This is a genomic window from Herbiconiux dendrobii, from assembly GCF_052048175.1.
In the GTDB taxonomy this organism is placed as follows: Bacteria; Actinomycetota; Actinomycetes; order Actinomycetales; family Microbacteriaceae; genus Herbiconiux.
On sequence record NZ_JBLZQV010000003.1, the window covers coordinates 55,587 to 112,405 of the forward strand.

50 protein-coding genes and 2 tRNA genes (2 of these 52 cut by a window edge) are annotated in these 56,819 nt (G+C 70.3%); 22 read left to right on the forward strand and 30 right to left on the reverse strand.

The genetic code is table 11. The features are described from left to right. The 4 genes from holA to leuS form a co-directional block, all read right to left on the reverse strand. Positions 1-515: the beginning of a DNA polymerase III subunit delta gene (holA, locus tag ACN4JJ_RS09220; RefSeq protein ID WP_440709619.1), read on the reverse strand. It extends 526 nt beyond the left edge of the window; the window shows 515 of its 1,041 coding nt (coding positions 1-515); it begins with the start codon at positions 513-515; its stop codon lies beyond the left edge, outside the window. A 161-nt stretch (positions 516-676) separates the two neighbouring features. Further along, the gene (locus ACN4JJ_RS09225; RefSeq protein WP_440709620.1) at positions 677-2,914 is read right to left on the reverse strand and encodes a ComEC/Rec2 family competence protein; all 2,238 of its coding nucleotides are present in this window, start codon (positions 2,912-2,914) and stop codon (positions 677-679) included. Positions 2,915-3,468: 554 nt separating this feature from the next. After that, positions 3,469-4,290 carry a helix-hairpin-helix domain-containing protein gene (locus ACN4JJ_RS09230; RefSeq protein WP_440709621.1) on the reverse strand — a complete coding sequence of 274 codons (822 nt, stop codon included), beginning with the start codon at positions 4,288-4,290 and terminating at the stop codon, positions 3,469-3,471. A gap of 137 nt (positions 4,291-4,427) precedes the next feature. Next, the gene (gene leuS, locus ACN4JJ_RS09235) at positions 4,428-7,028 is read right to left on the reverse strand and encodes a leucine--tRNA ligase (RefSeq protein ID WP_440709622.1); all 2,601 of its coding nucleotides are present in this window, start codon (positions 7,026-7,028) and stop codon (positions 4,428-4,430) included. A 217-nt stretch (positions 7,029-7,245) separates the two neighbouring features. Here leuS and ACN4JJ_RS09240 point away from each other — a divergent pair, with 217 nt between their 5' ends. Continuing rightward, entirely contained in the window at positions 7,246-8,070 is an 825-nt protein-coding gene (locus tag ACN4JJ_RS09240) for an aminotransferase class IV (RefSeq protein WP_440709623.1), read from the forward strand. A gap of 35 nt (positions 8,071-8,105) precedes the next feature. On the opposite strand, the gene cydC is transcribed toward ACN4JJ_RS09240, so the two are convergent. The 4 genes from cydC to ACN4JJ_RS09260 are packed head-to-tail and all read right to left on the reverse strand — an operon-like array spanning position 8,106 to position 13,955. Beyond that, positions 8,106-9,758, reverse strand: coding sequence for a thiol reductant ABC exporter subunit CydC (cydC, locus tag ACN4JJ_RS09245; RefSeq protein WP_440709624.1), 1,653 nt, complete (start codon positions 9,756-9,758; stop codon positions 8,106-8,108). After that, entirely contained in the window at positions 9,755-11,506 is a 1,752-nt protein-coding gene (gene cydD / locus ACN4JJ_RS09250) for a thiol reductant ABC exporter subunit CydD (RefSeq protein ID WP_440709625.1), read from the reverse strand. Before cydD ends, cydC begins: the two co-directional genes overlap by 4 nt. Before the next feature lie 4 nt (positions 11,507-11,510). Next, a complete protein-coding gene (gene cydB / locus ACN4JJ_RS09255; protein WP_440709626.1) occupies positions 11,511-12,533 on the reverse strand; it encodes a cytochrome d ubiquinol oxidase subunit II in 1,023 nt (340 codons plus the stop codon). A gap of 9 nt (positions 12,534-12,542) precedes the next feature. Then, entirely contained in the window at positions 12,543-13,955 is a 1,413-nt protein-coding gene (locus ACN4JJ_RS09260) for a cytochrome ubiquinol oxidase subunit I (RefSeq protein WP_440709627.1), read from the reverse strand. A gap of 154 nt (positions 13,956-14,109) precedes the next feature. Here ACN4JJ_RS09260 and ACN4JJ_RS09265 point away from each other — a divergent pair, with 154 nt between their 5' ends. Then, the gene (locus tag ACN4JJ_RS09265) at positions 14,110-14,790 is read left to right on the forward strand and encodes a DedA family protein (protein WP_440709628.1); all 681 of its coding nucleotides are present in this window, start codon (positions 14,110-14,112) and stop codon (positions 14,788-14,790) included. Between the two features lie 13 nt (positions 14,791-14,803). On the opposite strand, the gene ACN4JJ_RS09270 is transcribed toward ACN4JJ_RS09265, so the two are convergent. The 5 genes from ACN4JJ_RS09270 to ACN4JJ_RS09290 all read right to left on the reverse strand — a co-directional run bounded on the left by ACN4JJ_RS09270 (position 14,804) and on the right by ACN4JJ_RS09290 (position 18,480). Beyond that, positions 14,804-15,730, reverse strand: coding sequence for an ABC transporter substrate-binding protein (locus ACN4JJ_RS09270; protein WP_440709629.1), 927 nt, complete (start codon positions 15,728-15,730; stop codon positions 14,804-14,806). Further along, entirely contained in the window at positions 15,727-16,473 is a 747-nt protein-coding gene (locus tag ACN4JJ_RS09275) for an ABC transporter permease (protein WP_440709630.1), read from the reverse strand. Before ACN4JJ_RS09275 ends, ACN4JJ_RS09270 begins: the two co-directional genes overlap by 4 nt. Beyond that, the gene (locus tag ACN4JJ_RS09280; RefSeq protein ID WP_440709631.1) at positions 16,470-17,174 is read right to left on the reverse strand and encodes an ABC transporter permease; all 705 of its coding nucleotides are present in this window, start codon (positions 17,172-17,174) and stop codon (positions 16,470-16,472) included. The genes ACN4JJ_RS09275 and ACN4JJ_RS09280 overlap by 4 nt, the downstream gene beginning before the upstream one ends. Next, positions 17,171-17,983 (reverse strand): ABC transporter ATP-binding protein, encoded by an 813-nt coding sequence (locus ACN4JJ_RS09285; RefSeq protein WP_440709632.1) that lies wholly within the window; start codon positions 17,981-17,983, stop codon positions 17,171-17,173. Before ACN4JJ_RS09285 ends, ACN4JJ_RS09280 begins: the two co-directional genes overlap by 4 nt. Positions 17,984-18,141: 158 nt before the next feature. Further along, positions 18,142-18,480 carry a carboxymuconolactone decarboxylase family protein gene (locus ACN4JJ_RS09290; RefSeq protein WP_440709633.1) on the reverse strand — a complete coding sequence of 113 codons (339 nt, stop codon included), beginning with the start codon at positions 18,478-18,480 and terminating at the stop codon, positions 18,142-18,144. Between the two features lie 248 nt (positions 18,481-18,728). Between ACN4JJ_RS09290 and ACN4JJ_RS09295 the strand changes: the two genes are divergently transcribed. From ACN4JJ_RS09295 to ACN4JJ_RS09325, 7 genes are read left to right on the forward strand one after another with little or no spacing between them, the layout of a single operon-like run. Further along, positions 18,729-19,904: an LLM class flavin-dependent oxidoreductase gene (locus tag ACN4JJ_RS09295; RefSeq protein WP_440709634.1), complete on the forward strand. Its 1,176-nt coding sequence runs from the start codon at positions 18,729-18,731 to the stop codon at positions 19,902-19,904. Further along, positions 19,901-21,151 (forward strand): amidohydrolase, encoded by a 1,251-nt coding sequence (locus tag ACN4JJ_RS09300; protein ID WP_440709635.1) that lies wholly within the window; start codon positions 19,901-19,903, stop codon positions 21,149-21,151. The genes ACN4JJ_RS09295 and ACN4JJ_RS09300 overlap by 4 nt, the downstream gene beginning before the upstream one ends. Positions 21,152-21,193: 42 nt before the next feature. Then, positions 21,194-22,762, forward strand: coding sequence for an ABC transporter substrate-binding protein (locus tag ACN4JJ_RS09305; protein WP_440709636.1), 1,569 nt, complete (start codon positions 21,194-21,196; stop codon positions 22,760-22,762). Between the two features lie 8 nt (positions 22,763-22,770). Then, positions 22,771-23,730: an ABC transporter permease gene (locus ACN4JJ_RS09310; protein ID WP_440709637.1), complete on the forward strand. Its 960-nt coding sequence runs from the start codon at positions 22,771-22,773 to the stop codon at positions 23,728-23,730. Continuing rightward, the gene (locus ACN4JJ_RS09315) at positions 23,727-24,689 is read left to right on the forward strand and encodes an ABC transporter permease (RefSeq protein ID WP_440709638.1); all 963 of its coding nucleotides are present in this window, start codon (positions 23,727-23,729) and stop codon (positions 24,687-24,689) included. Before ACN4JJ_RS09310 ends, ACN4JJ_RS09315 begins: the two co-directional genes overlap by 4 nt. Next, entirely contained in the window at positions 24,686-26,332 is a 1,647-nt protein-coding gene (locus ACN4JJ_RS09320; protein ID WP_440709639.1) for a dipeptide ABC transporter ATP-binding protein, read from the forward strand. The genes ACN4JJ_RS09315 and ACN4JJ_RS09320 overlap by 4 nt, the downstream gene beginning before the upstream one ends. A gap of 53 nt (positions 26,333-26,385) precedes the next feature. Continuing rightward, positions 26,386-27,258, forward strand: a complete 873-nt coding sequence (locus ACN4JJ_RS09325) for a LysR family transcriptional regulator (protein WP_440709640.1) — start codon at positions 26,386-26,388, stop codon at positions 27,256-27,258. A 46-nt stretch (positions 27,259-27,304) separates the two neighbouring features. Here the strand turns inward: ACN4JJ_RS09325 and ACN4JJ_RS09330 are convergent, their stop codons facing one another. Continuing rightward, the gene (locus ACN4JJ_RS09330) at positions 27,305-27,937 is read right to left on the reverse strand and encodes a TetR/AcrR family transcriptional regulator (RefSeq protein WP_440709641.1); all 633 of its coding nucleotides are present in this window, start codon (positions 27,935-27,937) and stop codon (positions 27,305-27,307) included. A 112-nt stretch (positions 27,938-28,049) separates the two neighbouring features. On the opposite strand from ACN4JJ_RS09330, the gene ACN4JJ_RS09335 reads away from it, so the two are divergent. Beyond that, complete coding sequence (locus ACN4JJ_RS09335; protein ID WP_440709642.1) at positions 28,050-29,084, forward strand: App1 family protein phosphatidate phosphatase; 1,035 nt, start codon at positions 28,050-28,052, stop codon at positions 29,082-29,084. Between the two features lie 280 nt (positions 29,085-29,364). On the opposite strand, the gene ACN4JJ_RS09340 is transcribed toward ACN4JJ_RS09335, so the two are convergent. Then, positions 29,365-30,807 carry a helix-turn-helix domain-containing protein gene (locus tag ACN4JJ_RS09340; RefSeq protein ID WP_440709643.1) on the reverse strand — a complete coding sequence of 481 codons (1,443 nt, stop codon included), beginning with the start codon at positions 30,805-30,807 and terminating at the stop codon, positions 29,365-29,367. 112 nt (positions 30,808-30,919) lie between these two features. Between ACN4JJ_RS09340 and ACN4JJ_RS09345 the strand changes: the two genes are divergently transcribed. The 4 genes from ACN4JJ_RS09345 (at position 30,920) to ACN4JJ_RS09360 (ending at position 36,241) form a co-directional block, all read left to right on the forward strand. Then, positions 30,920-32,764, forward strand: coding sequence for a phosphoenolpyruvate carboxykinase (GTP) (locus ACN4JJ_RS09345; RefSeq protein ID WP_440709644.1), 1,845 nt, complete (start codon positions 30,920-30,922; stop codon positions 32,762-32,764). Positions 32,765-32,895: 131 nt separating this feature from the next. Continuing rightward, positions 32,896-35,526 carry a valine--tRNA ligase gene (valS, locus tag ACN4JJ_RS09350; protein WP_440709645.1) on the forward strand — a complete coding sequence of 877 codons (2,631 nt, stop codon included), beginning with the start codon at positions 32,896-32,898 and terminating at the stop codon, positions 35,524-35,526. Further along, positions 35,523-35,996 carry a GNAT family N-acetyltransferase gene (locus ACN4JJ_RS09355; protein ID WP_440709646.1) on the forward strand — a complete coding sequence of 158 codons (474 nt, stop codon included), beginning with the start codon at positions 35,523-35,525 and terminating at the stop codon, positions 35,994-35,996. Before valS ends, ACN4JJ_RS09355 begins: the two co-directional genes overlap by 4 nt. Beyond that, positions 35,996-36,241 (forward strand): hypothetical protein, encoded by a 246-nt coding sequence (locus ACN4JJ_RS09360; RefSeq protein ID WP_440709647.1) that lies wholly within the window; start codon positions 35,996-35,998, stop codon positions 36,239-36,241. Before ACN4JJ_RS09355 ends, ACN4JJ_RS09360 begins: the two co-directional genes overlap by 1 nt. 19 nt (positions 36,242-36,260) lie before the next feature. Here the strand turns inward: ACN4JJ_RS09360 and ACN4JJ_RS09365 are convergent, their stop codons facing one another. From ACN4JJ_RS09365 to ACN4JJ_RS09405, 9 genes are all read right to left on the reverse strand, one after another. After that, positions 36,261-37,241: an aldo/keto reductase gene (locus tag ACN4JJ_RS09365; RefSeq protein ID WP_440709648.1), complete on the reverse strand. Its 981-nt coding sequence runs from the start codon at positions 37,239-37,241 to the stop codon at positions 36,261-36,263. Beyond that, positions 37,238-38,443: a benzoate/H(+) symporter BenE family transporter gene (locus tag ACN4JJ_RS09370; RefSeq protein WP_440709649.1), complete on the reverse strand. Its 1,206-nt coding sequence runs from the start codon at positions 38,441-38,443 to the stop codon at positions 37,238-37,240. Before ACN4JJ_RS09370 ends, ACN4JJ_RS09365 begins: the two co-directional genes overlap by 4 nt. 84 nt (positions 38,444-38,527) lie before the next feature. Beyond that, entirely contained in the window at positions 38,528-39,805 is a 1,278-nt protein-coding gene (gene clpX, locus ACN4JJ_RS09375) for an ATP-dependent Clp protease ATP-binding subunit ClpX (RefSeq protein ID WP_291049190.1), read from the reverse strand. 83 nt (positions 39,806-39,888) lie between these two features. After that, on the reverse strand, positions 39,889-40,710 hold the full coding sequence (locus ACN4JJ_RS09380) for a sulfite exporter TauE/SafE family protein (protein ID WP_440709650.1): 822 nt from the start codon (positions 40,708-40,710) through the stop codon (positions 39,889-39,891). Further along, complete coding sequence (locus ACN4JJ_RS09385) at positions 40,707-41,450, reverse strand: AAA family ATPase (protein WP_440709651.1); 744 nt, start codon at positions 41,448-41,450, stop codon at positions 40,707-40,709. The genes ACN4JJ_RS09380 and ACN4JJ_RS09385 overlap by 4 nt, the downstream gene beginning before the upstream one ends. A gap of 43 nt (positions 41,451-41,493) precedes the next feature. Further along, positions 41,494-42,159: an ATP-dependent Clp protease proteolytic subunit gene (locus ACN4JJ_RS09390; RefSeq protein ID WP_291049183.1), complete on the reverse strand. Its 666-nt coding sequence runs from the start codon at positions 42,157-42,159 to the stop codon at positions 41,494-41,496. A 33-nt stretch (positions 42,160-42,192) separates the two neighbouring features. Then, complete coding sequence (locus tag ACN4JJ_RS09395; RefSeq protein ID WP_291049181.1) at positions 42,193-42,786, reverse strand: ATP-dependent Clp protease proteolytic subunit; 594 nt, start codon at positions 42,784-42,786, stop codon at positions 42,193-42,195. Positions 42,787-42,956: 170 nt separating this feature from the next. Continuing rightward, positions 42,957-44,318 (reverse strand): trigger factor, encoded by a 1,362-nt coding sequence (gene tig / locus ACN4JJ_RS09400; RefSeq protein ID WP_440709652.1) that lies wholly within the window; start codon positions 44,316-44,318, stop codon positions 42,957-42,959. Positions 44,319-44,359: 41 nt separating this feature from the next. Next, positions 44,360-44,434, reverse strand: a tRNA-Pro gene (locus ACN4JJ_RS09405). Positions 44,435-44,540: 106 nt separating this feature from the next. Between ACN4JJ_RS09405 and ACN4JJ_RS09410 the strand changes: the two genes are divergently transcribed. Together ACN4JJ_RS09410 and ACN4JJ_RS09415 are read left to right on the forward strand one after the other, a co-directional pair. Continuing rightward, positions 44,541-44,611, forward strand: a tRNA-Gly gene (locus ACN4JJ_RS09410). Positions 44,612-44,684: 73 nt separating this feature from the next. Then, positions 44,685-45,545: an LLM class F420-dependent oxidoreductase gene (locus ACN4JJ_RS09415; protein WP_440709653.1), complete on the forward strand. Its 861-nt coding sequence runs from the start codon at positions 44,685-44,687 to the stop codon at positions 45,543-45,545. A gap of 27 nt (positions 45,546-45,572) precedes the next feature. Here the strand turns inward: ACN4JJ_RS09415 and ACN4JJ_RS09420 are convergent, their stop codons facing one another. Beyond that, positions 45,573-46,793, reverse strand: coding sequence for a hypothetical protein (locus ACN4JJ_RS09420; RefSeq protein WP_440709654.1), 1,221 nt, complete (start codon positions 46,791-46,793; stop codon positions 45,573-45,575). A 63-nt stretch (positions 46,794-46,856) separates the two neighbouring features. Between ACN4JJ_RS09420 and ACN4JJ_RS09425 the strand changes: the two genes are divergently transcribed. The 4 genes from ACN4JJ_RS09425 to ACN4JJ_RS09440 all read left to right on the forward strand — a co-directional run bounded on the left by ACN4JJ_RS09425 (position 46,857) and on the right by ACN4JJ_RS09440 (position 49,109). After that, a complete protein-coding gene (locus tag ACN4JJ_RS09425; RefSeq protein ID WP_440709655.1) occupies positions 46,857-47,192 on the forward strand; it encodes a hypothetical protein in 336 nt (111 codons plus the stop codon). 8 nt (positions 47,193-47,200) lie between these two features. After that, positions 47,201-47,995, forward strand: a complete 795-nt coding sequence (locus tag ACN4JJ_RS09430) for a nitroreductase family protein (RefSeq protein WP_440709656.1) — start codon at positions 47,201-47,203, stop codon at positions 47,993-47,995. Positions 47,996-48,074: 79 nt separating this feature from the next. After that, positions 48,075-48,539 carry a hypothetical protein gene (locus ACN4JJ_RS09435; RefSeq protein WP_440709657.1) on the forward strand — a complete coding sequence of 155 codons (465 nt, stop codon included), beginning with the start codon at positions 48,075-48,077 and terminating at the stop codon, positions 48,537-48,539. An 84-nt stretch (positions 48,540-48,623) separates the two neighbouring features. After that, positions 48,624-49,109 (forward strand): Dps family protein, encoded by a 486-nt coding sequence (locus ACN4JJ_RS09440; protein ID WP_440709658.1) that lies wholly within the window; start codon positions 48,624-48,626, stop codon positions 49,107-49,109. Positions 49,110-49,252: 143 nt separating this feature from the next. Here the strand turns inward: ACN4JJ_RS09440 and ACN4JJ_RS09445 are convergent, their stop codons facing one another. Genes ACN4JJ_RS09445 through ACN4JJ_RS09460 form a run of 4 tightly spaced genes read right to left on the reverse strand, consistent with a single transcriptional unit; the run spans position 49,253 to position 53,139 of the window. Next, a complete protein-coding gene (locus ACN4JJ_RS09445; protein WP_440709659.1) occupies positions 49,253-50,806 on the reverse strand; it encodes an amidohydrolase in 1,554 nt (517 codons plus the stop codon). Continuing rightward, entirely contained in the window at positions 50,803-51,528 is a 726-nt protein-coding gene (locus ACN4JJ_RS09450) for an FMN-binding negative transcriptional regulator (RefSeq protein ID WP_440709660.1), read from the reverse strand. Before ACN4JJ_RS09450 ends, ACN4JJ_RS09445 begins: the two co-directional genes overlap by 4 nt. A gap of 18 nt (positions 51,529-51,546) precedes the next feature. Beyond that, positions 51,547-52,635, reverse strand: coding sequence for an Fpg/Nei family DNA glycosylase (locus ACN4JJ_RS09455; RefSeq protein ID WP_440709661.1), 1,089 nt, complete (start codon positions 52,633-52,635; stop codon positions 51,547-51,549). Between the two features lie 15 nt (positions 52,636-52,650). After that, complete coding sequence (locus ACN4JJ_RS09460) at positions 52,651-53,139, reverse strand: ribose-5-phosphate isomerase (protein ID WP_440709662.1); 489 nt, start codon at positions 53,137-53,139, stop codon at positions 52,651-52,653. Positions 53,140-53,241: 102 nt separating this feature from the next. On the opposite strand from ACN4JJ_RS09460, the gene ACN4JJ_RS09465 reads away from it, so the two are divergent. Next, positions 53,242-54,075, forward strand: a complete 834-nt coding sequence (locus tag ACN4JJ_RS09465) for a DUF4184 family protein (protein WP_440709663.1) — start codon at positions 53,242-53,244, stop codon at positions 54,073-54,075. A gap of 42 nt (positions 54,076-54,117) precedes the next feature. Here ACN4JJ_RS09465 and ACN4JJ_RS09470 read toward each other — a convergent pair whose 3' ends face one another. Beyond that, positions 54,118-54,729: a mycothiol-dependent nitroreductase Rv2466c family protein gene (locus tag ACN4JJ_RS09470; RefSeq protein ID WP_440709664.1), complete on the reverse strand. Its 612-nt coding sequence runs from the start codon at positions 54,727-54,729 to the stop codon at positions 54,118-54,120. Positions 54,730-54,801: 72 nt separating this feature from the next. Here ACN4JJ_RS09470 and pepN point away from each other — a divergent pair, with 72 nt between their 5' ends. Next, positions 54,802-56,819: the 5' portion of an aminopeptidase N gene (pepN, locus tag ACN4JJ_RS09475; RefSeq protein WP_440709665.1), read on the forward strand. 535 nt of this gene lie beyond the right edge of the window; only the first 2,018 of its 2,553 coding nucleotides appear in the window; it begins with the start codon at positions 54,802-54,804; its stop codon lies beyond the right edge, outside the window.

The window sequence follows — 56,819 nt, forward strand, 5'->3', positions numbered from 1 at the left end:
CCGGCCGCCCGGAACTCCGCCGAGGCGAAGTCGTACTTGTCGGAGTCGCGCTTGAGCTCGGTGCAGACGATCTCGATGGCCACACCGGATGCGGCGCGCACCGCCTCGAGCAGCTTCTTGCCGCGCACGCCCCCGCCGTGCCGGAGCACCACGTAGGTGTCGTCGGCCGGGTAGCCGAGATAGGCGATGGCATCCTCGATCAAGGCGTCGGTGCACTTCTCGACCGAGGCGATGCGGATGAGCCGCGGCTCGGCGAACAGCGACGGGCTGGCGATCGACAAGAGCTCGCCCGGAGCATAGGAGGCCGCGTCGATGTCGGCCACCTCGAGGCTCGGATCCTCCGTCTTCAGCAGGTCGCGCAGCTGACGGATGGCCCGCTCGGCCAGGAAGCTCTCGGTGCCCGACACCAGGATGACCGGCGAGGGCCGCACCTGGTTCCATTCCAGCTGCGGGATGGCGACCTTGGCGCTCGCCTTCGGCTTGGACGCCGTCGATCCGCCTCGTGCTGCCGCCATGGTCACCTCCCGTTTCGAGCCCGGCCATCAGCCTATCCGCAGCCGCCGACGCCGGTCGCCCGGTTCCCGGTGCCACCCGCCCCGCCCTGGCCGCCCGTCCGGCCGGCGTCAGCCGACCGGGCGCCCGGGTGCCCGGAAGCCCGGAAGCCCGGACGGGGCTCCTAGGGCGGCACCGGCCGCTCGGTCCAGACCGAGATCGCGCCCGACGTCCCCGAGATCACCGTCAACCCCTCCTGGTCGGTGCGGAAGGCGCGCGTTCCGGCGAGCGCGAGCATCGCCAGCAGCTCGTCGGTCGGGTGCCCGTACCGGTTGCCGAGCCCGACCGAGATGACGCCGACGGATGCCCGCACCGCCAGGTACAGGGCCTGGCTCTGGTCGGCCGATCCGTGGTGCGCGACCTTCACGACGTCGACGACGGGCAGGGCGTTCACGGAGCGCACCGCGTTCTGGGCCCGCTCGCCCAGGTCGCCGAGGAAGAGCATCCGGAGCGGGCCGGTGAGGCTCACGGTGACGCTGGCGTCGTTGCCGCGGAGGTCGGTGCCGCCTTCGGGCCAGACGACGTCCCAGTGGTAGTCACCGAGCTCGCCGGCGAGACCTCGCCGGGCCTGCATCACCTCGGCTCCGCCGGAGCGGAGAGCGGTGAGCAACGCGTCGTCGCTCGGGCCGTCGGCCGGCCCGACGAGAGCGCGGTCGACCCGCCCGGTGACAGCGGCGATGCCGCCGACGTGGTCGCGGTCGTAGTGGGTGAGCACCAGGAGGTCGATGCGCTGCACGTGCATCCGCTCCAGGCAGGCCGTGAGCGGCGCGGGCTCCGGCCCCACATCGACGAGCGCGATCTCGTCGCGACTGTGCACGAGCACCGCGTCGCCCTGCCCGATGTCGCAGGCGGCGAGCTGCCAGTCGCGCGGGACGGCGGCGTCGCGAGCCAGGGCCGCACCGCCGAGGCCGGCCAGCGAGATCAGCAGACCGCAGGCCGCCACTGCCCCGCACACACCCGCGACGAGCGGATGCCGTCGGGCGGCGAACAGCGCGACGAGGACGAGGACGGTCGCGAGCAGCGCCACCACGACCGCGACCGCGCTGTCGGGCAGCGCGATCGCCGCGAACGGCGCCCCGGCGAAGAACCGGGCCACCGCCCCGATCCACGCCGAGGGCAGCCACGGCAGCCAGGCGGCGAACCCGGCGAGCCCCGGCGCCGCGACGCTCAGCAGGCACAGAACCAGCCCCAGGATGCTCACGAGCGCGGCGGCGGGTTCGGCCAGCACGTTGGCCGGCAGGGTGTACGGCGTGAGCTGGGGAGCGATGGCGAAGAGCACGGGTTGGCAGGCGATCTGCGCGGCCAGCGGGACGGCCAGCGCCAACGCGAGCGACGCGGGCACGACCCGCCCGATCACCGCCGCGATGGGGCGGGTGAGCAGCAGCAGCCCGGCCGTGGCCAGCACCGAGAGGGCGAACCCGGCGCTGCGGCCGAGCCACGGGTCGAGCGTCAGCAGCACCACCACCGAGAGGCAGAGCGGCGGAACGCCCGCCGAGGGCCGGCCGATCGCGAGCGCCACCAGCACGATCACCGCCATGGCGGCCGCGCGCAGCACGCTCGGCTCGGGAGTCACCAGCACCACGAACAGCACCAGCACGAGCACCGACAGGCCGATCCTCAGTCGCCTTCCCAGCCCCACCGCGCCGCCGAGCAGCATCACCGCCGTGACGACCACCGCGCAGTTCGCGCCGGACACCGCCGTGAGGTGGGTCAGCCCGCTCACGGTCATCGCCTGCCGGAGCCCGTCGGAGACGCCCGAGTCGTCGCCGATCGCGAGCCCGGCCAGCAGTTCTGCACCGTCGCCCGGCAGCCCCGCGGTGCTCGTGCGGAACGCGTCGCGCGTGGCACTCGCCCAGCCCAGGTACCACGGCGGATCGGCGAGCACACGCGGTGCGTCGCGGGCGAAGAACAGGAACTCCCGCGAATCACCCGGCTCCAGCGCGGTCAGCGTGCCCCGCACGACGAGTGCTGAGCCGATCGGCCACGACGAGACGTCCGCATCCGCCGCCGGCACCGTGGCGAACAGCACCGTCGGCGCGCGGGCCGGCACAGTTCGGTCGCCCGCTGTGAAGGACTCCAAGGCGACCCCCAAGGAGATCCGCGTCTGCGGCGCAGGCCCTGTGGCGTCGGCGGGTGCTCCCGACGTCGCTCCCGAAGGGGTCTGCGGATATGCCGGAGGGAACCCGTCGGCACGCACCTGCGGGAGGCCGGTGACGATGAACCGCGCGGAGCCGACCCGTGGCCCGCTGTCAGCGACATCCGGATGCCGCAGGTGCCCCAGCCCGAACACCGCGGTCGCCACCAGCGCCAGCACGGCCACCCCGAGAGCCGCCGTCGGCAGCAGCCCCACCGCACGCCCCACCCTGCCCCTCACCGCCGCGGCAGCCGCACGCAGCGCCCCGTTCCCGGTGGCCGCGGCAGCCGCACCTGGCGCCGCATTCCCGGCGGCCACGGCAAGCGCACGCGGCACCCCATTCCCGGCGGCCACGGCAACCGCACGCGGCACCCCATTCCCGGCCTCCACGGCAACCGCACGTGGCGCCCCGTTCCCGGCGGCCACGGCAGCCCCACGTGGCGAGGTGGTGGCGCGTGGCGAGGTGACGGCGGGCGGTGACACCGCGGCAGGCCGCGAGGCGACGGCGGGCGGCGACGCGGTGGCAGGTGGTGAGGCGGTGGCGAGCGGTGGGACGGTGTCGGATGGCGGGGCGGTGGCGGATGGCGGGGCGGGCGGGGCCGACGAGGCTCGGCGGCGGCGTGGACGTTGCCGACGCTGTCGCAGGCACAGGAGGGCCAGCGCGGCGGCGGCCGGCCAGGCGAGCGCGGCGGTCGCCGCGGCGGCCTGCGGCCACCCCGTGAGCATCCACGCCGTGGCCCAGGCAAGCACGGCCGCGGGCGCGAGGCGCAGATCGGGGGCCATCAGACCGTCACGAGGTCGCGCAGACCCTCCAGCGTCTTCTCGCCGATTCCGGTGACCTGCAGCAGGTCGTCGACGGAGGCGAAGCGGCCGTTCTCGGTGCGCCAGCTCACGATCCGGGCCGCCATCGCGGGGCCGATCCGTGGAAGCGCGTCGAGATCGAGCTCCGTCGCCGCGTTCAGGTCGATCGGCGCACTCACCGCCGGCGCTCCTGCACCGCCCCCTCCCCCTCTGCTGCCCACTGCCGCGGCTCCCGAGCCACCCGAGCCCGCCGAGCCCGCCGAACCGGCCGGAGCCGCCTCACCGACCGCGAGCACCCGCACCTGCTCCCCGTCGGCCAGAGGCCGCGCGAGGTTCACGGAGGCCTGCTCGGCCGTCTCGGTGAAGCCGCCGGCCAGACCGACCGCATCCACCACCCGAGAGCCCTCGGCGAGCTCGTAGACGCCCGGGCGCGCCACCGCGCCGAGCAGGTGCACGAGGATGACGGCCCCGGCGGCCTCCGGGACGCCCGCGGCGGCACCGGCATCCGGAGCCGCATCCGTCGCCCCCGGCGGGGCGGACGACGGGGAGATCGAGCCGGACGGAGCCGACGAGGTGGTCGACGATGTCCTGGTTCCGGCGGCACCCCCGCCCGTCACCACGGTCGTCGCGCCCACCGGCGACAGCGCGGTGATCAGCACCGAGCACACCAGCGCCACGACGACCAGCACGATCGCGGCCCCCACGCCGATCCGCACGCGCGCCGACGGCCCGCGCGGGACCTCGGCGGGAAGGTCGGGGCTCACCCCGGGGGATGCGGAGACCGGGAGCTGCAGATCTGACATGCGGTCAGAGTAGGCAGGCGGTCTCCGCGGCCGGGCCGGCCCGAGCCGATCTGTGCAGAACCCCCGGGGTCGCGCGGGCCTGTGGAGAATCCTCGGGACGAGGCCGGCCGAGAAGCCTCAGGTCGGGAAGGAGCCGACTACGAAGCGGGCTTCGTGACGAAGTTCACCAGTCGAGGCGCGCGCGCCACCACGGTGACGATCTCGCGATCCCCGATCGACCGCACCACCGACGGCAGCGCGCGGGCCTGCGCCTCCAGCTCGGGCCCCGCGATCTTCGGCGACACCTCGAGGCGGTCGCGCACCTTCCCGTCGACCTGCACCACCGCGGTGACGGTCTCCTCGGTCAGCAGCGTGCGATCCGCTCCGCGCCATCCGTAGTTCGCGATCGACGGCTCGTAGCCGAGCCGCTCCCACATGTCTTCGGCCGTGTACGGCGCGAACAGCGACAGCCCGAGCGCCACCGTCTCGACGGCCTCGCGCACCGCGGGGTCGCCGCCGCCCGGGCCCGAGTCGATGGCCTTGCGGGTGGCGTTCACCAGATCCATCAGGCGCGCCACGACGACGTTGAACTTGAAGGCCTCGATGAGACCGGGGGCCTCGGCGAGGAAGCGGTGCGTGATGCGCCGCAGCGAACGGTCGCCGTCGCGCCAGTTGACCTCGGGCGGCGTGGTGACGTCGCCGACCAGCCGCCAGGCGCGCGCCAGGAACTTCGCCGATCCGGCGGGCGACACGTCGGCCCAGTCGATGTCGTCCTCCGGCGGGCCGGCGAACGCCATGGTCAGACGGATGGCGTCGACACCGTGCTCGTCGAGCTGGTCGGAGACGCGGACCAGGTTGCCCTTCGACTTCGACATCGCGGAGCCGTCCATCAGCACCATGCCCTGATTCAGCAGGGCGCTGAACGGCTCGGTGAAGCCGACGTACCCGAGGTCGAACAGCACCTTCGTGATGAAGCGCGCGTAGAGCAGGTGCAGGATGGCGTGCGTGACGCCGCCGACGTACTGGTCGACCGGCGCCCACTTGTCGACCTGCTTGGGGTCGAAGGCCTGCGTGCTGTCCTGAGGTGACAGGAAGCGCAGGAAGTACCACGAGCTGTCGACGAAGGTGTCCATCGTGTCGGCGTCGCGGAGCGCCGGCGAGCCGTCGACGGGGTTGGGCACGTTCACCCAGTCCGCAGCGCCACCGAGCGGCGAGGTGCCCTTGGGCGTGAGGTTCAGCCCCTCGGTCGGCGGCAGCAGCACGGGCAGCTGGTCTTCCGGCACCGGGTACTCCGTGCCATCCGCTCCGTGGATGATCGGGATCGGCGTGCCCCAGTAGCGCTGACGCGAGATCAGCCAGTCACGCAGGCGGTAGTTCTTGGCCGGACGGCCGAGACCCTGCGCCTCGAGGATCTCGATGATCTTGCGGATCGCGTTCGACTTCGACAGCCCGTCGAGCGGTCCCGAATTGATCAGGCGCCCCTCACCGGCCAGCGCGATGCCGGTGGTGCCGGGGTTCAGGTCTTCGAGCTCGGGCAGGTCGTCGGGGTCGAGCACCGGGATGACCCCGGTGACGGGCGCCAGAGTGTCGACGACCACCTTCACCGGCAGCCCGAAGGCGCGGGCGAAGTCGAGGTCGCGCTGGTCGTGCGCGGGCACGGCCATCACCGCGCCGTGGCCGTAGTCGGCCAGCACGTAGTCGGCGGCCCAGATCGGCAGGCGCTCGCCGTTCACGGGGTTGATCGCGTAGCGCTCGAGGAAGATGCCGGTCTTGGGCCGGTCGGTGGCCTGACGCTCGGTCTCCGACGACTTCTGCACGTCGGCGAGGTACTTCTTGAAACGCTCCTGCACCTCGGTCGACGGCGATCCGGCGGCCAGTTCGATCGCCAGATCGGAATCGGGCGCGACCACCATGAACGTCGCCCCGTAGAGCGTGTCGGGACGGGTCGTGAACACCGTGACGGGCTCGTCGCGCCCCTCGATGGCGAAGTCGACGTCGGCGCCGATCGAGCGGCCGATCCAGTTGCGCTGCATCGCGATGACCTTCGACGGCCAGGTGCCCTCGAGCTGCTTGAGGTCGTCCAGCAGCCGGTCGGCGTAGTCGGTGATGCGGAAGTACCACTGCGTCAGCTTCTTCTTCACCACGAGGGCGCCGGAGCGCTCGGAGGTGCCGTCGGGCAGCACCTGCTCGTTGGCGAGCACGGTCTGGTCCACCGGGTCCCAGTTCACCCAGCTGGCCTTGCGGTAGGCCAGACCCTTCTCGTACATCTTGAGGAACAGCCACTGGTTCCACTTGTAGTACTCGGGGTCGCTGGTGTGCAGCACGCGGTCCCAGTCGAACGAGCCGGCGTACTTCTTGAAGGTGGAGTGCTGCTGGTCGATGTTGTCGTAGGTCCACTTGCGGGGGTCGAGACCGCGCTTGATGGCGGCGTTCTCGGCGGGCAGGCCGAACGAGTCCCAGCCGATCGGATGCAGCACGTTGAAGCCCTGCTGGCGCCAGTAGCGGGCGATCACGTCACCCAGGGCGTACGCCTCGGCGTGCCCCATGTGAAGGTCGCCCGAGGGGTAGGGGAACATGTCGAGCACGTACTTGCGCGGGCGCTTGTCGCCCTCGGTGTCGACCTGGAAGGGCTTCAACTCCTCCCAGATGGGCTGCCACTTGTCTTGGATGGCCTGGAAGTCGTAGCGCTCGGCTTCGTCGTGGCCGGCAGCGCCGGTCGTCTCGCCCTGGGCCTCGGCGGAAGTGTTCTCGGTGACCACGTGACTCTCAATTCATTGCAGACGCAGGCGACAGGCTTTTCGGCAGAAGTGCCAGAAGGGGGGTCGCTCGGGATGGCACGCGTTGCGCACCAGGACACAACATTACTAAACCCGGCCGGGTTCGGGCCGGTCGGGCGCACGCCGCGGGTTCTGCGACGACGGAAAACGGCGTGCGGATGCCTGCACTACCGTGGAGGGACGACAAGAAGGAGACCGCGTGCCCGACGCCCCCGCCACCTTCGTCTGGACCGGCGACGGCCTGGTCGAGCGCCCGCTCGCCCCGCACTCCGCGCTGCTCGCCGCCGACTCGTGGTTCGTCTCGGCCGACGGGCGCGCGCGGGCACTCGACGCGCACCGCGAGCGCTTCCTCGACGCGGTCACGAACGCTCGGGACGCTCCGGATGCCCCGGACGCTCGCACCGCTCCGGATGCGGAGCCGTTCTGGGGTGCCGCGATCGGGCGGCTGCGGGCCTTCCGCTCGGGGCCGCTGTTCCCGCGGGTCGAACTCGCCCGGCGCGAGGACGACGGCTCGCTCGAACTGCGCCTGCGGGCCCGGGTCGCGCCGAGACTGCGCGAGTCGACCGTGCTGATGACGCACGCCGGCCCGGATCCGCGCCGCGCTCCCCGGGTGAAGGGCCCCGACCTCGAGCGGCTGCTCGAACTGCGTGCCGGAGCCCAGGAGAACGGAGCCGATGAGCTGGTGCTGCTCGACGAGGGCGCCGGAGGCGTGATCGCCGACGGCGCGAGCTCGGCCGTCCTGTGGTGGCGCGGCGAGACCCTGGTGGCGCCGGCCGGCGATCTCGCGCGGGTGGCGAGCATCACGGCGCGCAGCATCCGTCTGATCGCGACGGCGACCGGCACGCGCGTCGTGGAGGAGCGCGCGCATCCGGCCGACCTCGACGGCTGCGAGGTGTGGGTGGTGAGCGCCCTGCACGGCATCAGCGTGGTCGACGCCTGGATCGACGGACCCGCGGTGGATGCGCGCCCCTCGCGCGCCACCACCTGGCGCAAGCGCCTGAACGCCCTCAGCCGCCCCCTCTGAGACCGGGCGCTCGCACCTCCCGTACGCCCTGCCCTTCAGCGAGGGGCTGGGAGGTGCACGGTGGCGGTGACGAGGTGCTCGGGCACGGGGGTGTGCGAGATGAGGAGCACGGCGCGGTCGGCGGAGGCGGCCGCCCGCAGGAGGTCGTCGAGGAGGGCGTCGGCGCGATCGGGGTCGACGTTCGCCGTGGGCTCGTCGAGCACCAGCACGGGGAACTCGGCCAGCAGGGCTCGGGCGAGCGCGATGCGCTGGGCCTGACCGCCCGAGACCAGGGCGCCGCGCTCCCCCACCCGCGCCGTGAGGCCGCCGCGCTCCCGCAGCCAGTCGCCGAGGCCGACCCGCTCGAGCACGGCGCGCAGCTCCTCGTCGGTGGCGGTGTCGCGGGCGAAGAGCAGGTTCTGCCGGATGTCGTCGTCGAACAGGTGCGGGCCCTGTTCGCAGAGTCCCACCACCTGGCGCACCGCGTCTTGCGCGTACTCGCGCACGTCGACGCCGTCGAGCTCGTAACGACCGCCGTGCTCGAGGAAGCGCACGAGCACGTGGGCGAGCGTCGTCTTGCCCGACCCGCTCGGACCGCGCACCAGGATGCGGTCGCCCGGGCCGACCTGAAGGTTCAGCCCCCGCAGGGCGTCGGCGGGCTCGCCCGGCCAGCGGGCCGAGACGTCACGGAGGGTGAGCGAGACCGGGCCATCCGGGATCGGGCGCGTGGCACCGGCGTCCACCGGGATGCCGGCCGGGATCTCCGACGGCACCGCGGTCGCGATCCGCTCGGCGCTCGCCGCCACCTGCCGCCAGGCGCCGGCGGCCAGCGGGATCATCGCGAACACCTCGAACACGGCCAGCGGCACGAGCGCGATCAGCGCCAGCGCGGGCCCGTCGAAGCCGCCGAGCCCCAGCTGGGGCACGCCCGCGACGAGGATCAGGATGGTGGCCGCGCCCGCGAGCAGCGTGACCAGTGCCGCCGTGATCCCGGCCCCGGCCGAACGCCGCACGAGCGCGCGCGTGAGCCGCGCATCCGCGTCGGCGAGCGCCGCCCTGGCCGGCCCGTCGGCACCGTACGCGATCAACAGGTCGAGGTTCTCGAGGTAGTCGCCGAGCTCGGCCCGGTACCGGCCGCGCAGCCCCGCGAGCGCCCGTTCCGCCCGTGCCGAGACGGCCGCGTTCACCGCCGTGCCGAGCACGAAGGCCAGCAGCAGGGCGATCAGCAGCACGACTCCGGCGGCCGGCAGGATGATCCACACGGCCACCACCGCCACGACCGCCGTGAGCCCCGACACCAGCAGCGGCTGCAGCACCCGCAGCGGCAGGTTCTGCTGCTCGTCGACGTCGGAGACGAGCCGGCTGAGCAGGTCGCCGCGGCGGGCCGTCCCGAGCCCGTCGGGCGAGACCGGCACGAGCCGTTCGTACACGCCCACCCGCAGCTCGGGCATCGTGGCGAAGGCGGCGTCGTGGCTGACGAGCCGCTCGAGGTAGCGGAAGGTCGCCCGGCCGAGCGCGAAGGCGCGCACCGCCACCATCGCCGCCGAGAGGTACAGGATGGGCGGCTGCTCGGCCGCCCGGGTGATCAGCCAGGCGGCGGTGGCGAGCAGCCCCACGGCGCAGAGGGCGCTCAGGACGCCGAGCAGCACGCCGGGTGCGAAGCGGCGCAGGCGCGGCTGCGCGAGCCTGAGCACCTCGGAGCGGTTCACGAGGTCACCGCCACTCGGGCCTCGAAGCGGATGACGTCGTCGGCCGCCGCGAGCACCGCGGGCCGGTGACTCACCACGATCACCACGTGCCCCTCGTCCGCCAGGGTGCGCAGGCTCCGGATGAACTCGCCCTCCGTCTCCTCGTCCAGTGCCGAAGTGGGTTCGTCGAAGACGACCACCTCCGAGCCGAGCCGGCGGGCGCGGTACACGGCGCGGGCGGCGGCGACGCGCTGCGCCTGGCCGCCGGAAAGACCCCCGCCCCGCGGATCGACGGGCGTCTCCAGACGGATGCCGTGCCCACCCACGAGGTCGAGCGCGGCCCGGGCGGCGGCCTGAGGCGCGCCATCCCGAGCCACCGCGTGGTCGGGGACGCCCGCATCCGTCGCCGTCACCGCATCGGTCACCGCATCCGTCGCCGCATCGGTCGCCGCGTCGTCGCCCAGCATCACGTTCGAGCCGACCGTGCCGCCGAGCAGGGTCGCGCGCTGCCCCGACCAGGCCAGCCACGCGCGCGGCGCGGGCTCATCCGTCACGTCCCGCCCGTTCAGAAGCACTCGACCCTCGGCCGGCACGAACCCCAGCAGCGCCGCCACGAACGAGCTCTTGCCGCTTCCGCTCGGCCCCGCGAGCGCGGTCACGGCGCCGGCGCGTGCCACCGCATCCACCCCCTCGAACGCCACCGCCTCCCCGTACCGCACCCCCAGCCCGCGCACCTCCAGCCCCGTCGCGGGACGTGATCCGTTCTGCACCGACGGAGGCTCGCCCGGGGCGGAGGGCGCGGCGGGTGGGACGGCGGCCGCCTCGTCGAGCAGCTCGAAGACCGCGGTCGAGGCGGCGACGCCGTCGGCCGCCGCGTGGAACTGGGCGCCGACGTTGCGCAGCGGCAGGAAGGCCTCCGGGGCGAGCAGCAGCACGAACAGACCGACGCCGAGCCCCAGGCTGCCGTCGATCAGGCGCACGCCGATCGACACCGCCACCAGCGCCACCGAGAGGCTCGCCGCGAGCTCGAGCGCGAAGCCGCTGAGGAACGACACCCGCAGCACCTTCATCGTCTCGCCGCGGTACTCCTCGGTGACGGTGCGGATGCGCGCACTCTGCCGGTGCTGGCGCCCGTAGATCTTGAGGGTGGACAAGCCGCCCACCACGTCGAGGAAGGCGGTGGAGAGCCGCTGCAGCTTCTCCCACTGCCGCTGCTGCACCGTCTGGGTGGCCCAGCCGATCAGGATCATGAACACCGGGATGAGCGGCAGCGTGAGCGCGACCGTGAGCCCCGAGATCCAGTCCTGCCACCAGATGACGACCACCAGCACGGGTGTCGCGATCGCGGTCAGGATGAGCTGCGGGAGGTACTTCGCGAAATACGTGTCCAGCGCATCCAGCCCCGCGCCCGCGGTGACCGCGACCGAGGTCGAGTTACGGGTGGCGAGCCGGCCGGGACCGAGACGCGTGACGGCATCCAGAACCCGCGCGCGCAGCTCGCTCTTCACCACGGCGGATCCGCGCGCGGCGTTGATGTCGGTGGTCCAGGACACGATGAACCGCACCACCACCACCCCCGCCAGAAGCAGCAGAGGGAGGCCGAGGTCACCGAGCGGAGCGCCCGCGATCGCGCGCACGATGACCTGGGTCACCAGGAAGGAGAAGGCCACCACGGATGCGGTCTGCAGCACCGCGAGAGCGCCTCCGGCCGCGAAGAACAAGCGGGCAGCGCTCGCGTACCTCAGGAGCCTGGGATCGACGGGACGCACGTCTCTAGTGTGCCGCCTCGGGGAGCTCGGCCGCCTCGGGGATCTGGGCACGCGTCACGCGCTTGCGGAAGATCCAGTAGGTGAAGCCCTGGTACGCCAGGATCAGCGGCAGGAAGATCAGCGCCACCCAGCTCATGATCGTGAGCGTGTACGCCGAGGACGAGGCGTTCTCGATGGTCAGGCTGTTGGCCGGATCGTTCGAGGCGGGCATCACATCCGGGAAGAGTGCGAAGAACAGACTCAGCACCGCCAGGGCGATCGTGAACGCCATCAGCCCGAACGACAAGCCCTCCCGCCCGCGCAGGTTGGCCAGGAAGGAGCCGATCAGCGCCACGGCGGCACCCGCCGAGAGCAGGGCCGAGGCGAGCGTGCCGAAGGCGAGCGTCGTCCAGAGCAGGAAGGCGGCGGCCACCACGACCGTCACGATGCCGGAGCGCGTGGCCAGCCGGCGGGCGCGCAGGCGGATGTCGCCATCGGTCTTCAGCGAGACGAACAGCACGCCGTGGGTGAAGAACAGCAGCAGCGTGGTGAGCCCGCCGAGCAGCGCATACGGGTTCAGCAGCGCGAAGAAGCCGCCGATGTAGTTGTGGTCGGCGTCCAGCGGCACACCCGCCACGATGTTCGCGAACGCGACCCCCCAGAGGAAGGCGGGCACGGCCGAGCCGATCACGATCATCCGGTCAAAGCGCTTCTTCCAGACCGCCTCGGGGCGCTGGTGGCGGTACTCGAACGAGACCCCGCGCAGGATGAGCGCCAGCAGGATGAGCAGCAGCGGCAGGTAGAAACCGCTGAACAGGGTCGCGTACCACTCGGGGAACGCGGCGAACAGCGAGGCGCCGGCCACGATCACCCAGGTCTCGTTGAGATCCCAGATCGGGCCGATCGTGTTGATCAGCACGCGCCGATCCTTGTCGTCACGGCCGAGGAAGGGCAGCGACATGCCCACGCCGAAATCGAAGCCGTCGAGAACGAAGTAGCCGACGAAGAGGAAGCCGACGATGCAGAACCAGAGAATTGTGAGATCCATCATCCGCTCCTAGTAGACCGTCGCCTCGTGTTTGAGTTCCCCGGTCTCGGGATCCTCTTCGGGCGGCTCGTCGGGCCCCTTCTGGATGGCCTTCTTGATGAGCTTGAACTCCACCACGGCGAGCGTGCCGTAGATGGCCGTGAAGGCGATCAGCGAGATCAGCACGTCGAGCCCCGTGATACCCGGTGAGACGGCGTCTTCGGTCTTCAGCAGGCTGAACACGATCCAGGGCTGGCGGCCCATCTCGGTGAAGATCCAGCCGACGATCATGGCGCCGAGCGACAGCGGGAACGCCCAGATCGCCACCCGCCACATCCAGCGCCAGCGCGGCTGGCGGCCGCCGCGGGTCATCCAGAGACCCACGATCGCGACGAGCACGTGCGCCATGCCGAGGCCGATCATCCAGCGGAAGGCCCAGTAGGTGATCCAGATCGTCGGCGTGTAGTCGCCGGGGCCGTAGAGCTGCACGTACTGCGCCTGCAGGTCGTTGATGCCCTCCACGGTGCCGTCGAAGGTGTGCGTCGACAGGAACGACAGCAGATAGGGAACCCGGATGCTGAACAGCTCGCTCACGCCGTCCGGGGTTCCCAGGGTGAAGATCGAGAACGAGGCGTCGGCACCGGTCGAGGTCTTGTAGAGCGCCTCGGCGGCCGCCATCTTCATCGGCTGCGTCTCGACCATGGCCAGGCCCAGCTGGTCGCCGGAGAGCACGGTGAGCGCGCCCGCGATCACCATCATCCAGAGGCCGAACTTCAGCGCCGGGCGCATGGTCTCGAGGTGCTGGTTGCGGTAGAGGTGCCAGGCGGCGGCCGCGATGATGAGGCCGGCCGTGACCATGAAGCAGGCGAAGATCGTGTGCGGGAACGCGGCGAGTGCCACCTTGTTGGTCAGCAGCGCCCAGATGTCGGTGAGTTCGGCGCGGCCCTTGGCCTCGTTGATCTGGAAGCCGACGGGATTCTGCATGAAGGCGTTCGCGGCGATGATGAAGTAGGCCGAGAGCACGCTGCCGACGGCGGCGATCCAGATGCTGGCGAGGTGCAGCTTCTTGGGGATGCGGTTCCAGCCGAAGATCCAGAGGCCGATGAAGGTCGCCTCCAGGAAGAAGGCGAGCAGGCCCTCGAGGGCGAGCGGGGCGCCGAAGACGTCGCCGACGAAGCGCGAGTAGTCGCTCCAGTTCATGCCGAACTGGAACTCCTGCACGATGCCGGTCACCACGCCCATGGCGAAGTTGATCAGGAAGATCTTGCCGAAGAAGCGGGTGAGCTGGAGGTACTTCGCCTTGTCGGTGCGCACCCAGGCGGTCTGGAAGATCGCCACGGTGACCGCGAGACCGATCGTGAGCGGCACGAAGAGGAAGTGGTAGATCGTCGTCAGGCCGAATTGCCAGCGCGACAGGATCAGAGGATCGAGCAGTTCGTTCACGCGGAAACTCCTTTGCGTGGAAGGTGAGGCCACGCTGCCGCCGTAGGGGGGTACGACACGTCGATTCTAGCAGCTTGTATACAAGCAAACCGACCATCGGGGAATCCTCTGGTTGATTCGCTATCGTGTGGGGCATGCGATGTGGAATACAAGCATGAACGAGGCGTTGTCCTGGATCCTGGATACCGTCCAATCGGTAGATCCCCAGGTCAGGACGATATTGGCGGGCATCGCCATTCTGCTGGAGACCAGCGTGCTGATAGGGCTGATCGTTCCCGGCGACACGGTGGTGCTCGTGGCCTCGACAGGCGTCGAGGGGCCACTTGAATACACGTCGATGATCGTCGTGGTGGTGGTCGGGGCCCTCTGTGGCGAGAGCCTGGGATTCGCCATCGGGCGCTGGTTCGGCCCGAAGCTGCGCGCGTCCAAGCTGGGCGGCCGGATCGGCGAGAAGAACTGGGCGCGGGCGGAGAGGTACCTCGCGCGGCGCGGAGGCATCGCCGTCTTCCTCTCCCGCTTCATCCCCGTGCTGCACTCGCTCATCCCCCTCACGGTCGGGATGAGCCCGATGCGCTACCGCCGCTTCATGGCCTGGACGGCCCCCGCCTGCGTCATCTGGGCGGCGGCCTACGTCTCGGTGGGCACCTTCGCCGCGGGCGGCTACCGCGAGCTCTCGAAAGAACTGCACGGCGCCGGCTACTTCTTCGTAGCCGCGATCGTGGTCTTCGGCCTGCTGGTCTTCGCGGTGAAGAAGCTGATCAACCGCGCCGAGGCCCGCCACATGCACGAGACCCCGCCTCCCGCCGCCGAGGCGGAGGAAGACGGGGTCTCGTGAGAGGTTGCGCCTGCTAGAACAGCGCGACCTTCTCCAGCCAGTTCTTCGCGATCGTGTCGGCCGACTCCTGGTCGTTCACGCTCTGCGAGTTGAGGTCGACGAGGTCGGCGGCGGTGAGGGCCGCGCTGACCTTGTTGATGACCTCGGTGACCTCGGGGGTCGCCGCATCCGTGTTGATCAGGGGCACGACGTTCGAGGCCAGGAAGAGGCCGTCAGGGTCTTCGAGGGTCACCAGACCGGAGGTCTTGATGTTCGGATCGGCCGAGTAGATGTTGACCATCTGCACGGTGTCGTCCTTCAGCGCCGAGATGGTCAGCGGTCCGCCCGAGTCCTCGATCGGGGTGAAGCCCACGGTCACGCCGTAGGTCGACAGCAGGCCGTCGGGACCGTACGGGCGCGTCTGCAGCTCGGAGTTGCCGCCCAGGGTGATGGGCGTGGTGACGTTCTTGAGGTCGGCGAGGCTGGTGACCTTGTTCGCCTCCGAGAACTCCTTGGTGACGTTGTAGGAGTCCTGGTCGGTCGCGGGCGACTGGTCGAGCACCTCGAGGCCCTCGGGCAGCGCGTCCGCGAGCGCCGCGTAGACGTCGTCGCTGGTCTTCGCCGTGGTCTCGGGGTCGTAGTACTGCAGCAGGTTGCCGGAGTACTCCGGGAACAGCTGCACCTCGCCGCTCTCCAGAGCGGGCAGGTAGGCGTCGCGCTGGCCGATGTTGAACTGGCGCGTCACCGCGATGTCGTTCGCCTCGAGCGCCTGGGCGTAGATCTCGGCGATGATCTCGTTGGAGTAGTAGGCCTGCGATCCGATGACGATCGCGTCTCCACCCGAGGACGACGTGGATGCGGTGTCCAGCGGATCGCTCGACGCACACCCTGCCAGCGCGACGGCCGCGCTGACCACGACAAGCCCTGCGACGAGCCGGCCTTTCTTGATTGCTGTGATCATGTGATTGTTTTCCCTTCTTGGATGGGATTTCCCATCACCGCGCGCGGACGGGATGACCGCGTGCGGGGGTCTTTGAGTTCTTTCGCGACGACGCCGCGTGGAACCACCAACTTCTGCAGGAGGGCGAAGATTCCCTCCAGCACCAGAGCGAGCGCGGTCACCAGGATCGAGGCGCCGAGCGCGAGCGGGTAGTTCTTGGTGGCGAAGGCCTGGAAGATGAACGCGCCGAGCGCCCCGCCGGAGACGTAGGCGGCCAGCGTGGCGGTGGCCACGACCTGCAGCACGCTCGAACGGATGCCGCCGATCAGGAGCGGCAGGCCGAGCGGGATCTCGACCTTGGTGACGACCTGCCACTCGGTCATCCCCACCGCGCGGGCGGCGTCGATCGTCTTGCGGTCGATCGCCTCGAAGCCGGCGTAGGCGCCCGCGAGGATCGGCGGGATGGCGAGGATGACGAAGGTGAGCAGCGGCGCGCGGAAGCCGATCCCGAGGCCGAGCGCGAGCAGGATGATGACACCCAGGCTCGGCAGTGCGCGGAAGCTGCCGGAGAGCGCGACCGCGATGTCGCGGCCCCGGCCGGTGTGCCCCACCAGGTAGCCGAGCGGCACGGCGATGACCGCCGCGATCGCGACCGCGCCGAAGGTGTAGGCGAGCTGCTCGAGCAGGCGGGCGAGCCATCCGGTGGGCCCGCCGATGTTGGCGGGGTCGAGGATCCAGGCGAAGGCCTCGGCGACGATGTTCACCGGCCCGCCCCCGTCAGCACGGCCGTGCGCGCTCGCTCGACCTCACGGCTGCGGCTGCGCTTCACCCGGTCGGCCCGGCTCCAGGGCAGCACCAGCCGGCCGAGCAGCACGAGCACCAGGTCGAACACGATCGCGATCAGGAGCACCGCGACGATGCCCGTGACGACCTCGGCCGGGATGGTGCGCTGCAGCCCGTTGATGAAGAGGTAGCCGAGGCTCGTGACGCCGATCACCGAGCCGATGGTGGCGAGGCTCACGGTGCTCGCCGAGACGACCCGGAGGCCCGAGAGCAGCACGGGGCCGGCCAGCGGCAGCTCGACCCGCCAGAACCGCTGCCAGCCCGAGTAGCCCATGGCCGAGGCCGCCTGCAGGATGTCTTTGTCGACCGAGCCGAGGCCATCCGTCGCCGTGCGCACCATCAGGGCGACCGCGTAGATGGTGAGCGCCACGACCACGTTGACCGAGGAGAGCTGCGGGGTGCCGAGGATGAGCGGCATGAAGATGAACAGCGGCAGCGAGGGGATCGTGTAGAGCAGCCCGAGCACCACCAGGATGGTGCCGCGCGAGATGCGGTAGCGGTTCGCCACCCAGCCGATGGGGATGGAGATGAGGAAGCCGATGACGATCGGCGGGATGCACAGCGAGACGTGCGCGAGCATCAGCTCCCACACCAGGTCGAGGTTGTTGCCGACCCAGCTCACGACTGCAGGACTCCCGTCGGGGTGCCGTGCTCGTCGACCACCACGTCGCGATCGCCCACCCGCTGGATGCGCAGCATCCGCTTGCCGCGATCGGCGCCGACGAAGCTGGCCACGAAGTCGTTGACCGGGTTCGCCAGGATCTCGGCCGGCGTGCCGACCTGGGCGATGTGCCCGCCCTTCTGCAGGATGACGACCTGGTGACCGAGCAGGAACGCCTCGTCGATGTCGTGCGTGACGAAGACGACGGTCTTGCCGAGGCCCTCCTGTAACCGGATGGTCTCCTGCTGCAGCTCGGCGCGCACGATCGGGTCGACGGCGCCGAACGGTTCGTCCATCAGCAGGATGTTCGGATCGGCGGCGAGCCCGCGCGCCACGCCCACGCGCTGCTGCTGGCCACCCGAGAGCTGGCGCGGGTACTTCTCGGCCAACGAGCGGTCGAGGCCCACCGTATCGAGCAGCCCCAGGGCGTGCTCGCGGGCCTCGCGCTTGGAGACGCCGTTCAGCACCGGCACGGTGGCCACGTTGTCGATCACCTTGCGGTGCGGCAGCAGCCCGGAGTTCTGCATGACGTAGCCGATCCGCCGCCGCAGCTTCACCGGAGCGAGCGTGGAGGTGTCTTCACCGTCGATCAGGATGCTGCCCGAGGTGGGGTCGATCATCCGGTTGATCATGCGCAGCAGCGTGGTCTTGCCGCAGCCCGAGGAGCCGACGAACACCGTCGTCTTGCGCGGAGGGATCGTGAGATCGAACCCCTCGACCGCCACCGTGCCGTCGGGGAACTGCTTCGTCACCGAACGGAACTCGATCATGCGGGGCCCAATCGTCGGCGGACCACCCGGCGCGGTCCTCGGAACAACACAAACATCTAACGGGGCAAACGCAAACCCCTGGCGTCAGAGAATGTCACACTCCCACGGACCACCGACATCGCCGTGACCGCCGCTGTCGCGGCGGCCGACATCGCGGATCAGTGTTCGTGGGCGCCCGAGAGCTTGAACGCCAGCCGGCCGTGCGCGAAGCCGCCTCCGGCCCGGATGGCGGTGGCCACCCACGCGGCCTCGGCCAGCTCGCCCTCGCTCGCTCCGGCCGCAACGGCCTTCTGGCTGTGGGCGTCGATGCAGTAGACGCACTGCGTGGTGATGCTCACGGCGAGCGCGATCAGTTCGCGGAACTTCAGCGGGATCTCGCGCCCCTCGCTCTGGAACACCGCGCCGTCGAAGGCCGCGAAGGCCGCGAGGATGTCGGGCGTCTCCTTCTTGTAGACGGAGGTGTAGGCGCGGTCGGAGGGGTCGAAGTACTCGCTCATGGTGATTCCTCTCGGGGATGGACGGCGTGAGTCCTCCGGATGCTACAGGCCGCCGGCCGGGCTGTAACAGCAGGTAACGCTGGATGACGGCGAACGAGCGGCCGAGTTCTCAAAAAGCGCATTTGATCAGCACTTCCTCGCAGCCGTGATCGATCACGTGCGGTTATGGACCGACCCAATCCGGGCTTATGGGACGCCGCGGGCAGGCCCGACCTAGGATCGTCCGCACCACGATTAGGAGTCCCTCCATGCCCATCGAACTGCGCTCCCGCCTGCAGATCGCCACCCAGTCCATCGGCGACCCGGCCACTCAGATCGCCCGCCGCGCCGCGCGCAGCGGCAACTGGTCGGTGCGCCACTCCACGAACGTCGAGACCGTGCTGCAGGCGGCCCGCGAACAGGAGGAGATCGGCTACGACGGCGTGCTCGTGGCCGAGCGCAGCGGATGGCCCGACGTCTACGCGCAGTCGGCCTGGGTGCTGGCGAACACGAGCCGCCTCTCCACGGTCTCGGCGCACCGGATCGGCCGGCAGTCCCCCACCACCACTGCTCGACTGGCCCAGACCATCGACACCCTCTCGGGCGGCCGCCTGATCCACCACTTCATCACCGGCCACAACGAGCAGGACCAGCAGCGCGACGGCGACTTCCTGCCCAAGGAGGAGCGCTACGAGCGCGCGGCCGAGTTCCTCGAGGTGTACGTGCGCGAGCTCACCGCCACCGAGCCCTTCGACTTCGACGGGCACTACTACCGGGTGCGCGACGGGCTCTCCGGGGTGGGCAACACCTCGGCCCCCTACTCCGAGATCTCCTGGGCCGGATCCGCGCCCCGCGCCCTGGAGGTGGCGGCCCGCTGGGCGGACACCTTCTCGATCCCGGCCACGTCGCTGGCCGACACCAAGGAGATCACCGAGAAGGTACGCGCGCTCGCCGCCGCCGAGGGCCGCACGCTGCGCTACTGGCACAACGCCAACCACATCGTGGCGGCCACCGACGACGAAGCCCGTGGTGTGGCGGAGGGGATCGTGCGCGAGCTCGAGAGCGAGAAGGGCCTGCTGGCGCTGGACATCACGCAGCCCGAGTCGGTGAGCCGGGCCCGCATCTACGAGCAGGCGCTCGAGGGCGACTGGGTCGACGGCTCGCTGTTCCTGGGCCTCGCCCGGGTGACCGGCGTGGAGAGCGTACCCGCCTTCGTCGGCTCGCCCGAGACGGTCGCCGCCGCGATGCTGCGGCACTACGAGAACGGCGTCGAGATCTTCGGCATGGACCCCACCGCCTACACGCAGGAGGAGTTCGAGCTGAAGAAGGAGCTCCTGCGTCTGCTGCGCGAGGGTGCCGACGCGATCGACGCCCGCCGGGCCGCCGAGGCGGACGACGCCGGCGCGGTCGCGGCCTACGCCGCCGCCGCGGAGACGACCGCATGAGCGGCACGACCGGCGTGACCGGCACGACCGGCGCCCCCGGCACCTCCGCGGCCGATTCCTGGCTCGCCGCCCACACCGAGGAGCTCATCGCCTGGCGCCACCACCTGCACCGGCATCCCGAGCTCGGCCATCAGGAGACGGCCACCACGGCGTTCCTCGTCGGCGTCCTCGAGGACGCCGGGCTCGCCCCGGTGGTGCTCCCCGGCGGCACCGGCCTCACCGTGGATCTGGGAGAGGGCGAGGGCCCGCTGGTGGCCCTCCGCGCCGACCTCGACGCCCTCCCCGTGCTCGAGCAGACGGGCCTGCCCTTCGCCTCCGAGGTCGAGGGGCTGATGCACGCCTGCGGCCACGACGTGCACACCGCCACGCTGCTGGGCGCCACGCTCGCCCTGGCCGGGCTGCCCGCGCTGCCCGGGCGCATCCGGATCCTGTTCCAGCCCGCCGAAGAGGTGATGACCGGGGCGATCGCCGCGGTCGAGGCCGGCGTGATGGACGGGGTCGACGAGATCTTCATGCTGCACGTCTCGCCGCAGCTGCGCACCGGCACGATCGGCGCGGCGGTGGGCCCGGCGACGGCGTCGTCGGATGCGATCACCGTGCACCTGAGCGGCCCCGGCGGACACTCCTCCCGCCCCCAGGACACCGGCGATCTCGTCTACGCGCTCGGTCTCGTGGCCACCGGGCTCCCCGGCCTGCTCACCCGGCGGCTGGATCCGCTGGACTCCGGCGTGCTGGTGTGGGGTCAGGCCTCGGCCGGCCACGCCGCCAACGTGATCCCCACCGAGGGCCTGCTGCGCGGCACGCTCCGACTCGGCACCCGCACCGCCTGGGACGCCGCACCGGAGCTGGTCGCCGAACTGGTCGGCGCCCTGCTCGCCCCCACCCGGGTCGATCACCGGCTCGACTACTCCCGCGGCGTGCCGCCCGTGGTCAACGACGCCGGGAGCGTGGCCGTGGCCCGCCGGGTGGCCGACCGCGTGCTCGGCGAGGGCGGTTTCGTGCCGCTGGAACGCGGCGGCGCGGGAGAGGACTTCGCCTACTACCTCGACCACGCCCCCGGCGTGCTGGTCTCGCTCGGCGTCTGGGACGGCGAGGGCGAGCCCACCGGCGTGCACCGCGGCACCTTCGTCGCCGATGACGCGGCCCTGCCCGTCGGCGTGCGCGTGTACACCGAGCTCGCCCTCACGGCGCTCGCCCAGCTCACCGCCGCCGCCCCTTCCGCCGGCGATACCCCCGCCACCCCCTAGATCCCCGCACCCACACCCCTGCAACCGAGGAACCCCACCCCCATGAGAAGATCACGCACCGCGCTCGCATCCGCCGCCGCACTGGCCGCATCGGCCCTGCTGCTGGCCGGATGCTCGGCGCCCGCGGCCTCCGACGACGCCGCCACGAGCTACCAGGACACCATCCACTACCCCGTCGCCGCGAGCATCCCGACGCTCGATCCGCAGATCAGCCCCTCGGGCGTGGTCGCGAACATCGACGCCCACATCTTCGAGACGCTGGTGGCGCAGGACGAGACGCTCACCCCGCAGCCCGCCCTCGCCGAGTCGTGGACGACCAGCGAGGACGGCCGCTCGTGGACCTTCACACTGCGCCAGGGCGTGCTCTTCCACAACGGCGAAGAGCTGCACGCCGACGACGTGGCCGCCTCGCTGAACCGCTGGAAGACCGTCACGGCGCGCGCCAAGACCCTGCTCGGCGACAGCGAGTTCACCGTGGTGGACGACTACACCGTGGCGCTGCAGCTCGCCGAACCACGCGGCGACCTGCTCGCGCAGCTGTCGAACCCGCTGCAGTTCGCGGCCGTCATGCCCGCCGAGATCGCCTCGACGGCGCCGGCCGAGGGCATCTCCGAGTACATCGGCACGGGCCCGTACAAGTTCGACGCCTGGAACGCCGACCAGAACGTGCAGCTCAGCCGCTTCGACGACTACACCGGCGTCGACACCGAGCCGAGCGGATACGCCGGCCGCAAGGAGGCTCCGACCGAGAACATCTCCTTCGACTTCGTGCTCGATTCGGCCACCCGCTTCTCGTCGTTCCTGAGCGGCGAGTACGACTTCTCCGACGTCACCGTCGACAATTTGCCCCAGGTGCAGGCGCAGAACGACGTCGAGGTCAGCAAGGAGCTCTCGACCGGCTATGTGGTGGTCTTCAACATGACCAGCGCGTTCTCCGGCGACCTCGCCGCGCGCGAGGCGGTCAACGCCGCGATCGACGCCGACGACTTCATGACCGCCGTCACCTCCGATCCCGAGCTGTACCGCCTGAACCCCGGGTACGTGTACGAGGAGAACGCGAACTGGTGGACGGATGCCGGCTCCGACGGGGTCTTCAACACCCCCGACACCGACTCGGCGAAGCAGAAGCTGGCCGACGCCGGCTACGACGGCCGCGAGATCCACATCCTCACCAGTCACGACTACGGCGAGGTGTACTACAAGTCGGCGGTCATCCTGCAGAGCCAGCTCGAGGCGATCGGCGTGAACGCCGTGCTCGACATCTACGACTACGCCACGCTCATCCAGAAGCGCAACTCGCTCCAGGGCTGGGACATCTACGCCGGCGCCTTCCTGGTGCCCTCCACCCCGTCGCAGCTGCTGTACCTCACGCCGAACTACGGCGGCGCCACCGATCCGGAGCTCGCGAGCCTGGTCTCCGGCACGGCATCCGCCGTCTCCGACGCCGACCAGAAGGCGTCGAGCGAGGCCCTGGAGCAGTACCTGTGGACGAACCTGCCCACCATCAACGTGGGCGACTCCTACACCTACCGCGCCATCCGCGACTCCGTCTCGGGGTATCAGAGCCTGAACGGGGCTCCGATCCTCTGGAACACGAAGATCGCGGAGTAACCGGCCCCATGCTGCGGTACGGACTCGCGCGGCTGCTCGCGCTCGTGCAGGTGCTGGTCGTGATGTCGATCGTCATCTTCGCGCTCATCTACGCGATGCCGGGCGACCCCGCCTCGGTCATCCTGGGAGACGACGCGAGCGCCGAGCAGATCGCCGAGTTCCGTGCCCAGCTGGGCCTCGACCAACCGGTCTGGCTGCGCTATCTCGACTGGCTGTGGTCGGCGCTGCACGGCGACCTCGGCTACTCGATCTTCCTGCACGACGACGTGGCGCACATCGTGGCGGAACGTCTGGTGCCCACGGTCTCGATCGCGCTGCTGGCGACCGTGGTGAGCGTGCTGGTGGCCATCCCGCTTGCCCTCGCCGCGGCCCGGCGGCGCGGTGGCGTGGCGGATGTCTCGCTCTCGGCCGTGGCGATGCTCGGGCTCGCCGTTCCGGGCTTCCTGCTGAGCCTGTTCCTGGTGCAGCTGTTCGCCGTGCAGCTCGGCTGGCTGCCGGTGGCGGGCTACGCCGACCCCTCGGAGGGCATCGGCGAGTTCCTGCGCTACCTCGTGCTCCCCGCCGTCGCCCTCGGCGTCGTGCAGGTCTCCGTGCTCGGGCGCGTCACCCGGGTGTCGGTGGTGGATGCGCTGGCCGGGTCGTTCATCGCGGTCGCCGAGGCCAAGGGCGTCTCGCCCGGCGGCGTGCTCTACCGGCACGCCCTGCGCAACGCTCTGGTGCCGATCGTGACAGTGCTGGCCGGCTCCTTCGGCACCCTGCTGGCCGGCGCCGCCGTGGTGGAGACCATCTTCAACATCCCGGGCATCGGCCAGCTGGTGGTCACCGCCATCTCCCGGCGCGACTACCCGGTCATCCAGGGGACCGTGCTCGTGATCGCCGTCATCTACGTGCTGCTGAACTTCGTGGTCGACCTGCTCTACCCGCTGCTGGACCCGCGCATCCGCCTCACCGCGGGAGCGAAGCGATGACCGCCGCACCGGGCGCCGGGCCACGCACCGCACTGCGCCGGCTGGGGGCCGCGCTCGCCGCCCGCCCCGCCGTGCTGGTGGGCATCGTGCTGCTGGTCGTCTGCGCCCTGATCGCGCTGCTGGTGCCCCTGTTCTCGCCCTACGACCCCAACGCCGCCGTGGTCGCCGACCGGATGCAGCCGCCCTCGGCCGCGCATCCGCTCGGCACCGACGACTTCGGCCGCGACCTGCTGGCGCGCCTGGCCGTGGGCATCGGGATGTCGATGCAGGTGAGCATCGCCGTCTCGGTGGTGGCGCTGCTGCTCGGCCTCTTCCTCGGGCTCGTCGCCGTGTTCGTGCGGCCGCTGGACCAGGTGATCATGCGCATCTGCGACGGGTTGCTCGCCATCCCCGGCGTGCTGCTGGCACTGGCCGTGGTGGCGGCCACCGGCGCCTCCGTCGGCAGCCTCATCGCGTGTCTGATCGTGGTGGAGACCCCGGGCCTCGTGCGTCTGGTGCGCTCGGCCGCGCTCTCCGCCCGCGAGCGCCGGTACGTCGAGGCGGCGGAGGCGGCGGGCGTGCGGCGCCCCGCCGTGATCGTGCGGCACGTGCTGCCCGCCGTGCTGGTGCCGGTGGCCGTGCAGACCTCGGCGGTGTTCGGCTCCGCCATCATCATCGAGGCCGCCCTGAGCTTCCTCGGTGCCGGCATCCCCGCCCCCACGGCGAGCCTCGGCAACCTGCTGAGCGAGTCGAAGGCCTTCCTCTACACGGCGTGGTGGCTCACCGTGTTCCCCGGGCTGGCGCTCGCCGCGCTCGTGCTCGGCGCCAACCTCATCGGCGACGGCATCGGCGGCCGCGGTGTTCTGCGGTTGCGCTCACGCCGCGCCCGTGCTCGTGCCCGCTCGCGTGGCCTGGATCCCGACGCACCGGATGTGCCGGGCATGAGCGAGCTCGATCGCGAGAGGATGATCCGGCCGTGACGCAACCCACGCTGCGAGTCTCCGGGCTCACCGTCTCCTTCGGCGCCACCCCCGTGGTGGCCGACCTGGATCTCACCCTCGCGCCGGGCGAGGTGGTGGCGCTGGTCGGCGAGTCCGGCTCCGGCAAGTCCACCACGGCCCGTGCCATCCTGGGCCTGCTGCCGCCGGAGGCCGAGGTGCGCCGCGGCGAGGTCGCCCTCGACGGCATCGCCCTGCTCGGCCTCTCGCCGCGGCAGCTGCGCCCCCTGCGCGGCCGCCGGATCGGGTACGTGCCGCAGGATCCGGCGAGCTCGCTCGACCCGGTGCAGCGGATCGGCCGTCAGGTCGCCGAGGTGTTCCGGGTGCACGGCATCGGCTCTCGCGCCGACCGGCGGGGGCGGGTGGTCGAGGCGCTGCGGACGGCCGGCATCGACGAACCCGAACGGCGGATGCGCCAGTTCCCGCACGAGCTCTCCGGCGGGCTGCAGCAGCGGGCCCTCATAGCGATCGCGCTCGCCGCCTCTCCGCAGCTGCTCGTGGCCGACGAGCCCACCAGCGCGCTGGACGTGACGGTGCAGAAGGAGATCCTCGACAACCTGGCGCAGAGCACGGCCTCCCGCGGCACCTCGGTGCTGCTGATCACGCACGACCTCGGCGTGGCGGCGGAACGCGCCGACCGGATCGTGGTGCTGAACGCGGGCCGGATCGTCGAGCAGGGCCCGGCCCGTACCGTGCTCACCGCGCCGCAGCACGAGTACACCCGCCGGCTGGTGGCGGCCACGCCCTCGATGGGTGCGGCCTCCCTCACCGTCGTCGATCGGCAGCCGCACACCCGGGAGGCCGGACCGTTTGCCCAGGCGCGCGACGCATCCGCTCCCCCGCTGCTCACGGTGACCGATCTGGTGAAGGATTTCGGATCGGCCGCACGCCGTCGCCGCGCCGGTCGCGACCAGGCGCCGCCCGCCGTGGACGGCGTCGGTTTCGAGCTCGCGCGCGGCACCACGTTCGCCCTGGTCGGCGAATCCGGCTCGGGCAAGACCACGACCGCCCGGATCATCGCCCGTCTGGAGACCGCGACGAGCGGATCCGTGGTCTTCGACGGGGCCGACATCACCACGGCGGCCGGCGAGCGGCTGCGTCTGCTGCGCCGCCGGATCCAGTTCGTGCACCAGAACCCGCACGCGGCGCTGGACCCGCGCTTCACCGTCGCGGAGGCGATCGGCGAGCCGTTGCGCGCCTTCGGCCTCGGCGACCCCGGCGAGCGCCGACGGCGGGCCGGCGAACTGCTCGATCGCGTCGCCCTCCCCACCGCCCTGCTGGACCGCGGCACCGCCCGGCTCTCCGGCGGCCAGGCGCAGCGCGTCGCCATCGCCCGAGCGCTCGCCCCCGAACCCGAGTTCGTGGTGCTGGACGAGGCGGTCTCGGCGCTGGACGTGTCGGTGCAGGCGCAGATCCTCGAGCTGCTGGCCGGGCTGAAGGCGGATCTCGGCCTCAGCTACCTGTTCATCTCGCACGATCTCGCGGTGGTCGCCGAGATCGCCGACGAGGTGGCCGTGATGCGGGGCGGACGCCTGATCGAACGCGGCTCACCTCGCCAGGTGTTCGCCGCGCCGGCCGACCCCTACACGCAACGGCTGGTCGCCGCGGTGCCGGGCACCGCCTGACGCATCACGTCACGAAGCGACACACCCCGCCGGCGGTGTCGTAGCGTGAGAGCATGCCCGATCTGCTCGATCTCGTCGCCCTGCGCAGTGTCGTGGAGATCGCCGAGGCCGGTTCGTTCACCGCGGCCGCGCGATCGCTCGGCATCAGCCAGCCCGCCATCAGCCAGCACGTGCGAGGGCTCGAACAGCGCTTCGGCACCGCCCTCGTCGGCCGGGCCGGCCGCCTCACGCGCTTCACCCCCGAGGGCGAGCGCGTGCTCGCCGAGGCGCGCCGCCTGCTCGCCGCGCACGACGAGGCCCTGCGCTCGCTCGAGCACATCGAGGCGCCGCCGATCGTGATCGGGTCCACCGGGCACTCCGTCTCCGGCATCCTGGGCCCCCTGCTGGAGCAGCTGCGGTCGACGCTGCCCGAACGGCGCACCCTTGTGCGCATCGAGCCGCCCGAATCGCTCACCACGCTGCTCGACGAGGGCTCGATCGACGCCGGACTGATGATCGGCTACGACTGGAACGCCCCGGGCGACGAAGTGGGCCGGATGCCGCTGCGCTGGTTCAGCGCGCGACCGGTGTCCTCCGCCGCGCCGTCCGCGGGCCTGCCGCTCGTGGTCAGCCGCCCGCCCTGCCGGATCCGCCACCTCGCCCTGACCCACCTGGCCCGGGCCGGCCGGCGCACGAACATCGTCGCGGAGTGCTCCGACCTCGGCGGGGTGCTCGACGCCGCCCGAGCCGGCCTCGGCGTCGCGCTGCTCCCCGCCATGCCCGGCCAGGCGATCGACGGCCTCTACGAGCGCCACGACCTGCCCTCGGTCGGGCCGGTCAGCGTGCGGCTGGTCGCCCGCCGGGGCCTGGACGACACCGTGCACTCGGCCGTCTGGAACGCGGCCCTCGCCTCGATCGCCGGGCGCGCCAAGGCGATCTCCGCCTGAGGCCGCGAACGGCGGGACGGAGCCGGCCCGGTGACGGGCCGGGCGATCAGGCCAGGTAGCCGCTCACGACCGCGCGGCAGGCGGCGATCGCCGCGGCGTCGCCCTTGGGGTCGGCGATGAAGGCGCGCACGAGCAGCGCATCGGCCACGGTGAGCGCGATGTCGAGCCGCTCGGCCAGCGTGCCGTCGTCGGTGATTCCGAGCTCGTCCACCAGCGCCGCGGCCAGCGGGCCGGAGACCCGGGCGGCCGCAGCCGTGCCGCCGTCGACCTCGGGCAGCGCGATCTGGTCGCTCAGCCGGATCGACGTGAAGCCGGGCTCGGTACGGTGCAGCTCGACGGTGGCGTCGATCAGGCAGCCGAAAGCGGCGTCGAGGGTGGTGGGCTTGGCGCTCTCGAGCTTCTCGACGCTCGCGCGCAGGAAACGCTCGAAGCTGCGCAGGCTCATGGCGCCGAGCACGGCGATGCGGTCGGGGAAGTAGCGGTAGACGGTGCCGATGGAGGCACCGGCGCGCTCGGCCACCATGGCGGTGGTCAGACGCTCGATGCCGACTTCGGCCACCACCGCCGACGCGGCATCCAGCAGCGCGCCGATGCGTTCGCTGCTGCGAGCCTGTACCGGCTCGTTGCGGACGTTCCCCGTAGTCGTGAGCGCACCGCTCACCAGGTCGTTGAATGACAAATTCCGCCCGTTCCTTCCCGTTTCCCGCTGCAAGTCTAGTTGCGCCAAGGTGAGAAAGTGTCGCAAGGGCGCGCCCGATCCTCGAAACGGCGAGGCGTGACAGACTGGAAGCGTGTCTTATGACCCCGCCGCGGCACCACGGCTGCACCGTGCCGCACGAATCGACGACGCGCTCCACGATTTCCGCGAGGCGTGGGCGAGGCGTCGAGGGCACCAGCCGACCGTCATCCCGTACGCCGGATACGGGTCGACCTCGCGCATCCGGGTGCTCGGCCGTGTGCTGCTCACCAAGGAGCCGAAGGCCGGATCGCGCGGCGCCCGCAAGCAGCAGCGCCGCGAGGAGCGGGTTCGCGGCTGGCGCAGCTTCACGAGCGTGCCGGTGGGCGACGTGGAGGTCACCATCGAGGTCGAGGGCATCGTGCGCACCGTCTTCGCCGATCGCGGCGGTGTAGTCGACACCGACGTCGACGTGGAGCTCGAGCCCGGCTGGCACACCATCACCATGCGCACGCTGGATTCGGATGCGGTCGAGGCGCCGGTCTACATCGTCGCGCCCGAGACCTCGTTCGGCGTGGTCTGCGACATCGACGACACCGTCATGGTGACGGCGCTCCCCCGGCCGTTCCTGGCGTTCTGGAACACCTTCGTGCTCGACGTGCACGCGCGCACCCCCACGCCCGGGATGGCGGTGTTCCTCGAACGGCTGATGGAGGAGCATCCGGGCGCCCCGTTCATCTACCTCTCCACCGGGGCATGGAACGTCGCCCCCACCCTCACCCGGTTCCTCGGCCGCAACCTCTACCCGCGCGGTCCGCTGCTGCTCACCGACTGGGGGCCCACGCACGACCGGTTCTTCCGCAACGGGCGCGAGCACAAGGAGAAGAACCTGCGCCGCCTGGCCGCGGAGTTCCCCGGCATCCGCTGGGTGCTGATCGGCGACGACGGCCAGCACGACGAGGAGATCTACAGCGAGTTCGCCGCCGAGAACCCCGACAACGTGCGCGCCATCGCCATCCGTCAGCTCTCCCCCAGCGAGGCGGTCCTGGCCGGCGGCCGCGCCAAGAGCGAGGGAACCCCCACGGAGGTCCCCCGTGTCTACTCCCCCGACGGCGCGGGCCTGGCGCAGCAGCTGGGTGCGCTGGGCTGACTGCGGCGGCGATGGTGCGCCGCGATGGTGCGTCGGCGGTTTCACGGGTGTGTCTGTCGGGCTGTGCTAGTTGCGGTGGCGCCGGGCTTCGCTCGGCGTCACCGGGCTTCGCTCGGCGTCACCGGGCTGCGCCGGTCCCTGCCCGGCGCAGCGCGACATGTGAGCGCGCGGTCGACGGGCGCGGGCTTCGCTCGCACCCGTCGGCCACACGCTCACCTTGGGTCGGCGGGTACGGCCTGAGACTTTGCGTCCTCGACTTCCGTTGCTGCCTGGAGCTCTCTTACACCCCTTCGGCGTGGGACTCCAGGAACTGGTAGACCTCGTTCTCGTCGACTCCGGGGAACTTGCCCGAGGGGAGGGGCGAGAGGATGTGGGCGTGCAGCTTGGCGGAGGGCCAGGCGGCGTCCGACCAGCGGTCGGCGAGCGCGGAGTCGGGGCGGCGGCAACAGCTCTCGTCGGGGCAGGTGGACTGCACCCGGCCCTGCGTGTCGCGGCCGCGGAACCACTTCGCCTCGGAGAACGGCACGCCGAACGTGATCGAGAACTCGCCGGCATCCGTCTTCCCCGTCTGGGTGGCGCACCAGTAGGTGCCCGCGGGCGTGTCGGTGTACTGGTAGAACTCCGTGGTGCGGTTGGTGCGGCCGAGCGCCCCGCGCGCCGCCCACTTGCGGCACACCAGCTGCCCCTCCACCGCACCCGTCACGTCGACCGGCAGCGGCAGCTCGTCGTTCTCGTAGGCCTTGTAGATGGCCCCGTCCTTCCCCACGCGGAGGAAGTGCACGGGCATGTCCAGGTGCGCGGTGCCGAGGTTGGTCATCCGCAGCGCCGCCGCTTCGTGGGTGACGCCGAACGCGTCCCGGAAGTCTTCGACCGAGAGGTCTTTGCGCTGCTTCGCGGCCCGAAGGAAGGCGACGGATGCCGTCTGCGGCATGAGACACGCAGCCGCGAAGTAGTTGATCTCGAGCCGCTGCTGCAGGAACTCGGCGTAGCTCTGCGGCGGCTGGTGACCGAGCAGCCGGTGCGCCATCGCCTGCAGCGCCATCGACCGCAGACCGTGCCCGCCCGGGATGGAGGCCGGCGGCAGGTAGATGCGCCCGTTCTCCAGGTCGGTGACGGATCGCGCCGAGTGCGGCAGGTTGTCGACGTAGATCAGCGTGAAGCCCAGGTTCTCGGCCAGCAGCGAGACGCTGCGGTGCGTCAGTGCGCCCGAGGTGTGTCCCACCGTCGCCAATGTCTCCTCGGCGAGCTTTTCCAGATCGGGCAGGTAGTTGTTCTTCGCCCGCATCGCCATCCGGTTCTCGGTGTTCGCCCGCCGCGCCTCCTCGGGCGTCGCGATCGACTCCGTGGCCCGGCGGCGCAGCTCCCGGTGCAGCCCCACGAGCGACTCGAGGGTCTCCAGCGGCAGGTTGCGCGAGGCGGGCACGAGCGGCAGGCCCAGCGATCCGTAGAGCGGGCTGCTCTGCGCCTTCGAGAGCTCGATCTCCAGCGCCGTGCGCGCATCCGGAGCCTCGTCGCTCAGCAGCTGGGTCACCGGCACGTCGAGCGCGCCGGACAGCGACTGCAGCAGCGAGAGCTTCGGCTCGCGCCGCCCGTTCTCGATCAGCGAGAGCTGCGAGCCCACGACCCCCACCCGCGCCCCGAGCTGGTCGAGCGTGTAGCCCTTCTCTTTCCGGTGGTGCCGGATGCGTCGCCCCAGCGTGATCAGGTCACTGCCCTCGGCCAATTTTGTCTCCTGTAAAGATCGGCGAATCTTTCCACGCAATTATGCCGAATCGCGCCCTCGCACTCTACATAGTGGAAGAACCGCCACACAATTGACAGAAAAGGTCTGCGCGATGAGCATCCTCGAAACCAGCAGCATGGTCGGAGTCGACGGCCCGAGCAAGAACCACGACGTGAACGAGTGGGTGCGCGACGTCGCGCTGCTCACCAAGCCCGACTCGATCGTCTGGTGCGACGGCTCCACCCGCGAGTGGGACGAGCTCACCAAGATGATGGTCGAGCAGGGCACGCTCATCCGCCTCAACCCGGAGTGGCGCCCCAACAGCTTCCTGGCCCGCAGCGACCCGGCCGACGTGGCGCGCGTCGAGGACCGCACCTTCATCTGCTCCGAGAACGAGGCCGATGCCGGCCCCACCAACAACTGGCGCAACCCCTTCGCCATGCGCGAGGAGCTCACCAAGCTGTTCGCCGGCAGCATGCGCGGCCGCACCATGTACGTGGTGCCGTTCTCGATGGGCCCGCTGGGTGGCCCGATCTCCCAGCTCGGCGTGCAGGTCACCGACTCGCCCTACGTGGTCGTCAGCATGCAGCTGATGACCCGGATGGGCGAGGCGGCGCTGAACCTGATCGAGCCCGAGACCGCCTGGGTGCCCGCGCTGCACTCGGTCGGCGCCCCGCTGATCGCCGAAGACGGCACCCGCAAGGCCGACGTGGCCTGGCCGCACAACCCCGAGAAGTACATCAGCCACTTCCCCGAGACCCGCGAGATCTGGTCGTTCGGCTCGGGCTACGGCGGAAACGCCCTGCTCGGCAAGAAGTGCTTCGCGCTGCGCATCGCGAGCGTGATGGCCCGCGACGAGGGCTGGCTCGCCGAGCACATGCTGATCATCAAGATCACGAGCCCGGAGGGCAAGGTCTACCACGTGGCCGCCGCCTTCCCGAGCGCCTGCGGCAAGACCAACCTCGCGATGCTGAACCCGAGCGTGCCCGGCTGGAAGGTCGAGACCATCGGCGACGACATCGCCTGGATGCGCCCCGGCCCCGACGGCAAGCTGCGCGCCATCAATCCCGAGCGCGGTTTCTTCGGCGTGGCTCCCGGCACCGGCATCACCACCAACCCCACCGCGGTCGACACCGTCTGGGGCAACTCGATCTTCACCAACGTCGCCCTGCGCGACGACGGAGACGTGTGGTGGGAGGGTCTCACCCCCAAGGCTCCGGCGCACCTGATCGACTGGCAGGGCAACGACTGGACGCCCGGTTCCGCCACCCCGGCCGCGCACCCCAACTCGCGCTTCACGGTGACCGCCGACCAGTGCCCCTCGATCGCCGAGGACTGGGACTCGCCCGAGGGTGTGGTGATCGACGCCATCCTGTTCGGCGGCCGCCGCCCCTCGACCGTTCCGCTGGTGTCGCAGGCCCGCGACTGGAACCACGGCGTGTTCATGGGTGCCACGATGGCCTCGGAGACCACCGCGGCCGCCGAGGGCGCCGTGGGGCGCCTGCGCCACGACCCCTTCGCCATGCTGCCGTTCTGCGGCTACAACATCACCGACTACTTCGCCCACTGGCTGGAGATCGGCGAGCAGCTGGGAACGGATGCTCCTCCCGTGTTCTCGGTGAACTGGTTCCGCAAAGACGAGGACGGGAAATTCATCTGGCCCGGCTTCAGCGAGAACTCCCGTGTGATCGAGTGGATCGTGCGCCGCCTGGAGGGTTCCGTCGACGTGGTCGACGCCCCGATCGGCAAGCTGCCGAAGGTGCGCGACTTCAACGTCGACGGACTCGACCTCAGCTACGAGCAGCTGCAGGGCATCCTCTCGGTCGACCGCGCCGCCTGGAAGCGTGAGGTCGACGAGGTCGAGCGCTACTTCGACGAGCTCTCCAGCGAAGAGGGTCACGCCGTGCCCACCGAACTCCGCCGCCAGCTCGCCTCCCTGAAGGCCAACATCCGCTGACCTTCTCTCGCAGAACTACCGCCGAATGGCCGCTGCCCCCGGGACAGCGGCCATTCGGTATTCTTGAGAGAACCACAGTGAGGCACCTCTCCATCTGACACGGTGCCGTCTATATCGCCAGGAGGTCCACCATGCCCGCACACGTGCCCGACAAACCCGCTCTCGAGGGGCTCGAGAGCAAGTGGGACGCCGAGTGGACCACCCGCGGCACCTACCTCTTCGACCGCGCCGGCGCCGTCGACGGCGGGCGCGACTGCGTCTACTCGATCGACACCCCGCCGCCCACCGCGTCCGGCTCGCTGCACATCGGCCACGTGTTCTCCTACACGCACACGGATGTCGTGGCCCGCTTCCAGCGGATGGCCGGCAAGCAGGTGTTCTACCCGATCGGCTGGGACGACAACGGCCTGCCGACCGAACGCCGGGTGCAGAACTACTACGGTGTGCGCTGCGACCCCACGCTCCCCTACGACCCCGACTTCACGCCGCCGTTCGAGGGCGGCGACAACAAGTCGTCGAAGGCCGCCGACCAGATCCCCATCTCGCGCCGCAACTTCATCGAGCTCTGCGAGGTGCTCACCGTCGAAGACGAGAAGCAGTTCGAGTCGCTCTGGCGCGACCTCGGCCTCTCCGTCGACTGGACCCAGACCTACCGCACCATCTCGCGCGAGGCGCAGGCCGCCTCGCAGCTCGCCTTCGTGCGCAACGTCGAGCGCGGCGAGGCCTACCAGGCCATGGCGCCCACCCTCTGGGACGTCACCTTCCGCACCGCCGTGGCCCAGGCCGAGCTCGAAGACAAGGAGCAGCCGGGCGCGTACCACCGCATCGCCTTCACCAAGGCCGACGGCGAGCCCGTGTTCATCGAGACGACCCGCCCCGAGCTGCTGCCGGCCTGTGTGGCCCTGGTCGCGCATCCGGATGACGAGCGCTACAAGCCGCTCTTCGGCACCACCGTCACCACCCCCGTGTTCGGCGTGGAGGTGCCCGTCGTGGCGCACCACCTGGCTCAGGCCGACAAGGGCTCGGGCATCGCCATGATCTGCACCTTCGGTGACCTCACCGACGTGATCTGGTGGCGCGACCTCGACCTGCCCAACCGCGCGATCATCGGCTTCGACGGCCGCATCATCAGCGAGGCTCCGGATGCGATCGCCTCCGAGGAGGGCCGGGCCGCGTACGCGCAGCTCGCCGGCAAGACCGTGTTCTCGGCCAAGCAGGCCGTGGTCGAGCTGCTGCGCGAATCCGGCGCCCTGATCGGCGACCCCAAGCCCATCACGCACCCCGTGAAGTTCTTCGAGAAGGGCGACCGCCCGCTCGAGATCGTCTCCACCCGCCAGTGGTACATCACCAACGGCGCGCGCGACGAAGAGCTGCGGGCGCGCCTGATCGAGCTCGGCGGGGAGCTGGAGTGGCATCCGGAGTTCATGAAGGTGCGCTACGAGAACTGGGTCGGCGGCCTCACCGGCGACTGGCTGATCTCGCGCCAGCGCTTCTTCGGCGTGCCGCTGCCGGTCTGGTACCCGCTCGACGGCGACGGCAACCCGGTGTTCGACGAGCCGATCGTGGCGACGCCCGACATCCTGCCGGTCGACCCGTCGTCGGATGCGGCGCCCGGCTACTCCGACGACCAGCGCGGCGTGCCCGGCGGCTTCCAGGGCGAGGTCGACGTGATGGACACCTGGGCCACCTCCTCGCTCACCCCGCAGCTGGCCGGCGGCTGGCAGCGCGACGAGGAGCTGTGGAGCACGGTGTTCCCGTTCGACCTGCGCCCCCAGGGGCAGGACATCATCCGCACCTGGCTGTTCAGCACCATGCTGCGCTCGACGCTGGAGACGAACGAGAAGCCGTGGAAGCACGCGGCGCTCTCGGGCTTCATCGTCGACCCCGACCGCAAGAAGATGTCGAAGTCGAAGGGCAACGTGGTGACGCCGGCCGACATCCTGGCCGCGCACGGCTCGGATGCGGTGCGGTACTGGGCGGCGTCGTCCCGGCTCGGCACCGACGCGGCCTTCGACGAGAAGAACCCGACGCAGATCAAGATCGGCCGTCGCCTCGCGATCAAGATCCTGAACGCGGCGAAGTTCGTCTACGGCTTCGAGCTGCCCGAGGGGCACTCCTCGATCACCGAGCCGCTGGATCTCAGCATGCTCACCGAGCTCGACGAGGTCATCCGCACCGCCACCAAAGCCCTGCAGAACTACGACCACGCCCGCGCGCTGGAGACCACGGAGACCTTCTTCTGGACCTTCTGCGACGACTACCTCGAGCTGGTGAAGGAGCGCGCCTACCGCGACTCCTCGGATGCCGCCGGCAAGGCCTCGGCCGTGCTCGCGCTGCAGACCGCCATCGACGTGCTGCTGCGGCTGTTCGCGCCGTTCCTGCCGTTCGCCACCGAAGAGGTGTGGTCGTGGAGCCACGACGAGTCGGTGCACACGGCAGCGTGGCCCGCCTCGGTGGCCGCGGCGCTGCCGTCGGGCGTCACCGCGGAGCTGCCCGCCCACGCCGGCCTGCTGCCGCTGGCCTCGCGGGCCCTGGTGAGCATCCGTCGCGCCAAGACCGACGCGAAGGCCTCGCAGAAGACCCCGGTGGCATCCGCCACCATCACCGGCCCGGCTGCGGAGGTGGCTCTGCTGGAGCTCGCCGCCGCCGATCTCAAGGCCGTCGGCCGCATCGCGGAGCTCGGCTTCGGCGAGGCGGCCGAACTCACCATCGGCGATATAGTTCTAGCGCCCGACGAGAACACCCAGGAGGGCACAGCATGAGCCAGGAGGCGACGATGCCGATTCAGGTCAGGCCGATCGAGCACGGGGAGTTCTTCCCCTGGCACGCGGTGTACACCGGCTACGGCGAGTTCTACGAGAAGCCGCTGCACGACGAGAAGGCCGTGCTGGTGTGGAGCTGGATCATCGACGACGCGAACGAGCTGGAGTGCCTCGTGGCGATCGAGGGCTCCGGCGACGAGAAGCAGATCGTGGGGATCGCGCACTTCCGCGAGTTCGCCCGCCCGCTCGACGGCACCCGGGGAATCTACCTCGACGACCTGTTCGTGCTGCCCGAGAAGCGCAAGCAGGGTATCGCCACCGCGCTGATCGAGGGCGTGGCCGAGGTCGGCCGCTCGCGCAAGGCCAGCGTGCTGCGCTGGATCACCGCGAAGGACAACGAGACCGCCCGTGCGCTCTACGACCAGGTGGCCGAGAAGACCAAGTGGGTCACCTACGACAAGGCGCTCTGATGATCCAGCTCGGTACCCGCTGGCTCGTCGGTGACGAGCCGCCCTCGCGTCTCCCCCAGCCCGTGATCGACGCGATCTACGAGGTCGAGGGCGAACTCGCCGAACAGGGCGTGGCCGCCGCCGGCGAGTGGAGCTGGACGCTCACCTGGCTCGAGGGCAAGCCCGTCGTCGAGCTCGACGACGAGACCGTCATCGAGTACGACCCGGAGGCCGACGCCGCCCTGGTCACCGCCCCCGGCGAGTAGGCCGATCGATCCCGTCGACCTAGAACTCGGGGTTGCGCGGGGTGTAGTGCTCCTCGAGCGCGGTGAGCTCTTCGGGGGTGAGCTCGAGGTCGAGCGAGGCGACGGCGTCGGCGAGATGCTGCGGCTTCGTGGCGCCGACGATCGGCGCCGAGACCGCCTGCTGCTGCCGCACCCAGGCGAGGGCCACCTGCGCGCGACTCACGCCCCGGTCGTCGGCGACCCGGCCCACGGCCTCGGTGATCGCACGGTCGGCGGCATCCGCCTGGCCGTAGAAGCGCTTCGTGACCCAGTCGCTGTCGGTGCGCTCGGTCTCCGTGCCCCACGGCCGCGTGAGGCGACCGCGAGCCAGCGGGCTCCACGGCAGCACGCCCACGCCCTGGTCGAGCACGAGCGGATGCATCTCCCGCTCCTCCTCGCGCTGCAGCAGGTTGTACTGATCCTGCATCGACACGAACCGCGTCCACCCGTTTCGCTCGGCCGCGTGCTGCGCCGTCGCGAACTGCCAGGCGAACATCGACGAGGCCCCGATGTAGCGCGCCTTGCCCGCGCGCACCACGTCGTGCAGGGCCTCCATCGTCTCCTCGATCGGCGTCTCGGGGTCCCAGCGGTGGATCTGGTACAGGTCGACGTAGTCGGTTCCCAGCCGCGTGAGGCTCGCATCGATCGCGTTCAGGATGTGCGCCCGCGAGAGCCCGTGGTCGTTCGGGCCGGCGTCGCGCGCCAGCGGGAAGAACACCTTGGTGAGGATCTGCACCTCGTCGCGCCGGGCGAGCTCGCCGAGCATCCGCCCGGTGATCTCCTCGCTCGTGCCGTCGGAGTAGCTGTCGGCGGTGTCGAAGGTGGTGATGCCCGCCTCGAGCGCCTGCTCGAAGAACGGGCGTGACTGCTCCTCGGGCAGCGTCCACGGATGCGGACCGCGGTCGGGCACGCCGTAGCTCATGCAGCCGAGCACGACGGGTGAGATGCGGAGGCCTGAGCGGCCGAGACGAACGCTGTTCACGATGATCCTTTCGTTGCACTGCGGCGGCGCCACGGGAAGGCGCTCCACAGCATGATGACGCCGCCCACGAGCAGCCCCCAGAACGCCGATCCGATGCTCACCACGACGATCCCGGATGCCGTGACCAAGAAGGTCGCGATGGCCGGGATGCGATGGGCCGGCACCTCGATCGCCGCCGACACCGAGGTCGCCAGGGCGCCGAGCAGTGCCAGACCGGCCACGGCCGTGATGAGGATCGGCGGCGCTGCCGAGATGAGCGCCGTGGCCACGCCGGCGGCCAGACCGAACACGATGAAGCCGATGCCCGAGGTCACCGTCGCGATCCAGCGCTTGGCCTTGTCGGGGTGCGAATCGGGGCCGGCCATCAGCGCCGCCGTGATCGCGGCCAGGTTCACCGCGTGGCCGCCGAAGAACGACCCAGCCATCGTGCCGAGGCCCGAGGCCAGCAGCGCGGGCCGCGGCGGCACGGTGTACCCGAAGGTCGACATCACGGCGAAGCCCGGAACGTTCTGCCCGGCCATGGTCACGACGAACAGGGGGATGCCGAGGCTCACGATCACGAGCGGATCGAACACCGGCGCCACGAATGTCAGCTGCGGCGAGAGCGAGGCCTCGCCCAGCCACGCGGTTCCGGCGCTCACGCCGATGCCGATCGCGGCCACCACCATCGCCGCCGGCACCGCCCAGCGCGGGGCGAAGCGGAACAGCACCAGCCAGGTCAGGATGACGGGCAGCGCGAGCCACGGGATCTCGATCGCCGCCGTGATCGGCGCCAGGCAGATCGGGAACAGGATGCCGGCGAGCATCGCGCTCGCCAGCGGCCGCGGGATGCTCGTGATCGCGCGCCCGAGCGCCGGCCAGAGCCCGCAGAGCACGATCAGCGCCCCGCACACCAGGAACGCGCCCGTGGCAGCCCGGAAGTCGTTGGTGGTCGCCGAGGCCGCGACCAGCAGGGCAGCCCCCGGAGTCGACCAGGCGAACGAGATCGGCATCCGGAACGCGACGGCGAGCAGGATGCAGAGCACACCGCTCATCACGCAGACCACCAGCAGACCGCTCGCCGCCTGGGCGTCGTCCGCCCCCACGGCGTGGAGGCCGGCGACCACGAGCACGAACGAGCTCGCGAAGCCGGTGATCGAGGCGACGATCCCGGCAGAGATGGGCTGGATGATGAGCGCGTCTCCCCCGCGACGGACGGTCACCGCGTGAAGCGGCTAGAACAAGAGCGGCTAGAACAAGAGCGGATAGAACGAAAGCGGCTAGAACAAGACTGCTGCGGTGATGGCCTAGGCCGACTTCTCTTCGCGGCGCGCCTTGCGCGGAACGATGGTGGGCGCGGCGTTCTCGAGCACGGCTTCGCGAGTGACGATCACGCGCGCGACCTCGTCGGTGGAGGGCACCTCGAACATGATCGGCCCGAGCACCTCCTCCATGATCGCTCGCAGACCTCGCGCCCCGGTCTGGCGCAGCACGGCCAGGTCGGCGATGGCCTCGAGCGCATCCGTCTCGAAGTCGAGCTCGACGCCGTCGAGTTCGAACATGCGCTGGTACTGCCGCACCAAGGCGTTGCGCGGTTCGGTGAGGATCTGCATGAGCGCGGCCTGATCCAGCGGCAGGACCGTGGTGACCACGGGGAGCCGACCGATGAACTCGGGGATGAGCCCGAACTTGTGCAGGTCTTCCGGCAGCACCTCGCCGAACAGCGAGGCTTCGGCCTTCTTGCTGTAGAGCGGCGAGTTGAAGCCGATGCCGCGCTTGCCGGCGCGCTGGGAGATGATCTCCTCGAGCCCCGCGAAGGCGCCCGCCACGATGAACAGCACGTTCGTGGTGTCGATCTGGATGAATTCCTGGTGCGGATGCTTGCGGCCACCCTGCGGCGGAACGCTCGCGACCGTGCCCTCGAGGATCTTGAGCAGCGCCTGCTGCACGCCCTCGCCCGACACGTCGCGTGTGATCGACGGGTTCTCGGCCTTACGGGCGATCTTGTCGATCTCGTCGATGTAGATGATGCCGGTCTCGGCGCGCTTCACGTCGTAGTCGGCGGCCTGGATGAGCTTCAGCAGGATGTTCTCGACGTCTTCGCCGACGTACCCGGCCTCGGTGAGGGCCGTCGCATCCGCCACCGCGAACGGCACGTTCAGCCGCTTCGCCAAGGTCTGCGCGAGATAGGTCTTGCCGCAGCCCGTGGGACCGATGAGCAGGATGTTGCTCTTGGCGATCTCGACCTCGTTGGCCTGGGCCTCGGCCGAGACGATCGTGGTGCGGGCGCGGGTGCGCTTGTAGTGGTTGTAGACGGCCACCGAGAGCGCGCGCTTGGCGGCATCCTGACCGATGACGTACTCCTCGAGGAAGGAGTAGATCTCTTTCGGCTTGGGCAGTTCGAACTCGCCGGCCGCTTCTTCGCTGGCCTCCGAGAGACGTTCTTCGATGATCTCGTTGCAGAGCTCGACGCACTCGTCGCAGATGTAGACACCGGGCCCGGCGATGAGCTGCTGGACCTGCTTCTGGCTCTTTCCGCAGAATGAGCACTTGAGCAGGTCGGCGCTCTCTCCTATGCGTGCCATGCCCAGCCTCCTAGTCGCTGTGTTCTGACGAGCCTAACCCGAACCCCAGACACACTTCGACAGCCACGCACGAATCGAGACCCTTACGCCCGGATCCGTCGCGCAGGGCCCGTTCCGCGTCGCGCGCGGCGTGTCGGCCCGAGTTCGCGCCAGAGCATCTGGCCCGCCACGAGCACCAGGAACACCGCGAAGGCGATCGAGGCGGCGCGGGTGGGGATGACCGCGGCGGTCCAGCTGCCGGCCACGGTGGCGACGGATCCCGCCAGGCCGATCACGAGCCCGGCCTTCGGATCGGCGTTCCGGCGCCGCAGGTTCGCCACTGAGGTCGTGATGCTGCTGGGCGCGATCGCGATCAGCGAACTGCCCTTGGCCACGAGGTCGCCCACGCCGCCGCCGAGCACGAGTGCCGGCACGATCACGATGCCGCCGCCCACTCCGATGACGCCGGAGAGCACGCCGGCCACGAAGCCGACGGCCACGAGCAGCACGCCGCCGAGCACGGTGAGCTGCGGCGCCGCCGCGCTCGAGGGCTCGGAGAACACCAGCCGCACCGCCACGAACAGCAGGAACACGATGAACAGCAGCGCGATGGCCCGCGACGGCAGCTTGACGAGCAACCAGCTGCCGAGGAAGCCACCGCCGATCGCGCCGGCCGCCAGCAGCACGCCGTACGGCCAGTTCGCGGTGCCGAGCACCGTGTAGCTGAGCGCTCCCACGATCGTGACGGGCGCGATCGCGAGCAGCGAGGTGCCCGAGGCGAGCTTCTGCGAGAAGCCCAGGATGCCGACCAGCGCCGGCACCACGATCGTGCCGCCGCCCACGCCGAAGACGCCGGAGAGGAAGCCGCCGGCCAGGCCGATGGCGACCAGGATCCCGACGGTGGCGCGCGGCCCCGGCCGCGTCATCCGTTCCCCGCCCGGCCGGCATCGGTGTCGATCAGGTGGCGCAGATAGCGGCCGGGCGCATCCAGGAAACGACGCCAGTGCCCCACGAGCTCGAGTTCTTCCCACTCGGTGCGCCGGATGCCCCACTCGCCGAGTTCGAGGATGGTGGCTCCCGGCAGCGAGGCGAGCACCGGCGAGTGCGTGGCGCAGACGACCTGCGCACCGGCTTTCGCGAGGGCGTCCAGGTCGGCCAGGTAGCGCAGCGTGGACTGGAACGACAGCGCGGCCTCGGGCTCGTCGAGGCAGAAGAAGCCGGGCGAGTCGATCTTGCGGTCGAGCAGGGCGAGGAACGACTCGCCGTGGCTCATCTCGTGCAGGTCGCGATCGGGCGAATCCGGCAGCTGCTCGAGATAGCTGTAGTAGCTGTGCATGGTCTCAGCGCGCAAAAAGAACCCCCAACGCGGGGCGACGAGGCCGCGGTCGAGCTTCAGCCACTCCCCCAGCGGCGACTCGCTCGCGCGGGTACGGCCTCCCCCGTTGCGGCTGCCGCCCTCGGCCGGGAACCCGAAGGCCATCGCGATGCCCTCGAGCACCGTCGACTTGCCGCTGCCGTTCTCGCCCACCAGGAAGGTGATGCCCGGGTCGAGCTCGAGGCCGCCCTGCAGCTGGGCCACGGCCGGCACCGTCATGGGCCACGAACCGGCGACAGCCGGGGCATCCGAGAAGAAGGAGATCTTCCGGATGGCCCGGCTGTCGGTCAACCAGTCCTGGTCGGACACGGCGTCGGCGCGGCGTGCGGTGAGGTCAGCTGACCAGGGCCGGCACGTTCTTGCGCGAGGTGAGCACCTGGTCGATGAGGCCGTAGTCCAGCGCCTCGGCGGCCGAGAGGATCTTGTCGCGGTCGATGTCCTTGTTCACCTGCTCGAGCGTGCGGTTCGAGTGGTGCGACAGGGTCGACTCGAGCCACTCGCGCATGCGCAGGATCTCGCGGGCCTGGATCTCGATGTCGGACGCCTGGCCGCCACCCTGGCCGGTGGCCGGCTGGTGGATCAGGATGCGCGCGTTCGGCAGCGCGAGGCGCTTGCCGGGCGTGCCGGCCGCGAGCAGCACGGCCGCGGCGGAGGCCGCCTGGCCGAGGCAGACGGTCTGGATCTGCGGGCGCACGTACTGCATCGTGTCGTAGATCGCCGTCATCGCGGTGAACGAGCCACCGGGAGAGTTGATGTACATCTCGATGTCGCGATCCGGATCCTGCGACTCGAGCACCAGCAGCTGGGCCATCACGTCATCGGCCGAGGCGTCGTCGATCTGCACGCCGAGGAAGATGATCCGGTCTTCGAAGAGCTTCGCGTACGGGTCTTGACGCTTGAAGCCGTAGGCCGTGCGCTCCTCGAAGCTCGGCAGGATGTAGCGATCGGTGGGCATGGTGCCGTTGCGGTAGGCACTCGCACCGAAGGTGGGGGTTTCCATGAGTTCTTTTCCCTGTTCTCGTATCGGTGCGGACTAGAGCTGGTCGGCAGCCGTGCCGGCGCCGCCGACGACGTCGCTGGCGAACTCGCGCACGTGGTCGACGAACCCGTACTCCAACGCCTCCTGGGCGCTGAACCAGCGGTCGCGGTCGCCGTCTTCGTTGACCTGCTCGACGGTCTTGCCCGTCTGGTCGGCCGTGATCTGGGCGAGCGTGTGCTTCATGCTCAGGATGAGCTGCGCCTGGGTCTGGATGTCGCTGGCGGTGCCGCCGAATCCACCGTGCGGCTGGTGCAGCAGCACGCGGGCGTTGGGCGTGATGTAGCGCTTGCCCTTGGTGCCGCTGGTGAGCAGGAACTGCCCCATCGATGCGGCCATGCCGATGCCCACGGTCACGATGTCGTTCGGCACGAACTTCATGGTGTCGTAGATCGCCATGCCGGCCGTGATGGAGCCGCCGGGCGAGTTGATGTAGAGGTAGATGTCGCGCTTGGGGTCTTCAGCCGCGAGGAGCAGGATCTTCGCGCAGATCTCGTTCGCGTTGTCGTCGCGGACTTCGGACCCGAGCCAGATGATGCGATCCTTCAGCAGTCGGTCGAAGACGCTGGATGGGAGAGCCGTTTCGGCCATGTGTGTCGCTCCAATTCACTTGCAGTGGTTTGAATCTACTGGGTCGAACGCGCGCGGCGGCCCGTGTTCGCCGTCGGCAGATAGCGAACGACGGAGGGCCCGCATCCGGTGTCTGTCGACACGACGGATGCGGGCCCTCCGGGAGAAGCTTCGCGAGAAGCGATCCGCGACTAGTGCGAGTGGCCCTCGTGGTCGTCGTGGTCGTGACCCTCGTGCTCGTCGGCGGCGCCGACCAGGTTCGGGCCCTCGCCGTCTTCGGCCAGCGTGGTGAACTCGCTGATGTCGACGGCCTTGCCGTCGGTGTCGACGACCTTCGCCTTCGACAGCACGATCGCGAGCGCCTTGTTGCGGGCGACCTCGGCCACCATCGCGGGGATCTGGTTCGACTCGGAGAGGATCTTCACGAACTCGTTCGGGTCCATGCCGTACTGGGCCGAGGACTGCACGAGGTACTGGGTGAGCTCGTCTTGCGAGACCTTGACCTCTTCCTTCTCCACCACGGAGTCCAGCAGGATCTGGGTCTTGAAGGTGTTGGTGCTCGACTCGGTCACCTCGGCGCGGTGCTCGTCGTCCTCGAGGCGGTTCTCGCCCTCGAGGTGACGGTGCACCTCGTCTTCGATCAGCGCCGGCGGAACCGGGATCTCGACCTTTTCCAGCAGCGACTCGACGATCTTGGTGCGGGCCTCGGACGCCTGGCCGAAGGCCTTCTGCTTCTCGACCTGCTCCTTGAGCGACTTCTTCAGCTCGTCGAGCGTGTCGAACTCGCTGGCGATCTGGGCGAAGTCGTCATCGGCCTCGGGCAGCTCGCGCTCCTTGACGGAGTTGAGCGTGACGGTGACCAGGGCGTCGCGACCGGCGTACTCGCCGCCGAGCAGCGGAGCCTCGAAGGTGGTGGTCTCACCGGCGGTGAGGGTGTCGAGGGCCTCGTCGATGCCCTCGAGCAGCTCGCCCGATCCGATCTCGTAGGAGATGCCGGATGCGGTGTCGACCTCGACGTCGTCGACGGTCGCCACCAGGTCGAGCTGGGCGAAGTCGCCCGTCTTGGCGGGGCGCTCGACGGTCACCAGCGTGCCGAAGCGGCTGCGCAGGCGCTCGAGCTCTTCGTCGACGTCCGAGTCGGCGACGACGGCGGGCTCAACGGCCACCTCGAAGCCCTCGTAGTCGGGCAGCTCGATCTCGGGGCGCACGTCGACCTCGATGGCGAGCTCGAGGTCGCCGGAGAAGTCTTCGGCCTTGGGCCACTCGACGATGTCGGCCTGCGGGCGGCCGAGCGGGCGCAGCTCGTTCTCGGTGACGGCCTGCCGGTAGAAGCGGTCGAGACCGTCGTTGACGGCGTGCTCGAGGACGGCCTCTTTGCCGACCCGCTGGTTGATGATGGGCGGCGGCACCTTGCCCTTACGGAATCCGGGGATGTTGATGGATTCGGCGATGTGGCTGTAGGCGTGATCGATGCTGGGCTTCAGCTCGTCGGGGGTGACGAAGATAGCGATCTTCACACGCGTGGGGCTGAGCTTTTCGACCGTGGTCTTCACGTTGGGCGTCTCCTGAGGGTTTCGGTGTGGTCGGATCCGTGTCGGGGCGACAGGATTCGAACCTGCGACCTCCCGCTCCCAAAGCGGGCGCTCTAGCCAAGCTGAGCTACGCCCCGGCGGCGAAATGGCCTCGGCAACTCTACCGCACGCCAGCAGGCCGTCACACAGCACCTTCGAAGCTGTACTACGATGTTCGGGTGCCCGGGGTTTGTACCCCTGCGCGGGGATGTAGCTCAATGGTAGAGCCTCAGTCTTCCAAACTGATCACGCGGGTTCGATTCCCGTCATCCCCTCTCCTTTTATGGTTCGGCCTCCGGCCGACACGATTGAGCTCAGGTTCTCGTGGGACGGAGTAGCGTCAGGCCCATGGAACTGGGACTGCATCTGGCCAATCTGACGTTCGAAGGCGGGCCGGCCGAGCTCGCTCCTACACTGGCGCGGGTCGCGCGGGAGGCGGAGGCGGGCGGCATCGCCCGGCTGACCGTGATGGACCACTTGTGGCAGATCCGCGGGGTGGGGCCGGCCGAGAACGACATGCTCGAGGCCTACACGCTGCTCGGGTTCCTCGCGGCGCACACCGAGCGGATGCTGCTGCACTGCCTCGTGACCGGGGTCACGTATCGGGCGCCGGGGCTGCTCGCCAAGCAGATCGCCACGCTCGACGTGCTGAGCGGCGGCCGCGCCGGGCTCGGCATCGGCGCCGCCTGGAACGAAGAGGAAGCAACCGGACTGGGACTGCTCTTCCCCTCCACCAAAGAGCGGTTCGAGCGGCTCGAGGAGACCCTGCGGATCTGCCTGCAGATGTGGAGCGACGACGACGGCCCCTTCGACGGTGAGCACTACCGGCTCGGCCGCACACTGAGCGTGCCGGCTCCGCTCTCCACGCCCCGCCCGTACCTCATGATCGGCGGATCCGGCGAGCGCAAGACGCTCCGCCTCGTGGCGCAGTACGCCGACGCCTGCAACATCTTCTTCGGCGACGAGAGCGCCCACAAGCTCGAGGTGCTGCGCGGTCACGCCGACGCCCTCGGCCGCGACTACGACTCCATCGAGAAGACGACGATCATCGCCATCGCCCCGGATGCCACCCGCGACAGCGTGCTCGCCTCGCTCGAGAAGGCGGCCGGCCTCGGCTTCACGGTCACCTACCTCACGCCCGGCACCTCGCGACCCCTCGAAGCCGTCGACCTCATCGCCGGCCTCACCGACGAGGCCGCCGCCCTCTGATATCCGGGGCGGCGTCTCCAACCGTGGTCAGTTCGTGAAGCGGGCGGTGAAGTAGTCGGTGGAGGGTGCGGTCTCGTAGGCGAAGTCGGCGGGCACGGAGTCGGCTCCGGATGCCACGGAGTACGCCTCCTGCCAGCTCACGGCTTCCCCCGGCGGCACCGCGGCCGTCGGCGGGGCGCCGAGAGCGGTGTTCGACGGGTCGTCCACGGCCGTCGCATCCTGGCCCGCGGCCGTGACGTGCGACGAGAACGCCGGCTGGAACGGCTCGGACGTGCCGTTGTAGACCGTGATCGTGACGACGACCGCGGCGGCGGGCTCGAGGCCCGGGAGATCTGTTGAGGGGATGTAGGCGCTCGGAGCGCTGACCTGCACCTGCAGGCCGTCGTCGTAGGTGACCGTCTGGCCGAAGCGAGCGGGCACGACCTCGCCGGCCGCGGCATCCGGAGCCGCCGTCGACTGCGTGCCGGGCGCGGCCGCTCCCCCGCCGAGCTGCCCGAGCAGGCCCGTGGAGAAGACGAGCAACATGACGGCGGAGAGGAGCAGGGCGAGGCCGCCGGTGACGATTCCCCCGGCCGCGAAGGCGCGCCCCGGCAGGTGCCGCGCGAGCACGAGCACACCGAGGGCCACCCCGGCGATTCCGAGCAGCCAGGCGCCCTCGTTGACGAACGGGAGGAACGACCCGATCAGGGCGAGGGCTCCGGCGGCGAGCGCGAGGAGGGCCAGCAGGCGCGTCGAACGCGAGCGCGGGGCGGAGGTCGGACGGACCGCGCGCGGACGGGGCGTGGTGCGACCCGGCTTCGGCGGTCGCTGCGACAGCGGGCGCTGCGAACGCGGATGAGGTGACGCGGGGTGGGGGGACGTGGGGTGAGGCGACGACGGGTGGGGCAGCGCGGAGGAGGGCCCGGGTGGCCGATGAGCGGTCGGGGCTCCCGTGGCCGCCGAGGGTGAGGGGAACGGTGAGGGGGCCGCCGGCGACGGCGTGAACGGTGAGGGGTCTGCCGAGGACGGCGTGAACGGTGACGGCGCCGGGAGGGTCGCGGCGCGCGCGACCGCATCCGGAGCCTCGCTCGACGCGGTGGGCGTTCCGGGCATCGGCGGCGTGGGCGGCAGACCTGGCCGCGACGCCGGGCGCGGCGCCTCGGCGGGCGCGCTCAGCTCCGCGCGATCCTCCGCACCGAGCGACGGGGGCAGCGGCGGGATGCCCGCCGGGAGCGGCGGAACAGGCGGGCGGCCGGGCAGGTTCGTCATCGCTTCCAGTGTGTCACCCGGGGCGGCCCTTGCCGTGCCGGCGCGGTCACGTAGTCTGGCGAAATGAGTCCTCATCCGCTGTTCGTGGCGGCCGCGGCGAGCTACACGGCCAACTGCGCGCTCGGCGCATCCGTCGGGCTCGGGATGATCGACACCCGGCGCTTCCGCTGGGTGCATCACGCCCTCTACATCGCCACGTCGACGCTGGCCGCCGCTGCGGCCGGGAGCGCCGTCCTGCGCGCACGGCCGGGCGATCGGCGCGCCGCCCTCGCCCTCGCGCCAGCCGCCGTGCCACTCACGATCATCCCCCGCGTCAGCGCACACTCCCGGCGGCACGTCGTGCTGGCGCTGAGCGCCGCCCCGTTCATCGCGGCCGGCCTCGTCCTGTCCAGTAAGTAGGAGGTGCGTTGGAGTTCCTCGACGTCGTGCGGCGCCGCACGACCACGAACGGCCCCTTCCGGCCCGACCCCGTCAGTGACGAGCATCAGCGGCTCCTGATGGAGCTCGCCGGCCGCGCCCCTTCGCAGCTGAACAGCCAGCCCTGGCGCTTCGTGCTGATCGATCGGCGCGAGACCATCGAGACGATCGCCGGCATCAGCGGCGCCAGCATGACCGAGGCGATGTCGAACGGCACGTTCTTCGAGCGCTACAAGCCGTACTTCCGGTTCAGCGCCGAGGAGATGGCCCGAACGCGCAGCGGCATGCTGTTCGACAAGCTGCCGACGGCCCTCCGCCCCTTCACCAGACAGGTGTTCACGCCCCGCGGGCAGAAACTGATGAACACCTTCCGCGTGCCCCAGACGCTCGGCGAGGAGAACCGCAGGCTCGTCGCCGGGTCTCCGCTGCTGCTCGGCGTGATGCTCGACCGTGCCGAGTACCGGCCGGGCGAGCTCAGCTCCTTCTACTCGGTCTTCAGCATGGGTGCCGCGATGGAGAACATCTGGCTGGCGACCGTGGAACTCGGCATGGGCATCCAGTTCGTCTCGTTCCCGATGGAGGTGCCGGGGCGCTGGGCCGAGATCGAGGGCCTCCTCGGGGTTCCGGACGACCTGGAGCTGATGGCCGTCTACCGCCTCGGCTATCTTCCGGCCGACCAGCAGCGGCCGGCGATCGACTGGTCGAGCCACGAGCGCAAGCGACCCTCGCAGTACGTCTTCCGCAACAGCTGCGACACGCCCGAAAGGGGGTGGGACGAGGGCTGATCGCGGGCATCCGCATCGCCTAGTCTCGGAGGCAGGGGGCGCGTTTCGAGCGACTCCGCTCGACGAAAGGCGCCGACGCATGTCCGACTCCGACCTCTCCGGTCCCGAATTCAGCGGCGAGACCGCTCTCGAAGCCGCTCCCTGGGAGGTCAAGCTCTCGTTCGGGCTGTGGCTGGCCGAGGCGATCCTCTCGATCATCAGCGGCATCCTGCTGATCGGCGGCGGCGTGCTGGTGACGGCCGTCGTCGGGGTCGAGGATGCCGCGGCCGCCGCCACCGTCGCCGCCTTCCTGGTGATCGGCATCCTGATCATCCTGGTCGCCGTGTTCCGCATCATCTCGGCCGTGTTCATGCTGCGCGGGCGGGTGTGGGCGCGCAACACGCTGACGATCCTCGGCGTGATCGGGCTGCTCGGCGTCTACGTCGAATTCCAGAGCAACCTCGGCGTCGCGATCGCCCACGCCCTGGTGACGATCGTGGCCCTGATCACGATGTTCCTGCCGAACGCGAACGCCTACTTCCGGCGTCCGTTCCCCGCGAAATAGCGCAGATTAGCCCAGCCTCAGCTTGCTTGCAGAAGTTTTCAGCGTGAGTAGCGTGGGGGCAAGAGGGAATCGAAAGGACACGTCATGACCGAGCTCATCACCACCCCCACCAGCACCACCAGCCCCGATGTCGCCGCGGCGGCCGCCCAGTTCCTGAGCCCCGTCGTGATCGAACTCCAGGCTCTCGCCGTCAACGGCAAGCAGGCGCACTGGCACGTGCGCGGCGCGAACTTCATCGGCGTGCACGAGCTGCTCGACACCGTCGTGGAGCACGCGCAGGACTACGCCGACACCGCCGCCGAGCGCGTCGTCGCCCTGGGCCTGCCGATCGACGCCCGCATCCAGACCGTCGCCGCCAAGACCGGCACCGCCGAGATGCCCGCCGGCTTCCAGAAGTCGGATGCGACGATCGCCACCATCATCGGCCAGATCGACGTCGCCCTCGCGGTCGTCAACAAGGCCGTCAAGGAGCTCGGTGAGATCGACGCCTCCTCGCAGGACGTGGCGATCGAGATCGCCCGCGGCCTCGACAAGGACCGCTGGTTCCTCTTCGCGCACATCGCCGCGTAACCCCCCCCCTCGAAAAAGGGCCTCCCGCTTCGGCGGTGAGGCCCTTTTCGCGTTCGGGGCTCTCGTTCGGTCGCAAAAAGGAGTGCATACTCCGAGCTTCTGACCCTTTTTTGCGACCTAACGCGGCCGCCGACGCGGGGCGCTCAGAGGGTGGAGTGGGTGGGGCGGCCGGCGAGGAGCGTGAGGGCCACGGGTGTGGCCCTCAGCGCGGCGGGGGTGGCAGCGTGGGGGTCGAGTTCGGCGACTGCGACGTCGGCGGGCGCTCCCACTTCGATGCGGCGGCGGCCTCGTGCCGACGCGGCGAGCGCGGCCTGCACGGGGATGCGCTGCTCCGGATGCCACGGCTCCCGCCCGTCGCGGGCTCGGCCCACGGCCGCGGCCATGGTGATCCACGGGTCGAGCGGGGCCACGGGGGCGTCGGAGCCGAGCGCCAGCGTCGCGCCGGCCTCCAGCAGACTCGCGAGTGCGAAGGAGCGGCCCGTGCGGCCGGCCCAGTAGCGGTCGGCCACGTCGCGGTCGTCCATCGCGTGCTCGGGCTGCACGCTCGCCGTGACACCGAGCGGGGCGAAGCGCGCGAAATCGGATTCGGCGACGAGCTGGGCGTGCTCGAGGGCTCCCCCGCATCCGGCCGCCTCGAAGGCGTCGAGAACGAGGCGGTTGGCGTGGTCGCCGATCGCGTGCACGGCCGGCACGAAGCCGGCGCCGGTCGCCCGCGCGAGCAGCGCGGCGAGGTCTTCGGGAGCGATCGTGAGCAGGCCGTGCGCGGTCGGCGAGCCCGCGAGACCGGGGTACTCGTCGAAGCAGTAGGCCGTGCGGGTGTTGAGCGATCCGTCGGTGATGATCTTCGCCGGGCCGACCCGCACCAGGGACTCGCCGTCGACCGGCCGGCCGATCGCGTCTCCCGTGCGCATCCGCTCGCCGATGGCGCGCTCCAGGTGCTGCGGGTACACGCCGAAGTCGACCCGTAGCAGGTCGTGACCGGCGTCGAGGCGGCGCTCCCAGACCTCGCGGTTCCAGGCCATCTCGAGGTCGACGATGCCGACCACTCCGCGGGCGGCGGCGGCCTGAGCCGCCTCCCGCGCCCAGGCGTCGACGGTCTCGGCGGGGGCGTCGTCGAGCGCACGGTGCACGGCGAAGGCCTCGTCTTCGCGCAGCAGACCGGTCGGGTGCCCCGCCAGCCCGAACTGCGCGAGCGCGGCCGTGTTCAGCCAGCAGCAGTGCAGGTCGCCGCTGACCAGCACCACCGGACGTATGCCGCTGACGGCATCCAATGCCGCGGCGGTCGGTTCGTCGGACCAGAGACCGTCGCGGAAGCCGTAGCCCACCAGCAGCTCGGCAGCCGTGCTGCCCGTCGGTCCGCCGGTGCCGGTCGAGCCCTCGCCCGCGGTAGTCACGCCGGCTCCGGATGCGGCGACCGCGCGCGCCACGATCGCCACCGTCTCCGCCGCCGAACCCGCCCCGCCCACGTCGAGCCGGCGCGAGACCGCGGCCCACTGGCTGAAGTGCACGTGGTTGTCCCACAGCCCCGGCACGATCCAGCGGCCGTCGAGGTCGAGGGACGGAACACCCGCCGCGAGGTCGCCCGGGGAGTCCCCGGAGGGCACGATGGCGTCGATCACGCCGTCGATCACCCGCACATCCACCGGGGCATCCGAGCCGGGCAGCCGCCCGCCGGTCAGGAGGATCGACCTGCTCATGCCTCAGCCATCCCGGGCTCGGATCCCGCCGCAGGGGTGGAGACGCCGGTGACGCCGTCTCCCGCCGCTTCGCCCGTGGCGCTCACATCGAACAGTGCCGGGTGCGCCCGCCGCACCTCCCGGGCCAGGGGCGCCGACGCGTACGGACCGTCACCCTCGAGCTCCCCCACGATCCGGCGCACGGTCTCGTCGGGCCGGTTCTGGCTCATCTTGAGCTTGGCCACGAAGCGCGACACCGGCAGACGGAAGCCGACCGTGCCGGCGCTGATCCGATCGGCGTACTCGGAGTTCTCGAGCGTGCCCCGCATCCGTCGCGGTTCGGGCATCGCGTCTTCGAAGTGGTCGACGAGCTGCTCGAGCACGCGCAGGTTCTCCTCCGCCGAGAGGATCTCGGGCACGCCGTACAGGTGTGCGGTGACGAAGTTCCAGGTCGGCACCGCAGGCGCGGCGTCGTACCAGCCCGGCGAGATGTAGCCGTGGGGGCCCTGGATGATGACCAGCACCTCGTGCTCGCCCCACTCGTGCAGCCGCTCATCCGGGCGCCCCACATGGCTGAGGATCGCGATCTCGCCGTCCGGAGCCGACTCGTCGATGAGCACCGGGTAGTGCGAGGCCACCAGCCCGGTCGAGGTGTGGGAGATGATCGTGGCCCACGGGTTCTCGCGGATCAGGCGCACGATCTCCTGCGGATCGGTGAGGTCGAAGCTCGGGGTGTGGCGCACGGCTCGTCTTCCCGACCCTCAGGCCTGATCCGTCGGGCACCAGTAGAGCTTGCGGTTGCCGAACTCCTCCAGCACGATGTTCGTGCCGCAGACCCGGCAGGGCAGACCCTCGCGCTTGTAGACCCAGTGGCGGTCGGCACGGTTCGCCATCGCGGCGGCGTAGGCCTCGTCGTCGAGGCCATCCATGGTGAGCATCTGGCCGGTGCGCACGCCGAGGTCGAGCAGGTACACCCAGTCGCGCCAGAGGGCACGGGCCGTGTCGGTGGGCACGAGTTTGCCGGGGGTGTGCGGGTTCAGGCGCGCGCGGAACAGCATCTCGGCGCGGTAGACGTTGCCGATGCCGCTGACCACCGACTGATCCATCAGCAGCAGGCCGATGGGCGTGGTCTTCTTGGCCACGGCGTCGACGAAGCGCTGCTCGGCCTCGGGGCTGTCGTCGAGCAGCGGATCGGGGCCGAGCTTGGCGATGACGGCGGCCACCTGGGCCGGGTCGAGCACCTCGCAGGCTGTGGGCCCGCGGAGGTCGGCCACAGCGGTGTCGGTCAGCAGGCGCACGCGCACGGCGCCGACCGGCTCGGGCGGGAACACCTCATCGACCTCGCCGGCCTTCTCCTGCTCGGCCATCCGCAGGCGAGAGCGGCGGGGCGCGCCGATCGAGCGGATCGAGTCCTCGCCATCGGCGTCGTCGAGCGAGGGGCCTGCGGGGGCGTCGGAGACGGTTCCGGATGCCCCGGCAGCACCCGCGGCGGCGATCTCGTCGATCGTGCCTTCGCTCTGCCGCCCGAGACCGTCGGTCTCGGCATCCGTACCCCGCATGTTCGTCTGGCCCATCCGTCCGCCGGCCGAGCGGATGGTGGCGTCGGTGGTGATCTCGCCCGCGAAGTCCCAGGCGCCGTAGATGCCGAGGTGCACCCGCAGCCAGAGCTCGTTGTCGAACTCCAGGAACATCTGCTTGCCCACGGCGCGCGCGGCGATCATCTCGTGGCCGTCGATCAGCGAGGCCCCCTCGGCGAAGCGGCCCTGCGGTGAGCTCGCCGCCACCTGGCGACCGACGAAATTGTGGGCGAACTGACGCGCGATGCGATGGACGGAATGACCCTCGGGCATGACTGGTCGGGCGGATCAGGCGTCGACGACGCGGTCGCTGATGGTGCCGGTGGCCTCGTACTCGGCGATCTGCGCGATGCGGCGCACGTGCCGCTCCTCGAGCGAGAACGGCTCGTTCACGAACCAGTCGATCAGCGCGATCGCCTCCTCGACCGTGTGCTGGCGGGCGCCGATGGAGATGACGTTGGCGTCGTTGTGCTGACGGGCGAGCTTGGCGGTGGCCTCGTTCCAGACCAGGGCGGCGCGCACCCCGCGCACCTTGTTGGCCGAGATCTGCTCCCCGTTGCCCGAGCCGCCGAACACCACGCCGAGCGCCTCGACGCCGGCCTCCTGGTCGATCACGACCGCGTGTGCGGCATTGATGCAGAACGACGGGTAGTCGTCGATGGGGTCGTAGCTCGCCGGACCGTGGTCGACGACGTCGTGACCTGCGGCGGTGAGGTGCTCGTTGACGGTCTTGCTGAACTCGAGCCCGGCATGATCGGTGCCGATGTGAATGCGCATGCCACGAGTTTATTGCGCGTCGGCGTGATGACGGATCCGCGCTTGCAGGCTCGCTCACTGATATTTGCTCAATTAGCAGTACGCTCGTTTTACACTTCAGGGATGCCGTTCACCGTCAGCCATGCGATTGTGGCCCTGCCCTTCGCCCGCAGCGCACTCCCGGCTGCTGCGGTAGCCGCGGGTGCGATGGCACCCGACCTGCCACTCTTCCTGCCGATCGGGCCGCTCTATGCCACGACGCACGACCTCACCTGGGGGATCGTCGCGAGTGTCCCGCTTGCCTTTCTGGCTCTGGCGGCCTGGCGAATGGCTGTCCGCCCGGTCGCACGGTCCGTGGTTCCGCGCGCGTTGGCGAACCGGCTGCCTGCCGATTGGTCGGGAAGCGCTGCGACGGGCTGGCGTTCATTGTGGCGCGGGCGGATGTCCACCGCTTCCCTTCGGTCGGGCGCGCTTCTCGTAGTGGCCTTGATCATCGGAGTCGCGAGCCATCTGATCTGGGATGCCTTCACGCATTCGGGGCGGTGGGGAACTCTGCTCGTGCCCGCGCTCGACCGGCAGTACCTCGGATACGCCGGCACCACCTGGCTGCAGGCACTCAGCTCAGCGCTCGGTGTGGCAGGCCTACTGGCGGCTGCACTGCTGTGGTTTCTCCGCCGACGACGATCGGCTCCGGTCGACGTTGCTGCCGCCCGAATCACGCCTGATCGTCGTGCACCCACCGCCTTCTGGGGTATCGTCCTGCTCGGGTTGCTAGCGGGCACGGCCGCCGCCTTCGGGCAACTCGGCGCTCCCTCGGTACCGCAGGTGGGCGACATCATGTTCGCTTGGGTGACTGCCGTCGGCGGCTGGCTCGCCATCGCCACAGCGGCCGCCGGGGTCGTGGTCCAGCTGCTGCCCCCGAGGACTCCACGCTCGCAGGACACCGACGCCGCCTAGGGCGACATACGGCCAAAGCGCTCACTCAGAGGAGCCCGGCAGCTAGAACTGCGGGTCGCGGGTGCGGGAGCGCTTGAGTTCGAAGAAGCCGTCGTAGGAGGCGGCGGCGACGATGCCGTCCCAGAGGGTGAGGGCGATCTCGCCGGTGGGGGCGGGGCTGATGACGGGGCCGAAGAAGGCGGTGCCGTTGACCGCGATGACGGGGGTGCCGACATCCTGACCCACGCGCTGGATGCCGTCGAAGTGCGAGGCGCGCATCTGCGGGTCGTACTCGTCGGACTCGGAGTATGCCGCGAGCGACGCCGGCAGGCCCACCTCGGCCAGCGCCTCGGGGATGACGGTGTCGGGGTCGGTGGATCCGCCCGGGTGGATGCGGGTGCCGAGGGCGTCGTAGAGCGGCTTCACGACCTCCTGACCGTGCAGCTCGGCCGCGGCGGCCACCAGGCGCGTGTAGCGCAGTGCGCGCGGGAAGAACGCCTTGTACGCCTCGGGGAGGTCGTGGTTGTCTTCGTTCAGCACGGCGAGCGACATGATGTGCCAGGTGACGTCGAGGTCGCGGTGCGCGGCCACCTCGTCGACCCAGCGGGAGGTCATCCAGGCCCAGGGGCACGACGGATCGAACCAGAAATCAACCTTCGTCTTCTCTGCAGTCATGAGCCAATCCTCGCACCCGCCACCGACCCCCACGTCATAGGCTGAACGGGCAATCGAAAAGGAGAGCATTCAGTGCCTGGAGAAAACCTCACCCGCGCAGAAGCCCGTGAACGCGCCTCGATCGTCGCGACCACGAGCTACGACGTCGTCCTCGACCTCACGACCGGTCCCGAGACGTTCCGCAGCACCACCACCATCCGCTTCACCGCCACCCCGGGAGCCTCGACCTTCGTCGACGCCATCACCCGCACGGTGCACGCGGTCACGCTGAACGGCGTGGAGCTCGACCCGGCCGAGGTGAGCGACGGCGTGCGCATCCAGCTGCCGGCCCTCGCCGAGGAGAACGAGCTCGTGGTCGACGCCGACATGATCTACACCAACACCGGCGAGGGCCTGCACCGCTTCGTCGACCCGGTCGACGACGAGGTCTACCTCTACAGCCAGTTCGAGGTGCCCGACTCGCGCCGCATGTTCGCCGTGTTCGAACAGCCCGACCTCAAGGCCGAGTTCACCTTCACCGTCACCGCCCCCGACTACTGGGAGGTCGTCTCCAACTCCCCCACCCCCGAGCCGGTCACCGCCGTCGAGGGCCAGTCGGCCACCTGGAGCTTCGAGCCCACGCCGCGCATCTCGAGCTACATCACGGCGCTCGTCGCCGGCCCCTACATCGTCGAGCGCAGCGAACTCACCAGCGCCGACGGCCGGGTCATCCCGCTCGGCGTGTTCTCGCGCGCCTCGCTCGCGCAGTACATGGACGCCGACTACATCTTCGAGAAGACCCGCCAGGGCTTCGAGTTCTACGAGAAGCACTACGACTTCCCGTACCCCTTCGCCAAGTACGACCAGCTCTTCGTGCCCGAGTTCAACGCCGGGGCGATGGAGAACGCGGGAGCGGTCACCTTCACCGAGACCTACGTCTTCCGCTCCAAGGTGACGGATGCGGTGCGCGAGCGCCGGGTCGTCACCATCCTGCACGAGCTGGCCCACATGTGGTTCGGCGACCTGGTGACCATGCGCTGGTGGAACGACCTGTGGCTGAACGAATCGTTCGCCGAGTACATGTCCACCCTCGCCACCGCCGAGGCCACCGAGTGGACCGAGGCCTGGACCACCTTCGCCGCCATGGAGAAGAGCTGGGCGTACCGCCAGGATCAGCTGCCGTCGACGCATCCGATCGTCGCGCAGATCAACGACCTCGAAGACGTGCAGGTGAACTTCGACGGCATCACCTACGCCAAGGGCGCCTCGGTTCTCAAGCAGCTCGTGGCCTGGGTGGGCCAGGACGAGTTCATGAAGGGCGTCGCCGCCTACGTGAACACGCACCAGTTCGGCAACACCGAGCTGCCCGACCTGATGGTGGAGCTGGAGAAGACCAGTGGCCGCGACCTCACCAGCTGGACCCAGCTCTGGCTCGAGACCGCCGGCGTCAACACCCTGCGCCCGGCGATCGAGTACGACGAGAACGACGTCATCACCTCGTTCCAGGTGCTCCAGGATGCTCCGCTCGAGTGGCCGACGATCCGCCCGCACCGCCTCGCGATCGGCTTCTACTCGCACGAGGACGGCAAGCTGGTGCGCACCTACCGCGTCGAGCTCGACGTCGACGGCGCCTCGACCTCCGTGCCGGAGCTCGTGGGCCGGGAGCGACCGGCGCTCGTGCTGCTGAACGACGACGACCTGGCCTACGCCAAGATCCGCCTCGACGGCTACTCGCTCGACACCGCGATCGACCAGCTCGCCGCGATCGAGAGCCCGCTGGCCCGCTCGCTCGTCTGGGGTTCGGCCTGGGACGCCACCCGCGACGCCGAGACGCCCGGCCGTGACTTCGTGCGCCTGGTGCTCGGCAACATCGCCACCGAGACCGAGTCGACCACCATCCGCACGGTGCTCGGGCAGCTCGTGCTCACCGCCTCGTCGTACGTGGCCCCGGCCGCCCGCGAGGAGACCATCCGCACGGCAGCCGACGCCCTGTGGAAGCTCGCCCTCGAGGCGGCTCCCGGATCGGACGCGCAGTTCCAGTTCGTGAAGTTCTTCGCGGCCCTGGCCTCAACTCCCGAGCAGCTGGAGAACGTCGCGCACCTGCACGACGG

Bases quoted from the DNA above. Each gene is read 5' to 3' on its own strand.
- ACN4JJ_RS09230 (WP_440709621.1), bottom strand. From the start codon at position 4,290: ATGTCAGATCTGCAGCTCCCGGTCTCCGCATCCCCCGGGGTGAGCCCC.
- cydB (WP_440709626.1), bottom strand. From the start codon at position 12,533: ATGGATCTCACAATTCTCTGGTTCTGCATCGTCGGCTTCCTCTTCGTC.
- ACN4JJ_RS09265 (WP_440709628.1), top strand. From the start codon at position 14,110: ATGAACGAGGCGTTGTCCTGGATCCTGGATACCGTCCAATCGGTAGAT.
- ACN4JJ_RS09270 (WP_440709629.1), bottom strand. From the start codon at position 15,730: ATGATCACAGCAATCAAGAAAGGCCGGCTCGTCGCAGGGCTTGTCGTG.
- ACN4JJ_RS09285 (WP_440709632.1), bottom strand. From the start codon at position 17,983: ATGATCGAGTTCCGTTCGGTGACGAAGCAGTTCCCCGACGGCACGGTG.
- ACN4JJ_RS09290 (WP_440709633.1), bottom strand. From the start codon at position 18,480: ATGAGCGAGTACTTCGACCCCTCCGACCGCGCCTACACCTCCGTCTAC.
- ACN4JJ_RS09295 (WP_440709634.1), top strand. From the start codon at position 18,729: ATGCCCATCGAACTGCGCTCCCGCCTGCAGATCGCCACCCAGTCCATC.
- ACN4JJ_RS09300 (WP_440709635.1), top strand. From the start codon at position 19,901: ATGAGCGGCACGACCGGCGTGACCGGCACGACCGGCGCCCCCGGCACC.
- ACN4JJ_RS09305 (WP_440709636.1), top strand. From the start codon at position 21,194: ATGAGAAGATCACGCACCGCGCTCGCATCCGCCGCCGCACTGGCCGCA.
- ACN4JJ_RS09310 (WP_440709637.1), top strand. From the start codon at position 22,771: ATGCTGCGGTACGGACTCGCGCGGCTGCTCGCGCTCGTGCAGGTGCTG.
- ACN4JJ_RS09315 (WP_440709638.1), top strand. From the start codon at position 23,727: ATGACCGCCGCACCGGGCGCCGGGCCACGCACCGCACTGCGCCGGCTG.
- ACN4JJ_RS09325 (WP_440709640.1), top strand. From the start codon at position 26,386: ATGCCCGATCTGCTCGATCTCGTCGCCCTGCGCAGTGTCGTGGAGATC.
- ACN4JJ_RS09345 (WP_440709644.1), top strand. From the start codon at position 30,920: ATGAGCATCCTCGAAACCAGCAGCATGGTCGGAGTCGACGGCCCGAGC.
- valS (WP_440709645.1), top strand. From the start codon at position 32,896: ATGCCCGCACACGTGCCCGACAAACCCGCTCTCGAGGGGCTCGAGAGC.
- ACN4JJ_RS09355 (WP_440709646.1), top strand. From the start codon at position 35,523: ATGAGCCAGGAGGCGACGATGCCGATTCAGGTCAGGCCGATCGAGCAC.
- ACN4JJ_RS09360 (WP_440709647.1), top strand. From the start codon at position 35,996: ATGATCCAGCTCGGTACCCGCTGGCTCGTCGGTGACGAGCCGCCCTCG.
- clpX (WP_291049190.1), bottom strand. From the start codon at position 39,805: ATGGCACGCATAGGAGAGAGCGCCGACCTGCTCAAGTGCTCATTCTGC.
- ACN4JJ_RS09380 (WP_440709650.1), bottom strand. From the start codon at position 40,710: ATGACGCGGCCGGGGCCGCGCGCCACCGTCGGGATCCTGGTCGCCATC.
- ACN4JJ_RS09390 (WP_291049183.1), bottom strand. From the start codon at position 42,159: ATGGAAACCCCCACCTTCGGTGCGAGTGCCTACCGCAACGGCACCATG.
- ACN4JJ_RS09395 (WP_291049181.1), bottom strand. From the start codon at position 42,786: ATGGCCGAAACGGCTCTCCCATCCAGCGTCTTCGACCGACTGCTGAAG.
- ACN4JJ_RS09415 (WP_440709653.1), top strand. From the start codon at position 44,685: ATGGAACTGGGACTGCATCTGGCCAATCTGACGTTCGAAGGCGGGCCG.
- ACN4JJ_RS09420 (WP_440709654.1), bottom strand. From the start codon at position 46,793: ATGACGAACCTGCCCGGCCGCCCGCCTGTTCCGCCGCTCCCGGCGGGC.
- ACN4JJ_RS09425 (WP_440709655.1), top strand. From the start codon at position 46,857: ATGAGTCCTCATCCGCTGTTCGTGGCGGCCGCGGCGAGCTACACGGCC.
- ACN4JJ_RS09435 (WP_440709657.1), top strand. From the start codon at position 48,075: ATGTCCGACTCCGACCTCTCCGGTCCCGAATTCAGCGGCGAGACCGCT.
- ACN4JJ_RS09440 (WP_440709658.1), top strand. From the start codon at position 48,624: ATGACCGAGCTCATCACCACCCCCACCAGCACCACCAGCCCCGATGTC.
- ACN4JJ_RS09445 (WP_440709659.1), bottom strand. From the start codon at position 50,806: ATGAGCAGGTCGATCCTCCTGACCGGCGGGCGGCTGCCCGGCTCGGAT.
- ACN4JJ_RS09455 (WP_440709661.1), bottom strand. From the start codon at position 52,635: ATGCCCGAGGGTCATTCCGTCCATCGCATCGCGCGTCAGTTCGCCCAC.
- ACN4JJ_RS09460 (WP_440709662.1), bottom strand. From the start codon at position 53,139: ATGCGCATTCACATCGGCACCGATCATGCCGGGCTCGAGTTCAGCAAG.
- ACN4JJ_RS09465 (WP_440709663.1), top strand. From the start codon at position 53,242: ATGCCGTTCACCGTCAGCCATGCGATTGTGGCCCTGCCCTTCGCCCGC.
- ACN4JJ_RS09470 (WP_440709664.1), bottom strand. From the start codon at position 54,729: ATGACTGCAGAGAAGACGAAGGTTGATTTCTGGTTCGATCCGTCGTGC.